Here is a 57,671-nt window from a genome sequence, read left to right on the forward strand (position 1 = left end):
TGAGTAAGATCCCTCAAAGACGATGAGGTTGATAGGTCCGGGGTGGAAGCGTGGCGACACGTGAAGCTGACGGATACTAATCGATCGAGGACTTAACTAACAGGTTGCAGCTTGATGGTTCTCTTATTTAGTTTTCAGGGTGCAAAGGTTTAAAAAACCTCTTGCATTTTGAATTAAAAATGCTTATAATGGTTTCTGTGCTTCATTAGAATAAAAGAACAGCATAAGGTCTGGTGGCGATAGCGGAGAGGACACACCTGTTTCCATGCCGAACACAGCAGTTAAGCTCTCCAGCGCCGATGGTAGTTGGGGTTTGACCCTTGCAAGAGTAGGACGCTGCCAGGCAGTTTCATTCAACTGCAACTGAGTGCTAACTTTTGGATTATTCCACAGTAGCTCAGCGGTAGAGCCCTCGGCTGTTAACCGAGTAGCCGCAGGTTCGAATCCTGCCTGTGGAGCCATGGAGAGCTGTCCGAGTTGGCCGAAGGAGCACGATTGGAAATCGTGTAGACCGTTTTCACGGTCTCGAGGGTTCGAATCCCTCGCTCTCCGCCATTTATTTTCTTGATATTTGGCCCGTTGGTCAAGAGGTTAAGACACCGCCCTTTCACGGCGGTAACACGGGTTCGAATCCCGTACGGGTCACCATTTCTTTTTATAAGTTATTGCGAGTATACAAATGAGTGCAATATAATGTGCCGGAGGATTAGCTCAGCTGGGAGAGCACTTGCCTTACAAGCAAGAAGCCGCAGGTTCGAGCCCTGCATCCTCCATCACTTAAAATATATGTATTGCATCGTAAGCAAACATTTTAAGTAAGGTATGGTATACTGATATTATTAGTGATATAATGTGATGTGGTTATTTAATTTTCATATCGCGGGGTGGAGCAGTCTGGAAGCTCGTCGGGCTCATAACCCGAAGGTCGCAAGTTCAAATCTTGCCCCCGCAACCAATTTAATTAATGATTCATGCTTATTACCAATGATAACAGTGACAATTGCTTTACATCCTGGTCCGGTAGTTCAGTTGGTTAGAACGCCTGCCTGTCACGCAGGAGGTCGCGGGTTCGAGTCCCGTCCGGACCGCCATTTCAAGTTCAATTGTACATAGTATTGGCTCGATAGCTCAGTAGGTAGAGCAACGGACTGAAAATCCGTGTGTCGGCGGTTCGATTCCGTCTCGAGCCACCTTTAAAATGGAGGGGTAGCGAAGCTGGCCAAACGCGGCGGACTGTAAATCCGCTCCTTCAGGGTTCGGGGGTTCGAGTCCCTCCCCCTCCACCATTTGAATACAGGGGTATAGTTTAATGGCAAAACGAAGGTCTCCAAAACCTTTGATGCGGGTTCGATTCCTGCTACCCCTGCCATAATTCCATTTATGGCGGTCGTGGCGAAGTGGTTAACGCACCGGATTGTGGCTCCGGCATTCGTGGGTTCGATCCCCACCGGTCGCCCCATCATTATTCAATATTGGGCTATAGCCAAGCGGTAAGGCATCGGGTTTTGATCCCGTGATTCGCTGGTTCGAATCCAGCTAGCCCAGCCAGTACATGCGGAAGTAGTTCAGTGGTAGAACACCACCTTGCCAAGGTGGGGGTCGCGGGTTCGAATCCCGTCTTCCGCTCTTTTGCTTCCTTTGGCGGTATAGCCAAGTGGTAAGGCAGAGGTCTGCAAAACCTTTATCACCGGTTCGAATCCGGTTACCGCCTCTACTTAGTGATTATGCCTGAGTGGTGGAATTGGCAGACACGCAGCACTCAAAATGCTGTGCCTACGGGCGTGTGGGTTCGAGCCCCACCTCAGGTATCGATATAGCAGATAAACAATTGTGTATAAAAAACAGGGTATGATTACCCTGTTTTTTTATGCGTTAAATTAAATTGTTTTTAGCTGACATCCGCAATCATACCAACCGCAATGCAGGACTCATAATAAAACAACTCCCTGAGTAACAGGGAGTTGTTGTCTATAGTGTCATCTTATTATTTATAAATAATCTCTTCTTAAGGCCTCTCCAGATAGGGGCGATATATAACTTGGTGCGACATCATATACGGTTTTGGCCCCAAATTGTTTTTCCTGACTTAGTCTGAAGGCTGCACGTGCATAGGCGACCAGAACACTGGCAGTGAATTCAGGGTTACTGTCTAATGCAAGCGAAAACTCGTACAACTGCTGATTAGTGCTGCCTGTCTGACCGCTTTTAATAATGAACCCGCCATGTGGAGCTTTGGCATGATCACGTTCCAATTCTTCATCTGAAATAAAATGAACGTCTGTATGATAATCAGCAAAATAATTCGGCATTGTCTTGATTTCTTGTTCAATTGCGGCTTTGTCGGCATTTTCTTCTGCAACCACATAGCAAACACGCCTATGTTTATCAGACTTTGATAATTCGGGATTAGCACCGCTGCGTACTTGCTCAATCGCTTCTTCGGATGGGATAGTGTACTGAACACCATTCTTAACACCGTTGACGCGTCTTACAGCATCGGAGTGCCCTTGGCTGAGGCCCTCTCCCCAGAATGAATAACTTTTGCCCTCCGGTAAAATGGCATCAGCCATGACACGATTAATCGAAAATAAGCCCGGATCCCAGCCAACTGAGATAATAGCGGTTGTTTGATGATTGGCTGCTGCGTCATTGACCGTTTGATAGAATTCAGGGATCTTAGCATGGGTATCATAACTGTTAACCGTATTGAACATACTAGCGAAATGCGGCGTCTGTTCTGGCAAATCTGTAGCTGAACCGCCGCAGAGCAGCATTACATCAATAGCCGACTGGTAATCCTCAGCGTGATCAATATGTACAGCTTGTACACCAGGTTCATTAATATTCAGTGATTCAGGTTCCCGCCTTGTAAAAACAGCTACAAGGTCCAAATCAGATGTTGCTTTGATCGCTTTGGCGGCACCTTTACCCAGATTGCCGAAGCCAACGATTCCAAGTTTAATGTTAGAGCTCATATCCATTTCTCCTTATTTTGAGAAAAAATTTAACTTGCTCCTATTAGCTTAAATAATTTTAATCGTGAAAGCAAATATCCAGTACTGGCCAGCTAATCATGTATGTGGAGATCCCTGGACATAATTATAATGTCACCGTTAGATGGTTAGTCTAAGCTTACCCGGTTAAGAAAGCAGGTTTGTTTAATGAACAGAGCACTTACAATTCTCAGTATTATCGGTGTTCCGGTATCCGTTGCTGGTGTTATTTTTCAATGGCCAGCTGTCATGATGTTTATTATTTACTGCTTAACAATTATTGCGCTGGCCAGTGTGATTGGCAGAGGAACGGATAGTCTGGCGATCGTTATGGGTCCCAGAATTGGCGGACTGCTCAATGCAACGTTTGGCAATGCAGTCGAATTAATTATTTCGTTTTTCTCCCTTAAGGCTGGGCTGATCAATATTGTTCTGGCTTCGTTTACAGGGTCTATCCTGGGAAATTTATTGCTTGTGGCTGGACTGTCTTTTTTTGTGGGTGGTCTGAAATATAAACGTCAATCGTTTGCTGTTCAGCAGGCAAGGCATAATGCTGGACTGCTTATTTTTGCTGTCATTGTGGCTTTTGTAATGCCAGTCGTGTTTACTGAGACGATGAACAAGCAGGATACAATGGTTATGAGTGCTGGTATTTCTATTATTTTAATTCTGTTATATATGGCTGCGATGTTGTTTAAATTTGTTACCCATCGCGGTGTCTATCAGGGTAAAGATAATGCGGAGGAGAGTAAGAAAGAAGAAGAAACGCCTGAATGGGGTAAAGTTAAGGCGATGATCATATTGGCTACTGCGACGATAGCTGTTGCTTATGTGTCCGATCATTTGGTGGATACGTTCGAAGTGGTTGGTGCTAAGTTTGGGCTGTCTGAGCTATTTATTGGTGTCATGATCGTTGGAATTATTGGCAATGCGGCTGAACACGTTTCAGCTGTCTATATGGCCTATAAAAATAAAATGGAAGCTGTTATGGAGATTGCGGTCGGCTCCACATTGCAAGTGGCTATGTTTGTGCTGCCGGTTCTTGTTTTGCTGTCGCTTCTGTTCAGCCCAAGGATGCCGCTTACGTTCACTATGCCTGAGCTGGTCGGTATGGTAACGGCTGTTCTGTTAATCAATATGCTCTCAACGGACGGTGATTCGAACTGGTTTGATGGTGCCGTCTTATTGGGTGCCTATATTATCATGGGCATTGGATTTTATTTTGTTTAAATACCGACAAAAATAATGCATGGCTGTGGGCAGGAACCGTGGCAGCCATGCATAGTGATATTGAAAACTGTTTAGGTTTTAACTTATTATTGTGCTGTTAAACCGCCATCCATGACAAATTCGGAGCCAGTGCTGTAGCTTGACTCGTCTGAAGCGAGGAACAACACAAGATTTGATACTTCCTCAGGTTTAGCAATGCGCTTGTTTGGAATGCTTTTAGCAAATTCGGCAACAGCTTCTTTTGTATCAGCCTGAGCAATCATTGGTGTTTCAATTGCCCCAGGATGTACGGAATTAACACGGATGCCCTGATCAGCAAATTCAAGAGCAGCCGATTTGGTCATGCCGCGGACAGCAAATTTAGTATCGGTATAGCCAATTGCACCGCCTACAAGACCATTCATTGAGGAAATGTTAATAATTGATGCATTTTCGGCTTTTTTCATTGATGATACAGCAGTTTTCATACCTAGAAAGACGGAAATCTGGTTAAGACTGACGACTTTGTGATAGTCATCCAGCGTCATCTCTTCAATCGATTTGGTAGTTGTAATACCTACATTATTAACCAAGATGTTAATTAGTCCAAATGCTCTTTCAGTCTCAGCGACGACGTTTTCCCAGCTTTCTTGATTCGTGACATCGAGCTTGATGAACTTAGCATTGTTTCCAAGTTCATCAGCAAGGGCTTGTCCTTTTTCTTCAAGAATATCAGCGAGAACAACTTTTGCACCTTCACTGACAAATCTGCGGGCGTGGGACTCGCCCATACCTTGTGCTGCACCTGTAATAATCGCAACTTTTCCGTCTAATCTGCCCATGATGAATTCCTCCTAAGTAGTTGATCCGGCAGCGAATTATAAATTAATAAACCACTCAGCTGCCTGTTTTCCATTACTTTTTTATAAGTATTATGTTTTACGATTATATCGTAACACTTAATGGTATCAGGTTAAATCGTTTAGCCTTCAATGATTTAAATTTTTCTGCCCCTTAATGCGCTGCGGAAAGATAAAAAAACACCCTGGCTATTTTGCCCAGGGTGTATGCAGGATTTTTCCTCATGTAATGGATGCCTGATAGATCGAGTCAACAGCTTTTCCAAGTGTTTCATTAAATGCTTCGTCTGTCTGGCTGACATTTAGATCTTGTGTCAGAGCTCGGGAAAAGCTTGCAATCAGGTTGTTATTTTCTTTTAGTTTTTCATTTGCATCGTTCGTTTCATAGCCGCCGGAAAGGGCAACGACACGTACGACATTTGGATGTTCAATCAGTTCCTTGTACATATTGGAGACCGTTGGAATAGTCAGTTTAATCATAACAAGATCGTCCTGATTGAGGCTGTCTAGATGCTTTTGAATCTCCGCTTTCAGCAGTTCTTCGCATTTTTCTTTTTCCGGGCTGTTAATATCCACCTCTGGCTCGATAATCGGAACCAAGCCGGCATCGACGACTTTTTGGCCAATTTCAAATTGCTGATCGACAACGTCTTTGATGCCTTTTTCATTGGCTTCTTTAATGACAGAACGCTCTTTTGTGCCAAAAATATGGCGCTCGTTTGCCCGCTTCAATTTGTCGTCAAGGTCATCGATAGGCTTCATCAGCTGCACGCCATTTTCTTCTTCAGCAAGTCCTTTGTCGATCTTCAAAAAAGGGACGACCCCTTTTTCATCGGCTAAATAGTCCCCGGTGTAGAGACCGTCAATTTCACGGTCCATCGTATGTTCGAATAAAATAGCACCGATAATACGGTTCGAGTCAAAAGCGGGGGATGTAATAATCCGTGTCCGCATCTCATGTACGAGATCGAACATTTGCTCATTCGTGTCATACTGATCCTCGGGAATGCCATATAAAGCAAGTGCTTTAGGTGTACTGCCGCCACTCTGATCAAGAGCTGCAATAAACCCGTCAGCATTTTTCATTTGGTCAAGTTGTTTTTGATTCATGTATTTCACTCCTTTTTATCATTGTAAGCTCTCTCTTTAGGGAAATAAGCTATTGGATCAAAAGTGCTTCTCAAAATTATTATATCATGAAAACAAGTCGTGTAATAGTCAATCGCATAAGTTAGCCAATTAGCAGAACTGATTGTTTATTCAGAAAAAAAGCAGGCAGCTAATCCCGCTGCCACTAGGGGTTAAACATTTTTCTTCTCATCAATTTAAATTTGTATTATGATATCCCTTTGGTGAAAATTGATTGTCATGATAACTGGAGGAACAACTATGTCTAATCGCAATAAAGGAATCCTATTATTATTGGTGTCGGCATTAGGTTTTTCGCTTATGGGCGCTTTTGTCAAACTTTCCGGTGATGTGCCTACGATACAGAAAGCCTTCTTTCGCAATATTATCGCCAGTATTATAGCTGTAGGCTTCGTTATCTATAATAAGGAAAGATTATTCGGCAAAAAAGAAAACCAGAAATACCTGCTTTCTCGTTCAGCCCTTGGTGCAGTGGGGATGGTGCTTAATTTTTATGCGCTCGATCATCTCGTGCTGTCGGATGCGGAGATGCTGAATAAGCTCAGTCCGTTCATACAGATTATTCTGTCGGCTATTTTTCTTAAAGAAGCGGCCAGGCGCTTCCAGGTTGTAGCCGTTATCATTGCGTTTGGCGGGGCCCTGTTCATTATTCAGCCGGATTTTTCGGGTGAATTGCTTCCGTATATTGGCGGTGTTTTTGGCGCGTTTTTTGCAGCAAGTGCCTATACAATGCTGCGGGTCCTGGGTGATAAAGAAAAACATTACACGGTTGTATTCTACTTTTCTTTGTTTACAACGCTCTTGCTCCTGCCGTTCACAGTTGCTATGTATGAACCGATGACGTGGCAGCAATGGGTGCTGCTCATTCTTGCAGGTGTTTTTGCAACTGTCGGTCAGTTTGGCATCACACTTGCTTATAAATTTGCACCAGCAAGTGAGATCTCAATCTTCTTATATTCCTCGGTTGTTTATTCAGCGCTTTTGAGTATTGTGCTGTTTGGCCAGATTCCGACACTATTCAGTGTTTTAGGTTACGTGATCATATTCGGGGCATCATTCTATATGTTTTTGAAAAACAGCCGAATGGATAAACAGGCAAAAGAACAGGGATAAAAGGCGCTGTTATATGAACGAAAAGCGGCCCCAGACATTAAAGTTTGGGGCCGCTTTTTGTAGAGGCGAGTATTTATCTATGTAAATTTTTGTAATAATCATAAAACATGATTGACATTTTAGTGACAATTCTGTTTAACTGTAATAAATAGACAAGTCTGACCGTAACGATTTAAATGATCCTAAGAACAAAAAAGAGGGAGGCACTTATGGCACAAATTGAAGCATTTTTAGATCAGGTGAGTGGTCTTGTATGGGGGGTTCCTTTACTTGTACTTTTGGTAGGCACAGGGGTTTACTTAACAATCAGGCTTGGTTTTTTGCAGATTCGTTCGCTGCCTTATGCGTTAAAACTTGCCTTTACTAAAAGCAATCAGGACAAACAATCAGATGGCGATATTTCGCACTTTCAGGCACTTATGACAGCTTCTGCCGCGACAGTGGGCACTGGCAATATTGTCGGGGTGGCAACGGCAGTTGTTCTGGGTGGACCTGGAGCTATTTTATGGATGTGGGTAGCTGGTTTTTTCGGGATGGCAACCAAGTATGGTGAAGCGATACTGGCTGTCAAGTACCGTGTGAAAGATGCTGACGGCAATATGGCCGGCGGTCCGATGTATTATCTGGAACACGGCTTAAAACAGAAATGGCTCGGCGTATTGTTTGCGATATTCGGCTCCCTTGCAGCCTTTGGTATTGGCAATGGGACACAGGCAAAGGCGATTGCTGATTTAATGAACGACACATTTTCTGTGCCATTTTGGCTGACGGGGATTATTCTTGTCATATTCGCGGGATTGGTTATTCTTGGCGGTATTAAGTGGATCGGCCGGGTAACATCATTCTTTGTTCCGATTATGGCTGTATTTTATATCGCTGCCGGATTGTTTGTCATGATAACGCATATTAATCTAATACCGGAAGCGATTGGAACGATTTTTACGTATGCCTTCAGCGGCGAGGCAGTCGCAGGCGGAACGGTTGGTGCTGTTATCCGCTTTGGTGTTGCCCGCGGGTTATTTTCCAATGAAGCAGGGCTGGGATCGGCTCCTATAGCAGCCGCTGCAGCTAAAACGGACTTACCCGGCAGACAGGCCCTGGTCTCCATGACGCAAGTATTAATTGATACCTTTATTGTTTGTTCCATTACTGGTATCACCATTGTTATGAGCGGCAATTGGCAGGACGCATCCATCGAAGCAGGCGTACTGACGTCTTCTGCTTTTGGCACATTGTTAGGCAGTGCGGGCCCATATTTAATCACGATCGGACTGCTGTTTTTCGCCACATCTACCATACTGGGATGGGGCTACTATGGGGAGAAGTGCTTTCAATACCTGTTCAAGAGTGCGACTGCTGTCAAGATCTATCGTACTGTGTTTGTTCTGTTCATTTTTGTTGGTGCAACAGCCTCCCTCGATGCTGTCTGGACACTGGCGGATATCCTGAACGGTCTGATGGCTGCTCCTAACCTGATTGGTCTGCTTGGACTGTCGGGGATTATCGTATTTGAAACGAAACGTTTTAAACAGAAATCAAAGGAGGAAAAAGAACAAAAGGACGCATCGTAATTTAATGGCTGTATTACAAATAAGCTTGCGGTTATTTTCACTTTCCGCAAGCTTTTTTAATGATTCCAGAGGAACTGGAGTCATGATTAATGCGCTGAGTTAAAAGACATAAAATTTAAAATAATGGATTAAATAGAGTCTTCTAGATCATTCAAAGAAGACGAACAAGCTCCATATATGTATAAATAGCCATTTTATTCCTTGAAACAATGCAATATATTAAAATAATTAAGAGGATCGCATTAATGTTCGTATTTAATCACTTTTTCGTCAGAATACTCATTTAACGTTTTGTCAGTATTTTGTTACGATTATAAACAGTTGTTCAAAAACGGTCAGGCCGTGATTATAAGGCTGTTGAGATCTTTTTGGATGATTTGGGCATTTCTTTAAATAGATATTACAAGAGGGATATTTATTTAAAGACTTGCAGTATTATAAATACTAGGGGGTTATTTTATTTTTAGTAAACGATTTAATATTCGTTTAACTGTTTTCGCATTAGTTCTGATGCTGTCAATGCTCTTAGCAGCATGCGGCGGGGACGACAGCGAAGCGGAAGGTGACAGTAATGCTTCGGATGGCAGTGATTCCGAAGACACTGAAGAAACAAGTGAAGGACCTGAAATTGGTCAAAAAGAATTAACGGAGCCTTACGTTGCTTGGGCCCGTGAGACAATCAGTACCGAAATGCTAAACCAGCTGCTTGAGAAAGTTGGTTATAATGTTGATACTAAACAGGTAGAGGCTGGCCCGATGTTCTCAAGTGTCGCGGAAGGTGACGCTGATTTCCAGACATCGACATGGCTGCCGGCAACCCACGAATCCTACTGGGAAGAATACGGTGACAGTCTTGAAAAAGTGAATCAGGTGCTGGACCAGGCGCCATTGGCTCTGACTGTTCCAAGTTACATGGAAGATGTAAACTCAGTTGAAGATTTGAAAGGTAATAAGGAACTTGGCGAATCAGTAGACTGGAAGATTATTGGAATTGACCCTGGTGCCGGTATTATGGAAAATACCGGGAAGGCACTTGAGGAATATGGTCTGGACAAATGGGAGCTTACAGAAAGCTCAGAAGCTGCAATGCTTACTGAACTGCAGTCAGCTATGGATAACGAAGAACCGATTGTTGTTCCGCTTTGGAAGCCGCATTGGGCTTTCGGTTCATTGGATCTGAAAATGCTTGAAGATCCAAAAGGCATCTATGGCGGCGATGGCGACCAGATTTATACAGTCGCCCGTAATGATTTGAAAGATGATGCTCCAAGAGCCTACAAAGTTCTGGAACAATATGATGAGTCGTACGATATGATCAATGAAATGATGCCTAAAGTTCATCAAGAAGACAAGGATGTCGAAAAAGTGGTTGAAAACTTCCTTAACGATAATCCTGACAAAGTCGACGAATGGCTTGATGGTGTGCCAAGAGAAGATTAATCGTATCGTTTAACAAATGATAAAAAACGGGGATGCTTCAGACGGCATCCCCGTTTTTTATCATGTAGAAATTCAAAATCATAGTATATGCTGAATATAAAATGGTTTCTGGGCACGCCAAAAAAGAAGAGGCTGTTTGATAAAAATATAACATAAAATTTGACACACTTTCATTGAACCTGTATCGTGAAAAATTGTATATTATTTAATACTGGTTCCTGTAAACATAGGTATGCTTAGCAGGCTGCATATGGTGCAGGTATTTAAACTAGGGGGAACTCACTTTTGAAGAATTCGAATCAGCAAACAGAGGGTGTAATTGACAAACCTGTCCTTATTATAAGTGGTGGTATATTACTACTGTTTGTCATTCTGGCTTTGATAAACCAAGATATGGTGTCGGATGGTGTCGATTACTTCTTTGATTTATCGGCGACATATTTTGGACCAATTTATCAAGTCTTGCTGTTAGGAACGTTCATTATTGCTTTGGTATTAGGCTATTCCAAATTCGGAAAAATTCGCCTGGGTAATGTTGATAAGCCTGAAATGAGTACTTTCAGATGGATTTCTATTATTATGTGTACATTGCTCGCGGCAGGCGGCGTATTTTGGGCCGCTGCGGAACCGTTAAGTCACTTTTTAACAGCACCGCCGCACTTTGATGTAGAAAGCGGTACTGCAGAAGCCGTTGCTCCAGCACTTGCAACAAGCTTTGTAGATTGGGGCTTTCTTGCTTGGGTTTCTCTTGGAACGCTTGGAACATTCGTTCTTATGTATGCCCATTATCACCGCGGTCAGCCTCTTAAGCCTAGAGCGCTGTTATATCCAATTGTCGGTGAGAAAATCATGCGGAAAAAGAGTGTATTTGGCGCAATTGTAGATATATTTTCTATCATTTCTGTTGCAGCTGGTACGATTGGCCCTGTTGGCTTTCTCGGACTTCAAGCGGGCTACGCTTTGATGGATTTATTCGGTCTTCCGAATACTCTGACAGTACAGATTGCAATTATTGCGGTTCTCGTTGTTGCAGCTGGTGTGTCTGCTGCTACCGGCATTCATAAAGGTATTCAGCTTATGAGCCGCTACAATGTCATATTATCTATTATTCTTGTGGCAGCTATTGTAGTTCTTGGACCAACGATGTTCATTTTTGATTCGTTCTTAGAATCATTTGGCGTCTATGTTCAGGATTTTGTTGAAATGACCACTCAACGTAGTGATCTTGCCTGGCTAGGCGGATGGATGGTCTTCTTCTTTGCCTGGTTCATTGGTTATGGACCTATGATGGCCATGTTTGTCAGCCGTATTTCTAGAGGACGTACTGTCCGTGAACTGGTAACGGCGGTTGCAGTTGTTGCACCAGTTATTACAACATTCTGGTTTACTATCATTGGCGGGACTGGTATTTCTGAAGAACTTAAGAATCCAGGTTCTGTGTCAGGTCCATTTAATGATGGCGGTCAGCCTGCAGCTATGATGGCTATAGCTCAGAACCTACCGCTAGGAACTATTATTGGATTTCTATTACTTGTTGCTACGGTTGTTTTTGTTCTTACAACAACGGACTCGATGTCGCTTACGATTTCAATGGCGATTACCGGTAATGGTTCTCCTTCCAGATGGCTGCGAGTGTTCTGGGCATTCTTGATAGGTCTAGTCGCAGTCGTTCTGGTTTCATTAGGTGAAGACAGTATCGATTCCTTACAGTCCTTTATCGTGGTCACAGCTGTTCCTGTCTCCTTATTACTCTTGACGACTTTCTGGACTGCTCCGCATGTTGTTAAGAAGCTTTACAAGGAACAGGGATTTGAATAAATATTAATCACCAGGCTGCGTGCTTTGTTTTGCACGCCGCTGAGTGATCTTAAAACGTGGCTTTACGGTTTTTACCGAAAGCCGCGTTTTTTTAATAAGGTGCGAGGTATATTCATATAGTCTATAAGGACCTGCAGAATTCGAATGGGGAGTGAAGGCTATGAAGGTGCTGGTAACTGAGTTAATGTGGGAAGATGGGATTAATGAACTCAAGCGGCAAGGCTGCCGTGTCGATTATGATCAGGAATTGGGGCGGAGAAGGGACGAATTGCTTGAACTGGCGCCTCATTATGATGCGCTGATTGTCCGTAATGAAACACAAGTTGATTCGGTACTGCTTGATGCGGCAAAACATGCACAAGTTATTGGGCGCTTAGGCGTTGGTCTTGATAATATTGACTTAAAAGCGGCTGAGGTACGAAATAAACCGGTGATCGCCGCAAAACATGCAAATGCGACGTCTGTTGCCGAGTATGTGATAGCGGCTATGCTGGATGCTTACCGTCCGTTAATCGAGGCAGATGCAGATGTGCGAAAAGGCCGTTGGGACCGGCGATTTTTTACAGGTTTTGAATTGAATAAACGAACACTCGGGCTCGTTGGAATGGGCGAAATCGCTCAGCGTGTTGCAACAAGAGCCAAAGCATTGGGTATGGATGTTATTGGCTATGATCCTTTTGTGACGCCTTATGATCATATAGTGGCAGAAACTGGTGTACGGCCAGTGGAAACACTTGACACATTGCTTCAGGAATCAGATTTTGTCTCGGTCCATGTCCCATTGACGCGTGCAACGAAGCATATGATTCATAAAGCTAATTTGCCGCTTATGAAACGGCACGCTTATATTATAAATTCAGCCAGGGGCGGCATTGTGCAGGAACAGGATCTGATGGAAGCAGTGAAAAGAGAACAAGTTGCCGGAGCTTATCTGGATGTGCTGGAACAAGAACCGGTACCAAGTGATTCACCGCTTGCGCAAATTGAAGCTATCAGGTTATCACCGCATATTGCGGGTCTGACAGATGAAGCGCAGTCCCGGACAGCTATGCTTGTCGCTCGTGAGGTGATAAATGTTCTGCATGGCAGGGAATCGCTTTGTGCCGTTGTGTGAGCTTGCCCATCAGCTATTACATGACCGTTCATTTAGCGGGTCGAGAGCAGTTAGGAGGGTTGTTTCAAGCGGCAGATGACAACTGCATCTATCATCAGGTGAATTTAAAAATGCTGGATGGCATTCGTTTGTCGGGTAAGGCTTCATTTCATTATAATTATGAATTTAAATCAATGCCGGGTATATTCTTAATGATTATAAATAAGGTATTTACAAAGAAGTCAAATTGATGTATAAATATTTGTAATACAGAGAATAAAACAGATATTGGATTACCTAAGCAGTTGCTTAAGTGAGGTCATTATCTCGCTGGGGATGGAAAGGCGTGTTTGAGTTCTTTGTCTGTCAATCGATGGGAGGGGTTTTATGCTGGTTGAAGAGGATTATGTCACGCGTGAAAATGTCGTTTATGCCACAATTAATGAAGCGAAACAGCAAGTGCTCGACAGGCTGCTGGAATCAGGTTATCGCTGTATTCCTGTTCTTGATGAAGACGGTCACACGTATGCCGGCAACATTTATAAAGTTCATTTATTGAGTGAACAGCTCGATAATCAGTTTACTGGTTCCATTGAGCAGCTGGTAGCGGATCAAAACGATGGTTTTGTATATCAGGACAATTCTTTTGTTAAAGTGTTTTCGTCCATTAAAAAGCTTCCCTTTTTAGGGGTTGTCGATCGTGATAAACACTTTCTCGGTATTTTGACGAACGGCAATATCCTCGAAGTGCTGGAGAATGCATGGGGCGTTCACAACGGCAGTTATTCGCTCACGATTGGCACAATTGAGTATTCGGGTGCTCTGCAGCGTATGCTTCGGGGTGTTAATAAATACTGCAATGTGCAAAGTGTGATTTCGCTGAATAATAATTCGCAGTTTGTGCGCCGCGTGTGCATTGTTTTGCCTGATGATGTTGATGAGCGTCTGATGAGGCAGGTTGTGGAGGAACTCGAAAAACTGAATTTCACTGTGACGGATATTGAAAACTTATAACCAGTCAGTGGTGGTATAACAAGCGCGGGGCGATTTGCCTCGCGCTTTTTTTGCTGGTTTCTGCTGGAATCGTGATGTTGGTGGTTGTTTTTGACTGTTTTTGCTGGTATTCTGATGATTAGGAGGCTTGATGGCATGTTAAATGAAGAACGGCATCAGTTAATTTTAGATCAATTGAATCAGCACCAGATTTTAAAGTCACAGTATTTAATGGATGCTATCGGCTGTTCTGAATCCACGATCAGACGTGATCTGGACCATCTGGAAGCGGAAGGGAAACTGATCAGAATTCATGGCGGTGCCAAACGAGCCTACCAGCTCGATACGGAACAAACAACAAAAGAGAAATCATTCAAAAACGTTCAAAATAAAGATATGATCGGCCAAAAAGCGGCTGGTCTGATTGAACATCGGGATGTTATTTATATCGATGCTGGCACGACGACACTTGCGATACTGCCATACGTGACGGATCAGAGCATTACGGTCGTGACCAATGGTATTCAGCATGCTTCCATGCTTGCAGATCAGGGAATTGAAACATTCCTGACAGGCGGCAGAATTAAGCATGATACAAAGGCAATGATAGGATCACAAAGTTTACACGATCTCAGCTATTACCGATTTGATAAAGCTTTCTTAGGCATGAATGGTATTGATTCAGCATTTGGCTGTACAACACCGGATCCTGAAGAAGCAGTACTCAAACAAACAGCTCACAAGCAGGCAGCGATAACATTTTTGTTAGCGGATCAAAGCAAATGGGATAAAATCAGTTTTACCAAAGTGTGTGATCTGGACGCAATTACAGTCATCACAGATCGCTTGAATGAGCATTTGAATCATTACAGAGAGAAAACAAACATCATGGAGGCTGTGCAATGATCTATACGATAACACTTAACCCATCCATAGACTATGTTGTTCACACGCCGTCATTAGAACTTGGTGCGTTAAATAAAGCAAACACCTGTATGACATTTGCAGGCGGCAAAGGAATTAACGTGTCACGGATGCTGCATGAACTGAGCTATGATACGACGGCTTTGGGCTTCACGGGCGGTTTCACTGGTGACTTTATAACCGGTGAGTTAAAGACAGCAGGGCTGGCCACCGATTTCACCCCGATTCAGGATGACAGCAGAATTAATATTAAATTAAAATCAGAAACCGAAACTGAAATTAACGCTCCTGGTCCAACGATAACAGCGCAGGAAGCGGATGCCTTGCTGCATCAGCTTGACGGTATATCTGATCAGGATACGCTGATTTTATCAGGCAGTACACCGCCGTCATTAAGCCACAGCTTCCGGCAGCAGCTGATCCAGCGCATGGCTCAGACGGGGGCTCAGCTTGTGTTCGATACGACAGGTGAGGCACTAAAGACTGCCCTTAGCTTTAAGCCGCTGATTGTTAAGCCGAACCAGCATGAACTGGCTGAATTCTTTGGCGTCACACTTCATAATCGGCAGGATATTAGTCGCTGCGGACAAAAACTGCTGGATCTGGGTGCCCGGCATGCGCTTGTGTCTCTTGGCGGTGACGGCGCCTTGCTGCTGACAGACAATGGTGTCTATCATGGATCGGCACCGACCGGCCAGGTGAAAAACTCGGTTGGCTCGGGTGACTCGATGATTGCCGGATTCACAGGCAAATGGGCGGAAACAGGTGATGTTACGGACGCGTTCTTACTTAGTCTAGCAGCCGGAAGTGCCACCGCGTTTTCGGATGATCTGGCAGAAAGAGGAGCCATTGAGGATTTGACCAAAAACATTACGATTCAACGCATCGATTAACAGGGAGGGACCAGTGACATGGCTATTTATGACATGCTGCGTAAAGATATTATGATTATGGACATGGAGGCTGACACTAAAACAGCTGCCATTGATGAAATGATTCATGCCATGGCCGAAAAAGGCATTGTGAGCGATACGGACACATTCAGACAGGCGATTTTCGAACGTGAAGCCCAAACATCGACTGGGCTTGGCGATGGGATAGCGATGCCGCACGCCAAAACAGATGCCGTCAGCGAGCCGGCTGTCTTGTTTGCGAAAAGCAAAAACGGTCTCGATTATGAATCGCTTGATGGCAAGCCGGCGTATTTATTTTTTATGATCGCTGTCCCAGACGGTGCGGATGATACGCATTTAGAGACATTGGCGGCATTATCACGCAAACTGATTGACCAGGATATTATAGCCCGGCTGATGGATGCAGGAACACCTGATGAGGTTCAGGCTATTTTCAAACAGGAAGAGCCGGAATCCGGTGAAGCAGATACTGATGCGGCAGATACAGCGCAAGCCGAAAACCGGCCGTTCGTCGTAGCTGTAACCGCTTGCCCGACCGGCATTGCCCATACGTATATGGCGGAAGATTCTCTGAAAAAGCAAGCCAGCGAAATGGGTGTTGATATTCGTGTTGAAACAAATGGTTCAGACGGTGCAGCAAATGTGCTGACTCAGTCCGAAATTGATCAGGCATCCGGGGTTATCATTGCTGCCGATAAAAATGTTGCTATGAACCGGTTTGATCAGAAACCGGTGCTTGAGCGTCCGGTCAGCGCCGGCATTAATAACGCAGAGGAACTGATCAGTAAAGCTGTCAGCCAGGACGTGCCAATTTTTCATAAAGATGAATCTGCTGAAACGTCTTCTGAGGACGAGACAGCCACTTCTTTTTGGCGTTCAATTTATAAAGATTTGATGAATGGTGTTTCACACATGCTGCCTTTTGTTGTCGGCGGCGGCATTTTGATGGCGATTTCTTTCTTAATTGAAGGGGTTGCCAGTGACGACAGCGAATTATTCAAGTTTTTTAATACAGTGGGAAATAATGCATTTGACTTTCTGATCCCGATCCTTGCCGGCTACATTGCCATGAGCATTGCGGATCGCCCCGGGCTGATGCCTGGTCTTGTCGGCGGTGTTATGGCAGTCGACAGCAATGCCGGCTTCCTGGGTGGTCTGGTCGCCGGTTTTCTGGCCGGTTATATCATGCTGTTAGTGAAGCGCTGGTTCCGCGATCTGCCTAAGTCGCTGGATGGTTTGAAGTCCGTTTTGATTTATCCGGTCATTGGCTTACTTTTGACTGGCCTGCTGATGTATGTGGCGATTGACCCGGTTTTCTCAACTATTAACACTGGTATGATCAGCTTTCTGGAAGGTCTCGGAACAGGGAATGCCGTTATTCTCGGCGCCTTGCTTGGCGGGATGATGGCTCTTGATATGGGTGGTCCTTTTAATAAAGCGGCTTACACATTTTCAATTGGTATTTTTACTGACACGGGTGACGGCAGTCTGATGGCTGCTGTGATGGTTGGCGGCATGATTCCGCCAATTGCCATTGCACTGGCTACGACGTTCTTTAAAGCGAAGTTCACCGAAGAAGAGCGTCAATCAGGCTTGACGAACTATGTGATGGGCTTGTCGTTTATTACAGAAGGTGCTATTCCGTTTGCGGCAGCTGATCCGCTTCGTGTCATCGGGTCATCCGTGATTGGCGCTGTTATCGGCGGTGGGCTGACACAGCTCTGGCATAGTTCGATACCAGCTCCACATGGCGGCATATTCGTCATTCCATTGGCTGATCACGCAATTTTGTTCCTGCTTGCCCTTGTGATCGGTTCGGTTATCGCAGCACTTATTCTCGGTTTGTGGAAAAAACCTGTGCAGACATGATGACCGGAGAAGGTTGGGCATAACGAAATGTATCAATTTTAAAGACGAGTGCTAGGGCCGCCTGCGGAAGGCGGCTCTATTTCCGGGGCGGTTGATTGGCACTCCCCGATTTAATCGGGTTGTTCGAATGATATTTCAGGTTTTCCAGTTATAGTTACCAAACTGAGCTGGCTTTGGTTAAGAAAGCGAATTGGCAGTCTTGTTGTGCCCAGTCCGCTGTCAATGTACACGTACTGTTCTGGACCAAGCTGATAGGTTCCTTTGTCCAGTTTAGGATAAACGCCCTGGCCGGGTGCGACCAATGCCCCGATAAAGGGGAAACGCACCTGACCGCCATGCGTATGGCCGCTTAAAATCAGATCAGCCGGTATACTGTCAGCTATGGTGACGATTTCCGGGGCATGGGCCAGCAAAATGGTATAGTGGCTGCTGGTTAGTCCGCAAAATGCGTCATCGAGGTTATCACGTTCTGTTGCCGGATCATCAGTACCGGCCAGATTAACCGTCAGGCCCCTCTTAGTCAATTGGACATTCCGATTGGCTAAAATGGTAATGCCCCGCGCGTACAGACTGCTGAGAAACGCGTTTGTTCGATTATTTCCCCATTCATGATTCCCTGGAACAAAGTAGATATGTTTGTTAATGGCAATCAGCTGATCAATCAGTGATAAAACATTGCTGAATGAGGTTGTTTTCCGGTCGATAAGATCGCCTGTCAGCACAATTAAATCAGGATCAGCCTGTTTGACTGTGCGGATGAGCTGCTTGTTGTCAGGACCAAAGACATGGTCGTGCAGGTCACTGATCTGCAGTACGGAAAGCATTTCCCCCTTTGGCAATTTGCCGCTGGAGAGGAATACCTCTTTCAGTTTAAAATGATACGTATCCCGATATATCCTCGCTGAACAGGTGATCATAACGAGGATAAACCCTAGAATAGCCAGCAGTTTTTTCATGGGCACCACCTCACGTTCAAACAAATACGGAACAACGTTAGTGTAGCACAGTCTTTTTGTCAAAAGCCATTTTTTAAATGACAGTTAAGCTGAATGGTTCACATAAGTGTCACAAACTTCCCGTCTAAGTGTGACATAGATCACATTTAGTGACGTCATTGGGGTTTATCATAATATGTACAGGATCAATCCTGATCATGAAAACAATGATGGAGGGACCAACATTGAGTCTGGATACTGAGAAACTAAACATCGTAAAATCGAGTGCACCTGTTCTGAAGGAACACAGTAAAGCGATTGGCACGCATTTCTATGAACTGTTATTTGCTAAAGCCCCTGAGCTTCGTCATATATTTAATCAGACGAATCAAAAACGCGGCCTTCAGCAGGAAGCACTGGTCTATTCGGTCTATGCTGCAGGTGAAAATATAGACAGCCTTGAAAACATTCAGCAGCTTGTGGAGCGCATTGCGGAAAAGCACGTATCGCTTGGTGTTAAACCCGAGCAGTATGCGGTTGTTGGCGAGGCATTGCTTCAGGCAGTTAAAGATGTTCTGGGTGACGCGGCCACAGATGAGATTATGGACGCTTGGGGCGAGGCCTATCAATACATTGCTGATCTGTTCATTGACCTGGAACAGCAAAAATATGCAGATACTCTCCAGCAAGAAGGTGGCTGGCAAGGATTTCGCAACTTTATTGTGACAGAAAAAGTCCAGGAAACCCCTGATATCATTACGCTGACATTGAAACCGCAAGATGGCGATTCTATCCCTGATTATAAAGCTGGACAATATCTGACGTTAAAACTGGACATTGAAGGTGAACCTTACACACATATGCGGCAATACAGTTTGTGCGGCCCTTCTGGAAAAGATTATTATAAAATAGGCGTTAAACGGGAAAAAGGCCGTAATGGCATGCCTGATGGCGTCGTATCAAGTTATCTGCATGATCACGTGGCAGAAGGGGATATACTGCCGTTTTCTGCTCCTGCGGGTGACTTCACCATCGCAAGCGAGGATAAACCGCTTGTCCTCTTGAGCGGCGGCATCGGCATGACACCTGTTGTCGGGATGCTGAATACAATTGCTGAACAGGAACCGAATCGGCCTGTCACTTATATTCATGCCACGCAAAACAGTGCTGCCCATGCCATGAAGGAACAGGTTGAGCAACTCACAGCTGAGCATTCGAACATTACAACGTATGTCTGCTATGACAGTCCGAGTCATGCGGACAAAACAGACCAGCGTTATGATAAAGAAGGCGTTGTTGATCTTCCCTGGCTGCAGTCGATTCTGGAATCCGGAAATAAAGCGGACTTTTATTGTTGCGGCCCGGCACCGTTTATGAAAGCTGTTGACAGCGCCCTTAAAGCGTGGGGTACGACAGGTGAGAACAGGCATTATGAAGTCTTTAACCCTGTCAGTGTGTTAAATGACGCTTAAGCTATAGGCAAGGTATATAATGGTGTTATGAAACAGCCTCTGTTACAGATACTAACCCTATCATGTAATGGAGGTGTTTTTTCTATGGCGCAATATGAAGACGATAAGGTTAAGGAACAAAGCCAACGTTCCGGTCTGTCGTATAATGAAGCAAAAGAATGGATTGCCCGGACAACCGGCGGCCATGGGACCCATATTTATAGTGATACGAATACAGCAGAGGTTAAACGGCAAAATCAGCAGTCTGCGGCTAATCAGCGCAAAGATCAGTAATCCTCCCTGCCAGAAGCATAAATGCCACGCAGTGTTGATCTGTGTGGCATTTTTTCCAAAAAAGAGCAGTTTATGATATAATGGTAAAATATGTTGTTTTTTATCAGCTCATGTTTTGCTGGGCAAAAGGGGAGGAGCTTTTATGTCAATTTTGGCACTGGCACTTATTATCGTCTCAGCCTTCATGCATGCAACCTGGAATTACTTAGCAAAACGATCGGAAGGCGGCGATACATTTGTCTGGCTTTATATGGTTGTCAGTCTTCTTGTTTATGCACCTTTTGTGATTGGCTTTATTGTTTTGCAGGGTGTTCAGATTGGCTGGCTGGAAGTGGGCTTCATGGCCGGCAGTGCACTTATTCATTTAGCTTATTCGCTCTTGCTGCAGAAGGGCTATAAAGTCGGTGATCTGTCGCTGATCTATCCGATTTGCCGAGGAACAGGCCCTTTAATTGTAGCCGTAGCTGCCTTTTTTATTTATGGTGAAAAACTTTCGGCAGCCGGGATTATCGGTATACTGCTAATCACATTCAGTATATTTGTTATAACAGGCGGTTTAGACGCCATCAAAAAGGCTTCAACATTGGTGCCGGTCTCCTATGGGCTTCTCATTGGCGTGATGATCGCTTCATATACGCTTCTCGATAAAGGTGCTGTCAGTGTTGTGATGATGCAGCCGCTTATACTGATTTATGGGAGTATTGTGTTTCAAGCGCTTATACTGACTCCGTTTGTCGTGCGGGACTGGCAGCGTGTCCGTCAGGAATGGCGCGAACATAAACAAGAGGCCATTGGTGTTGGCATTTTGAATCAGCTTGCCTATATACTTGTTCTGATTGCTATGACGTTTACGCCGGTGAGTCATGTTGCGCCAGTGCGCGAAATGAGCATTCTGATTGGAACGATTTTAGGCAGTTTTATGCTGAAAGAAGGTTTCGGAATACGCCGGATTGCCGCAGCCTGTACGATGGTTGCTGGCGTGATTACAATTGCGCTGCAGTAGACAATGATTATTTGGCATATAAACGAAAGAGGAGCTGGGACTCAGCTGGTAAAATGATCACTCAAATGCTGTCCCAGCCCTTTCCGTCAGGTTATAAATCGTAATAGATGAATGATAGCGTTAACATTTATGCGCTACTTTACTTGTCTGTATCCTGCCATGTTTTGCCGTCAATGTTATGAGTGGCAACTTTTTCAGCTGGCGTCAACAGCTCTTCGTTTTCCTGTTTTGTTTTTTTAGGTGGACTTCCAGCGACGTCGTTTAAAATAACGGTATTCTTTGTTTCTTTCTGGATGTTTTTAACATGCTTGCGGAAGTGCTTATTGCGTTTCATCATGAACCCTCCATTCCACATACGTGTTGTTAGTTAGTATCAACTCTTATTCGCAAGTTTATGCGATCATCTAACCATTGTGAACGTACCGGAATGAAAGATTCGAAAATTTTATACGTGACTGGGTGACTTTATATTGTTCTCAGCAGCAATCTTTTCAAGAGCGGGGCGAAGTGATCTGGCAGATCGGTCACAGTCGGGATCATAAGACGTTCTTTTCCGTAAATATTCTGCATCAGGCTGTCTTCCTGTTCGCCGATTTCTCCCTCAGCAAGGAAGATGCCGATGACGTCGATATCTTTTTTGCGTGTTTCGGATACAGCCAAGTTTGTATCGATTATCCCGTTTTCCGTATAGTCGGCAGCTGCCGGTTCCCCGTCTGAGAAGACAAGGAGAAAGCGGTTCTTCTCGCTTCTTGCTGAAAGTTCTTCAGCAGCAGCACGGATACTGAAGCCATCACGGTTGTCTTCCTGGGCTTCCAGCTGCATAATGCGCGCACTGTCCGACTGATAAAGCGAATCATTAAATGAATGAATGACATGGAAATAATTAGGCTGATAATTATCTTTAACACTGGTTGCCTCTTCCCAGAAGCCAATAATGGTATGCGGGATAGCCAGACTTTTAAGCACTTCATGAAACAGTACAATGCCTTTTTTCGTATCTTCCATTTTGTCTAACATCGAGGCTGAACAATCGACCAAGAGTGTAAAGGCAGCATCCAATTCCTTTGATTCTTCGTTTTTCTTATAAAACAGCCGCGGAAATTCATCTGTAACGACCGGCAGCAGTTTTTTTGATAAACGGCCTGAGGTTAATTGACGCCGTGGTGCCTGGCGTTTATATTCCAGCATTTTTTCAATCGTCCGGGACAGTCTGCGTTTGATTGGTGCGATATCCTCAGCAAACGCTGCATATTGTTCGGTTTCAGATGGTGTCGACGCTCTGGCTTCTTTTATGATTTTAACGGCATTCTGGTTTTCCCGGCCATAAACATTGCCGGACGATGATTCCTGCTGCTGGTCCTGCTGTTTAGGCATAGCTTCCATATTGGCGTAATCATTCTGGTCGCTGCTGCCGGATGAGCCTTGCATTGAAGCAAGAGCCTGGTCGCCTTCCTCAGTTTCACGAGCACCTTCGCCCATCAGGCTTGAGCGTGTTCCTTCTTCCAGATCAAACTGCATAAAGTTTTGGCTGCGGTCGGCATTTTCGTTTTCACTGTGCCACGTGGCGAATTCCTGCTCGAACGTTTCGCTTTTTTCCGTGCTGGGATCCTCTTCTTGACTGTCATTGGCCAGTGGATCCGTACGTGTAAGCTTATCAAAGGCTGTTTCTTCTGTGCCGCCGGTCAGATCTGCAACCGGAAAAATAAAATAAGTATGGGCCATGTCAGTATAATTTGGTTCTACGCGGTCGCGTATTTGATTGGCCAGCTCTACCGTATCACGCGACCTTTTCGCTTCAAACAATTGAAAAAGCAGGGGTTTCAGTGTTTCCAGCTGATCAGTCTGTTGTCTGTTAGCCTGTGTGAACACAGGGTCTGGTGTATCAGATTCAATCAAAAGGTAGATAAGACAGAACAATTCATCCAATGCAAGACTCCGTGTGATGTTAGCCTCCAATTGCTGGGTGAAAAACCGTTTCAAATACACCCGGCGAGTGGCAAATAATTCAGTGGTGCCTGGACGCTCGCGTTTAATAAATTCTTCCAGGCGGATATTTTCAAGTAATGTGATCAATTGATTCCCGAATTTCGGAAGAGCGGAATGGTTATTCGCTTGCAGGCACGACTGCAGATCGCGGATGTTGGATGCAGTTAACGTTCCAATTGCTCTGAGAAGGATGTCTGTTTTCGCGCCAGCTTCATGGGTTTTGACGTCTCCGATTCCCCAGTTGGCACTTGCTGTGAGCTTCATGCTGGACTGGTCAAGATCAATCGCTGATCCATAGGAATAGTAGAAGTTTATGTCAGGGAAGCCCGTAAGCACAGAAGCCAGATCCTGCAGCTGGCGAAATAGCCGGGTATCAACGTTTGTTTCACGAAAGCGGAACATGGTGATTCTCCTATCCATATGATGTAGCCCATTTTAGCCGAATAAGGTTTCGGCCATCGTCATGACAAATTCTTTTTCCCGGTCTTCTTCCAGTTTATCGGCAATGGCGCGTTGAATCGCTCGTTTTGGCGGGATAAATGCACTTAAGTCACACGCATCCACTAAAGCACGGATTGATGCAGCGTCTTCAGCCAGTTTGCCCTGGGAAACGGCTTCAATCAGGTCACTGGAAAGGCGGACAAACAAGTCGATTGTGCGTCCTTTTTCCAGCCGGCTCGTATTCTGGATCAGCTGTTTTAGCTGTTCACCTTGTAAATAGGGAATATCGATTACGACAAAGCGGTTTTTCAAAGCTTCATTAAGTGGGACCGTTCCGACATAGCCTTCATTAATGGCTGCCACGACGCCAAAGCCATCTTCGGCCGTAATGATTTCCTCGGTGAACGGGTTGGTGATCGTCCGGCGGTAGTCCAGCACGCCATTGATCAGCGGGAGGGTTTCCGGTTTAGCCATATTAATTTCATCAATATAAAGAAATGTGCCGTGTTTCATTGCATTCGTCACTGGTCCAGGCACGAAATCAATCACTTGTTGATTTTCTTCGTAGCTGAGTGTTTTGAAACCCATCAGACTTTCCGCATCCAAATCAACCGAGCAATTCACGTTGAACATAGGCTGATTGAATAAGCTGGAGAGTGTCTCTGCAAAACGTGTTTTACCGGAACCGGTCGGGCCTTTCAGCAGGACGTTTTTCCCCATGCTTAATGCTGTAATGGCATCGATTAAAAGGTCCTGTTCGGGCGGCACATAGAGGTCACTCCGGATCAGCTCGCGGAACGCACGGTCCTTTGTCGTGTGGCGGTTGTTCTGAAGTAATTGTCTGATGGCTTCTGGCAGCTGTTCAGTTTGTGTCATATTGGGGCTCCTTTCTTGCAGACAGTTTAACGTTCAGCATCTGTCATTCTGCGCTGCTGCATCTAATGATTTTGTCTGTTCCAGTAATCCTGTTGAAAAACGCCCATCATAAGGGCATCCTGATAGGTCCCTTTCACGAAGAAGTGCTCAGTCATTTCACCTTCTGTGTGGAAACCGGCTTTTTCATAGACATGACGGGCTTTGTCGTTTGCTTTGGCGACAATTAAATAAAGTTTATGCAAATTCAGCATTGAAAAGGCGTAATCCATCGCTAATTGCGTAGCTTTGCCGGCATACCCATTGCCCTGGTGCGCCGGTTCAATCATGATTGAGAATTCCGCGTGACGGTGTCTTGGATCAATATCGGCTATTCCAACGAAGCCGAATGGTTCCTGCCCATCGGTGAGGATAAAGGAACGGTTCCGGTCATTCGCGTTATTTTTCTCAAGCATTTCTTTCAGTTTTTCCATCGACATATGGGCTTCACTGAACCAGTAATGCATCACATCGGTATTGTTCAGCAGTTTGTGCAAGAAGCTCAGATCATCTTTTTCGACTGCACGGAGCTGAATGGTCTTTTCCATGTTAGATTGTCTCCTTTTCCGCTTTGATATAACGTTCATTTTATCAGAAAATACGAGCTTCGTCATGTTTTGCAAATTTGACAACTGGCGGCAATCGACAATTTATTTTTGTATGTGTTTTATAGTATAATAGAGTCATGAAATCATTTACAATAGAATGGTTCTTCCATATTCACGATTGAAGGAGTTTTGAACATGTCAAATATGACGCGGGATTTTTTTATCGGCTTGTCGAACAATCAGTTGTTAAATTCCCAAGCCAAAAAATGGGGCTTTGTCCTGGGAGCTGATAAGTTTGTCGCTGGCACAACGATTCCGAGTGTTATGGAAACGGTTAAAAATCTGAATGCCAAAGGAATCAGCTGCACACTTGATAATTTAGGCGAGTTTGTTGCCAGCAGGGCTGAAGCTGAACAAGCAAAAGATAAGATCATCACACTTTTGGAAACGATTCATCAGGAGAATGTAGCTTGTCATCTCTCCGTTAAATTGACACAGCTCGGTCTGGATATCGATCAGGATTTTTGTATGGCCAACGTGCGGGAAATTCTGGCTAAGGCGAAAGAATACGCCATTTTTGTCAACATTGATATGGAGGACTATGTGCATTACGAGGCTACCATGGCTGCTCTGAAGACACTCCATAAGGACTATGACAATGTCGGCACAGTTGTTCAGTCATATCTGCTTCAGGCTGGGGACGATCTTTCTGATTTGAAAGGTATACGTGTCCGGATTGTTAAAGGCGCTTATAAAGAAAGCGCGGATGTAGCTTATCAGGAGCAGGCGGCTATTGACCGGAACTTTATAAAGCTGGCTGAAGAGCGGCTTTTAGAAGGTACATTCACGTCAATTGGCACACATGATCATCATATCATTAATGAATTGAAGACATTCATACAAGAGCAGGGCATCCCTAATGACCAATTTGAATTTCAGATGCTTTACGGTTTCCGGAATGACTTGCAGCAAAAACTCGCCAATGAGGGTTATCATTTCTGCACCTATATTCCGTTTGGCGATGACTGGTTTGGCTACTTTATGCGCCGTTTGGCCGAACGGCCGCAGAATGTCAATATTATCCTTAAAGACGCGCTTTATACCGAAGATAACAAATTGAAGAAAGGACCGGTCATTGGCGGTGCAGCAGCTGTCTCCGCGCTTCTGATCTGGCGCTTCCGGTCAAAACGCGGTAAAAAAGCATAACTGACAGACCAAAAGAGGAGGTGACATAACAAAACAATCAATGAAATGTCGCAGCCTCTTTTGGTTCATTAAACTTCCCGAGCATTTACTTCCAGCCACTATTGGATTAAGATGATGTCAGAGGTGATTGTCATGGGTGTTGTAACAGTTGATTTTGATGGAACGCTTTATCAGGGTGATTCATTTAAGGTCGTTATGGAGGGGGCCAATCAGGCGTTTGGCCTGAAACAGTGGACCGTTATCTCAAAAGGTCTCGCTAAAGCTTCGACGGCTGGTCTGACTAAAGGCAAAAACGCCTTCAAATTGTCTTTTTTCGAAGCCTTTGCTAAGTCGTTTAAAGGCATGACGCGAGCAGAGCTGGATCAGTTTTTCCGGCGTTTAGTCGAAATCGGCAAGGACGATGTTCATCAGGGACTGATAGAAAAAATACACGAGCATGAACGCCAGGGCGATCAGATTATTGTTCTGTCCGGAGCATTTCAGCCATTTCTAAAAGCTTTTACGGATGCATTCTCACTTAATGTGCATATTATTGGCACTGAATTAATGTTTAATCAGCGCGGCTTGTGTACCGGTCATGTCCGGTCAGTTGTCAATGGCGATGAAAAAGTCAATCATGTACAGGCTTGGATGGACCGCCAGAAACGATTTGGTTACCTGACTGAAGAAGAATCGCGTGATACATGGGCTTATGCTGACAGTGAGAGCGATGTGCCTTTGCTCGAATTCGTTAAACATCCCTTTGTCGTTAATCCGGACAAGTCGGTTAAGAAAGTAGCTGTGGAAGAGGGATGGCCGCTTTTCGGCTGACAGCTGCCAGGGTAACGTCAGGTCATTACGGGCATACTGGTTTTAGTATTATATTAAAAGGATGTCGGCTATGGATGTCAGGGTTGCATTAACGTACACAACACCGAAAGGAACGCAAACGTCTTTCAGCTCGGAAGCAATGCCGGCTGCTAAGGCCCTGTTATTGGCTGAAGATCTGGAAAAAACTGGCCGTGCTGCGCAGCTCACTTTCTTTGATAACTATGATGGCAGGTGGACGTTCAAACAATTGAAGAAGCAGCTGGACATTATTCAGACAGAGCCTCATGGAATGACAGTTTATTTCGATGGCGGTTTTGAACGTGATTCGAAAAAGTCCGGATTAGGATGTGTCATCTACTATGAGCAGAACGGCAAATCATGGCGCCTGCGCCAGAATGCCCTGGTTGAGGAGCTGGAGACCAATAACGAAGCAGAATATGCTGCGCTGCATTTGGGCATTCGGGAATTGCTGCTGCTTGAGGTGCATCATCAGCCGGTGATCTTTGCCGGTGACTCACAGGTGGTTATTAAGCAATTGCAGGGTGAATGGCCCTGTTATGAGACTGAGTTAAACAAGTGGGCCGATCGTATTGAAGATGATTTGCACCGGTCGGGGATTGATCCAGTGTATGATCTTAAGTCACGCCAGCATAATCAGGAAGCGGACTGGCTGGCAGCCCAGGCGTTAAAGGGTGTCGACATAACAAGTATGCGGGAGCTGTAGCTTAGAAGAAATTTTTCTTGATCCTGTCCAATGACAGTCGTGACGTCAGGTTTGCCGAAAGGTGAGCAGGGGCTTTTCCTCTTGAGCGTTTAGCATCAGTTTGATAATTTTTGGAATAGCGTGTTTTCATTTGCTTTGGTTACGTTCACTTGTAGTTTGAAGCGGGCTATTTATAGTCCTGGAACGTTTGAAACGTTTTATGTCATGTGCCGCCCAAACGCAAAAAAATGAGTTCATTTTGAAAAGGATGAATCAAAATGAACTCATCTTCTTTTAAGTCTCTGACTGTGTGCTGCTGGTTCAATGTTTAGTTTGTTGCTTTTAGTGTGTTTTCGCCGATGTCATCAACTTTTTCGATCCAGTTAAATGGATCCGGAATTTTGCCGTACTGGATAGCCGTTAATGTGTCATAAAGGCTTTTGGCTATGGCACCAGTCTGACCGTCGTTAATCTCCATGTGTTCCTGCCAGACGAGTTGGCCAATTGGCGAAATAACAGCAGCCGTCCCAGCGCCAAATGCCTCTTCCAGTGTTCCTTCCTGATAGGCCTGATAGATTTCATCCATCGAAATTTTCCGTTCTTCAACTGGAACATTCCAATGCTGCAGGAGCCGGATAACAGAATTGCGGGTGACACCATCGAGAATGCTGCCGTTTAGCGCAGGTGTGATGACCTGTCCGTTAATCTTAAAGAAAATGTTCATACTGCCGACTTCTTCGACATAACGCCGTTCAACGCCGTCAAGCCATAGGACCTGAGCAATGCCTTCCTCAGCCATCTCCTGGGCTTTCAGGCTGGCAGCATAATTCCCGCCGGTCTTAGCTTCGCCGGTTCCGCCTTTTACGGTGCGGACATAGTCATTTTCCACCGCTATTTTAATCGGATTAATTCCTTCTTCATAGTAGGCACCAACAGGGGATAATATAATCATAAATTGATAATGACGAGATGGTGCTACACCGATGAAAGGCTCCGTTGAAATGATAAATGGCCGGATATACAAGGAAGTTCCTTCAGCTTGCGGGATCCAGTCTTTATCAATCGAGACAAGCTGTTTGACCGCTTTTAAGGCAAACGTTTCATCGATCGGCGGTATGCATAGCCTGTCGTTGGAGTGGTTCATCCGCTTAAAATTCCGCTGCGGGCGAAATAATTGAGCCTCGCCATCGTCGTTCAAGTAAGCTTTTAATCCCTCAAATACGGACTGGCTGTAATGAAAGACCATAGCTGACGGATCGATCATCAGCGGTGCATAGGGCACTATGCGTGCCTCATGCCAGCCTTCATCCTCCGTGTAGTCCATTACAAACATATGATCCGTAAAAGATCGCCCAAACGCCAGCTGATCTGCCTGAGGTTTTTCTTTACCTGATGAGCAGAGGTTTACTCTAATGGATTGCTGTTCGTTCGTCATGTCGCCATCCCCTTGTGTAAAAAGTTGAAATCTATCATAGAATAAATTGATCACAAACGCAAGCCCAAAATTAGTATTTACTAAATTATATAAATATTTAAACAATAAGACTTCCTTAGCAAAATGGGATGTGTTAGAATCCATAGTTATCTGACTATTAAATCATTACTTCGGAGGGATGGACATGAAAACATTGGAAAAAGTCAGCAGCTTTGCAGGAAACACATTTGCGATCTGGGTCATTTTATTCGGTATCTTAAGCTTATTGTTTCCAGATGGGTTTGCTTGGATAGCCCCGCACGTAACACTGCTATTGGGAATTATTATGTTTGGGATGGGCCTTACGCTCACGCTGGATGATTTTAAAGGCGTGCTGAAGGCACCGGCAAGTGTTTTCATAGCCGCAGCAGCCCAATATATTATCATGCCTCTGGTGGCATTTGGCCTGGCGGTTGTATTTCAGCTTCCGGCCGAGGTAGCTGCTGGTGTGATTCTGGTTGGCTGCTGTCCGGGGGGTACTGCTTCGAATGTCATGACCTTTCTCGCCAAAGGCAATACGGCTTTATCCGTCTCGGTTACGGCCGTATCAACGATTCTGGCGCCCATTTTAACACCGGTGCTGACATGGCTTCTTGCCAGTCAGTGGCTTCCCGTATCGGCTGCCGATATGGTCACATCGATTGTGCAGATTGTGCTGATTCCGATTGTTCTGGGAATTGTTGTTCGTTTGCTGTTCAGCAAACAAGTCAGTAAGAGTGTAGCAGCACTGCCGCTTGTTTCCGTTGTGGGAATTGTTGCTGTTGCCTCAGCAGTTGTAGCGGTTAACCGGGAAGAAATTCTTTCAACGGGCCTGTTAATTCTTTCGGTCGTCATACTGCATAACGTACTGGGACTTGTGATAGGTTATACGATCAGCAAGCTGTTCCGCTTTGATTTTGCGGATCAAAAGGCGGTATCAATCGAAGTTGGTATGCAAAATTCCGGCCTGGGCTCAGCATTAGCGCTTGCCCACTTTTCACCGATTGCGGCGGTTCCAAGTGCGCTGTTCAGTGTCTGGCACAACATTTCCGGTCCGCTGATTGCCACGTGGTGGGGCAAAAAGAGCAACCATTTGCCTCAGGACGATGAGGACCATAAAGCCGGATAAGAAGGGCTTCGATTCGCGGTCAGCTAATCTATTAAAACAGTATTGAGGTATTGAATTATTAAAATATTAAGTATATAATATGCCGAAATAGAAAGGTGGTCTTCGAATGGACAACAATGATTTGCGTATTAAAAGCCATGTATTCAGTGATGACACAATGCGGGCACCGAACCGCGCGATGCTGCGGGCAGTTGGTGTTGACGATGCGGATTTTCAAAAGCCAATGGTCGGCATTGCAAGTACATGGAGTGAGGTAACACCATGCAATATCCACATTGATGATCTGGCGGTCAGCGCCAAGACAGGTGCGCGGGACGCAGGAGCAACGCCGCTTATTTTTAACACTATCACGGTGTCTGACGGTATTTCCATGGGCACCCAGGGTATGCGCTATTCACTGCCCAGCCGGGACTTGATCGCGGATTCGATCGAAATGGTTGTGGGTGCGGAAAACCTTGATGGATTTGTGGCGATTGGTGCCTGTGACAAGAATATTCCTGGCTGTATGATTGCGATTGCGAATGCGGATGTGCCGGCTGTATTCGTGTATGGCGGGACGATTGCACCTGGAACACATAACGGTAACGCTATCGATATCGTTTCTGTTTTTGAAGGTGTCGGCAAGCATAACAACGGCGATATTGGTGATGAGGAGCTTAAAAACATTGAATGTAAAGCCTGCCCTGGCTCCGGAGCCTGCGGGGGCATGTACACCGCTAACACCATGGCATCCGCTGTGGAAGCGATGGGTATGAGTCTGCCCGGAAGCTCGTCAAATCCCGCCGAATCTGAGGAAAAGGCGGCTGATTGTGCGGAAGCAGGCAAAACGGTTTACACGCTGCTGGAACAAGGTATCTATCCGAAAGACATCATGACGAAAGAAGCATTCGAAAATGCCATAACCGTCGTGATGGCGCTTGGTGGTTCGACGAATGCGATTTTGCATCTCTTGGGGATGGCCCATGCGATCGGTGTTGATCTCGAAATTGATGACTTTAACCGAATGCAGGCCAAGGTGCCGCATCTGGCTGATTTGAAGCCAAGCGGGCAGTTTGTTATGCAGGACTTGCACAAAGCGGGCGGTGTTCAGGCTGTTATGAAACTGCTGTATGAGGCTGGTTACCTGCATGGCGACTGCTTGACTGTTACTGGCCGGACTGTTGCGGAAAATTTGGCGGAAGCACCGTCTCTGTCTGAGGACCAGTCCATCATTGCGCCGCTGGACCAGCCAAAACGAACAGATGGGCCGCTTATCGTCTTAAAAGGCAACCTGGCACCGAGAGGAGGGGTTGCTAAAGTATCGGGGATACAGGTGACCCGTCACACAGGCCCTGTCCGCGTGTTTGACACAGAACAGGAAGCGATTGACGCTGTCAAACAAGATAAAATACTGGAGGGCGATGTGCTTGTCATTCGTTATGCCGGTCCTAAAGGTGGACCAGGCATGCCAGAGATGCTGGCTGTATCCAGTCTGCTCGTCGGCAAGGGTCTGGGTGAAAAAGTGGCCTTGCTGACCGATGGCCGCTTTTCTGGCGGGACTCATGGTCTGGTCGTCGGTCACATGGCGCCAGAAGCCCAGTCTGGCGGACCGATTGCCTTTTTGCAGGAAGGCGATCAGGTGACGATTGATGCTGATAAAAAAGAATTATCAGCGGCTGTATCTGATGCCGAATTTGAACGGCGCAGACAGCAATGGACAGCACCGCAGCTGTATCAGAAAGGGGTGCTCGGCAAATATGCCCATAACGTCTCCTGCTCCTCAAAAGGCGCTGTAACAGACTACAAAACTAAAAAAGATTAAACGAAAAAGCGGAGGCTGGGACATAACGAGAGCGACTAACTCAAGCGTCGAACAATGCTCCGATTCAGCGGAGGAAAAGACGGCGACTCCTGCGGGAGCAAAGGCATAGGTGAGACCCCGGAGTGCGAACGCACTTCGGAGGCTCATCAGCCGCCCGTGGAAAGTGACGTCTTTTTTCGGAGCGGTTCAGTCACGCAAGTGGTTCGCACTTTTGTCTCAGCCTTTTTTTATGTCAGCCAAAAGGGGCTCATTTTTTTAAAAAATTTTTATGAGCAGTTATTTTTCCGTCACAGGGAACTTGTAAACGCATACATAGTTATCTGATTTATCGAAACTGTCAAAAAAGTATTGAAATACGGTTGACTCGCAGGATAAAACGTTATATGATTAGCGACAATATTAATTTTCTAATGATTCGAAAAGAAGCAAAAAATCTTACAACCACAACTTCATAATATAAACACGATGACGGGAAAAAAAGAACATGCCGATGCATTACCAGAGAGCCGGGGTTGCTGGAAACCCGGAAATGCATATTGTTCCGACATCTTCTCTGAGTGCCTTGCTGAACGGAAGAATTTCCTATTAGGCATGGCCGGGTGCACACTCATGCACCTGTTGAAAAAACGCAGCTGACAAGGCAGTCAGCTGACAAGGTAGCATTTGCGAGAATGCTATAAATCTGGGTGGTACCGTGGAAAGAAGACTCTTTTCGCCCCTATTATGCTGCCAGTGGCAGATTTGGGGCTGGGAAGGGTCTTTTTATATTCAGGTCAAACTGCCGGTGCACGAGGAAGTACTGGTTGTTTGATCAATACCAAAGGAGGCGAGTTGCCGTGAATGCTGAGCCTGAACAGGAATTGAAACAGATGGAGGAAAAGATGACGGGTGCCGATTTACTGATTCAAACACTCGAAGCCGCTGCTGTCGAGACAGTTTTCGGTTACCCAGGAGGCGCGGTGTTACCGATCTATGATGCGTTGTACCGCAGTGATGCCTCCTTTAAGCATATCCTGACACGGCATGAGCAGGGAGCTGTGCATGCGGCTGAAGGCTATGCCCGGGTTACCGGCAAGCCGGGTGTGGTTCTGGCGACGTCGGGACCGGGTGCTACTAATCTGATGACGGGCATTACCGACGCTATGATGGATTCGCTGCCGCTCGTTATCTTTACGGGGCAGGTGGCTACATCCGCCATCGGGTCCGATGCTTTTCAGGAATCGGATGTGATGGGGATTACAACACCGGTTACCAAATACAATTATCAAGTGCGCGACCTTGCAGAATTGCCGCGCATCGTTAAAGAAGCCTTTCACATTGCATCAACCGGGCGGCCGGGACCTGTTGTTGTAGATATCCCGAAAGATATCGCATCAGCTGTTACTTCTGTCAGTACTGATGTGGATGCATCTGATTGCTGCCTCCCTGGCTATCAGCCGAATCAGCAGCCAAATCCACTGCAGATTCTTAAATTGGCTGAGGCACTCGGGCGCTCGGAAAAACCGCTTATCCTGGCGGGCGCGGGTGTTGTGTTTGCAGAAGCAGCGGATGCCTTAAAGGCTTTAGCCGAAAGGCATCGGATCCCGGTCGTCAATACCTTGCACGGACTGGGAAGTTTTCCCGCAACACATGACTTGTCATTCGGCATGGCCGGGATGCATGGCAGTTATGCGGCGAACATGGGCATTGTTGACTGTGATTTGCTGCTTAATATCGGGGCGCGTTTTGACGACCGGCTGACAGGCAATCTGCAGTATTTTGCCCCAAATGCCAAAGTTGCTCATATTGATATCGATCCAGCCGAAATCGGCAAAAATGTCGAAACAGCCATTCCAGTTGTGGCAGACGCAGGGAAAGCACTTGAGGCACTGCTTGAGACCGAAATCTACGGGGAGCAGCAGGCATCATGGCTGGAAACGCTGAAAGCCAACCGGCAGCAGTACCCTTTCTGGTATGACCGGCAGGAGACTTTCATTTCGCCGCAGGGGCTGATTGAGCAGATTTATCAAATGTCAAACGGAGAGGCAATCGTGACAACCGATGTCGGTCAGCACCAAATGTGGGCGGCCCAATACTATCCGTTTGATAAACCGAATCGCTGGGTAACCTCAGGCGGACTTGGCACGATGGGATTTGGCTTTCCCGCTGCCGTGGGTGCACAGCTCGGCGCACCAGATGACCTGGTTGTGGCTGTTGTAGGTGACGGCGGCTTCCAGATGACGGCCCAGGAACTTTCAGTGATTAACGAAAGACAGCTGCCGGTCAAGGTGGTCATTGTTAACAATCAGTCGCTCGGCATGGTTCGGCAATGGCAGGAAAGCTTTTATGCCAAACGTTACTCTGAATCGATTTTTCCGGAAAATCCGGACTTTGTCAAACTGGCGGAATGTTACGGCATTCGCGGGATGCAGGCTGTTCAGGAGTCAGAAGCAGCTGCCGTGCTGGCGGAAGCATTTGCCTGTGACGGCCCGGTGGTGATTGACTGCCGCGTCGTTCAGGAAGAATCCGTCTATCCGATGATTGCACCGGGAAAAGGGATCCACGACATGATAGGGGTGACACGATGAAGCGCATTATTACAGCCGATGTGCAGGATCAGTCAGGGGTTTTGAACCGTATTACCGGCATGCTGCATAAGCGCCAGTTCAATATTGACAGTATTTCGGTCGGCAACTCAGAGCGGGCTGGCATTTCAAAAATGACCTTCGTTGTGGAGGTAAATGATGATCAGAAAGTGGAGCAGCTGACGAAACAGCTGAATAAACAAATTGATGTCTTAAAAGTAAAGGACATTACAGAACAGTCAATTGTGGCACGGGAAATGGCGCTGATCAAAGTTGGCGGAAGCGGCCAGCAGCGGACAGAGATTCAGGGAGTGATTGCACCATTCCGCGCGTCTGTCATTGATGTCAGCCGCGACAGCATGACCATTCAGATCACTGGCAAACCGGAGAAAGTTGAAGCCCTGATTGCTCTGTTAAGACCGTATGGCATTAAGGAACTGGCCAAAACAGGGATGACAGCCTTTTTGAGAGGCCAGCAGCCCAAAGATATTACTGAGATCAATTCCCAATTTGTTTAATTTAAAAAGGAGGACGCGAAAAATGGCAAAAGTATTATATGAACAGGATATAGACACAGGTGTCTTGCAGGCGAAGAAAGTTGCGGTGATTGGTTACGGATCTCAAGGCCATGCGCATGCACTTAATCTGCGGGAAAGCGGCTATGACGTCATTATCGGTGTCCGCCCTGGTAAATCACAGAAAAAAGCCGAGGATGACGGTTTTACAGTAAAATCTGTAGCTGAAGCTGTTCAAGAAACAAACGTTATGATGTTCCTGCTCCCGGATGAGCTTCAAACGGGGGTCTATGAAAAAAGTATTAAACCTCATTTAAAAGAGGGCGATTCACTTGCATTCGCGCATGGATTTAATGTGCATTTTTCGCAAATCGTTCCGCCAGACAATGTCAACGTATTTATGGTAGCGCCGAAGGGACCAGGTCATATAGTACGCCGTACGTATGAAGACGGTGGAGGTGTTCCGTCATTATACGCTGTCCATCAGGATGTTTCAGGCGATACGCGTGACGTAGCTCTGGGCTATGCACAAGGCATCGGCTCAGCAAGAGCTGGTATTTTGAAGACAAGTTTCCAGGAAGAGACAGAATCTGATTTGTTTGGTGAGCAGGCTGTTCTTTGCGGAGGCATGACGAGTCTTGTCAAGGCCGGTTTTGAGACATTAACAGAAGCTGGCTATCAACCTGAAGTTGCCTATTTTGAATGCTTGCATGAGATGAAAATGATCGTTGACCTCATGTATGAAGGCGGGCTGGAAAATGTGCGTTATTCTATTTCCGATACGGCTCAGTGGGGTGACTTTGTTTCTGGTGATCGTGTGATTAATGAAGAGACAAGAGAGCGCATGAAAGATGTATTATCTGAAATCCAATCAGGTGAATTTGCTAAAGGCTGGATTTCAGAAAATCAAGCCAACCGCCCGATGTATAATGCCATTAATGAAAAAGAAAAGAATCTGGAAGTTGAAAAAGTCGGAAGGGAGCTGCGTGATTTAATGCCTTTTGTTAAACAGCCATTGCAAGCGAAAGAACAAACGAAACAAAAGGATGTGAAGGCCCATGTCAGTCATTAAGGTATTTGATACGACACTGCGGGACGGTGAACAGTCCCCCGGTGTCAACTTGACCAAACAGGAAAAGCTGGAAATGGCCAAACAACTGGAACGCTGGGGTGTGGACCGAATGGAAGCAGGGTTTCCTGCTTCCTCCAAAGGTGACTTTGAAGCCGTTAAAGCTATTGCTCAAACAATTCAGAACACATCCGTCACAGGGCTTGCAAGAACGCGCCAGGAAGATATCGATACAGCCTGGGAGGCTCTGAAATACGCCGAGGAGCCGCGCATTCATTTGTTTCTGGCCACCTCACCAATCCATATGACCTATAAGTTGAAACAAACACCTGAGCAGGTTATGGAAAACGCCATCAGCATGGTCCGTTACGCCCGGAGCAAATTTCCGCAAGTGGAATGGTCAGCGGAAGACGCTTCCCGGTCTGACTGGCAGTTTCTTGCCCAGATTATCGAACATGTCATTGATGCCGGGGCAACGGTAATCAACCTGCCGGATACGGTTGGCTATTCGACTCCCGCTGAATACGGTGATTTGTTTCGCTTCATCCGCGAAACGGTCCCGAATATTGGGCGAGTGGAGCTTTCCTGCCATTGCCACAATGATCTGGGGCTCGCTGCTGCTAACGCGATTGCAGCTGTCGAAAATGGCGCTACGCAAGTGGAAGGTACGATTAACGGCATCGGCGAGCGCGCTGGCAATGCCTCACTCGAGGAAGTGGCTGTCGCTCTGCGGGTCCGCTCAGATTATTACCAGTATGCAACCAATCTTAAATTGGATGAGACGAAGCAGACCAGTGACTTAATCGCCAAATTAACCGGCATGTACGTGCAGGCAAATAAAGCTGTAGTTGGCCGCAATGCATTCCAGCATGAGGCAGGCATTCATCAGGATGGTGTCTTAAAAAATAGAGAAACCTATGAAATTATGACACCGGAAATGGTCGGCGTCAAAACGGACACATTATTCCTTGGCAAACATTCCGGTCATCATGCTTTCCAGGACCGGGTGCAAGAACTTGGCGTTGATCTGTCTGAGGAAAAGTCAAAAGAAGCGTTCGCCAAATTTAAACAGCTGACCGATCAGAAAAAAGAAGTGACTGATGATGATCTGTATACGATCCTGATGGAAATTCAAACGGATACGTCAGCCGTTAATACGTATCAGCTGACGATGTTTCAAGTGCAGTATGGCACAGCGAATATCCCGACCGCTACAGTGTCACTGACGGCTCCGGATGGCGGCTCACTGGAGACAGCCTGCACTGGACAGGGAAGTGTTGAGGCATTGTACAACACACTTGATGCGCTGATTGAGGAAGAACTGCACTTAACAGATTATCAGCTCAGTTCCATCGGCCGCGGCAGAGATGCATTGGCTGAATCGCATGTCCAGCTCACCGTCAATGGTGAAATGACAAACGGCCGAGGGGCTGCGCAGGATGTGCTAGAAGCGTCCGTCAACGCGTTTTTAAACGCCGTTAATCGGTATATTGTCCAGAAAACAATGGCCAAAGATGAACCAGCCGCGCATAAATAACGGTGATCGATCGTTACATGATAAAGGAGGAGAAGGGCATGCATAAGCACATTTCATTGCTTCCAGGTGATGGCGTCGGGAAAGAAGTTATGGAATCGGCTGAAGCCGTGCTGCAAGCAGTCGGCACAGAGTTTGGCCACACATTCACAACGGAGGAGCGGGCAATCGGTGGTGAGGCGGTCGATCATTATGACACGCCTCTTCCGGAAGCAACCATCCAGGCTTCCGAACAGGCTGATGCGCTATTGCTTGGTGCTGTCGGCGGTCCCAAATGGGATGGGGTGTCTGCGGCTAAACGCCCCGAAAAAGGACTGCTGGGTATACGGAAAGCTATGGGCCTGTTTGCGAATCTAAGGCCTGTCAAATGGTTTCCGGCATTACAGAGTGCTTCGCCGCTGAAAGAAAGTGTCATTGCCGGCAGTGACGTGCTTATCATCCGTGAGCTGACAGGCGGCCTTTATTTCGGCGAGCCACGCGGACGCAACGGCCAGGGGGATGCGGTTGTGGATACGCTCAGTTATCAGCGCGCGGAAATGGAGCGGATTGTTGACAAAGCATTTCAGAGTGCACACATGCGGCGCGGGCATGTCACATCAGTCGACAAAGCAAATGTTCTCGAATCAAGTCGGATGTGGCGCGAAGTAGTCGAGGCAAAAAGCAAGGACTACCCTGATGTTGAAGTGGAGCATATGCTCGTGGATGCCGCCGCCATGGCATTAATCACACAGCCTAATCAATTTGATGTACTTGTGACGGAGAATATGTTCGGTGATATTTTAAGTGACGAAGCTTCCGTTCTTACCGGTTCTCTCGGCATGCTGCCATCTGCAAGCATTCGCTCAGACGGCTTTGGCCTCTATGAACCAGTGCATGGCTCAGCGCCTGATATTGCCGGCCAGGGCAGTGTTAATCCGTTAGGCATGATTTTATCAGTCGCGCTCATGCTGCGTCATTCCTTCCAGATGACAGAAGAAGCGTCTGCTGTTGAACAGGCGGTCCAGGAGACGCTTAATCACGGTTATCACACAGCAGATCTGCCTCAGGAAAACGGTCAGCTTATGGATACAGAACACATGACAGCAGCCGTTATCGATTATTTAACAGCTAAGAGTGTTTCAGACAGCATTTGCCGTATGTATGTCTGATTATGGGGAGGTGTGAATGATGGGCAAACCAGAAACGATTATAGAAAAGATTTGGAACAATCATCTGGTGCACCAGGAAACGGCGAAACCTGATTTAATGTATATTGATCTGCATCTGGTGCATGAGGTGACATCACCACAGGCGTTTGAAGGCCTCCGCTTAAATAATCGCCGCGTCCGACGCCCGGATCTGACATTTGCGACGATGGATCATAATGTACCGACACACAACCGGGATGTCATTGCGGACCAGGTTGCGGAAAAGCAAATGGACACATTGAAGAAAAATTGTCAGGACTTTGGTGTGAAGTTGGCCGATATGTTTCATCCTTATCAGGGGATTGTGCATGTCATTGGCCCGCAGCTCGGTATGACCCAGCCAGGTAAAACCATTGTCTGCGGCGACAGTCACACATCAACGCACGGCGCGTTTGGTGCGCTCGCGTTTGGCATTGGCACGAGTGAAGTTGAGCATGTGCTGGCAACGCAGACATTATGGCAAAAGCCGCCGAAAACCTTGAATGTTCATGTGGACGGTGACCTTGGAACAGGTGTTACAGCGAAGGACTTAATTTTGGCGATTATTTCAAAATTCGGTGTTCGTTTTGGTTCAGGTTATATCATGGAATATACGGGCGAAGCGATCCGGAACTTATCAATGGAAGAACGTATGACGATCTGCAACATGTCGATTGAAGCCGGTGCCAGAGCGGGGCTGATCAGTCCGGATGAGAAAACGGTCGATTTTCTCCGGGATAAGCCCCATGTGCCGCAGGGTGAAGCATTCGAGGCAAAAGCAGTAGAATGGCTGAATCTAGCAACCGATGAAGGGGCTGCGTACGACAAAACGGTAACCATTCATGCTAATGAGATTGAACCGCAAGTATCGTGGGGTACCAATCCCGGCATGTGTGTCCCAGTCAGCGGCAGCACACCGGTGATAGACCAGTCCGAAAATCCGGATGAGGTCACGCGTGCTCTTGACTATATGGGACTTAAGGAAAACAAGCCGATGACGTCTATCGAGGTTGGTCATGTCTTTATTGGGTCATGCACGAATTCACGTATTACCGACTTACGCAAAGCTGCCCAAATTGCCCAAGGGCAGGAGGTGAATCCGGGTGTTCGTGCCATGGTGGTGCCAGGTTCCTTTGGTGTCAAAGTCCAAGCAGAAAAGGAAGGACTTGATAGAATCTTTAAAGATGCCGGATTTGAATGGCGTGAAGCAGGCTGCAGCATGTGCCTGGCCATGAATGACGATATTGTGCCACCTGGTGAGCGCTGTGCATCAACGTCCAACCGTAATTTTGAAGGCAGACAGGGGAATGAGGCCCGTACGCATTTGGTCAGTCCGGAAATGGCTGCCGCAGCCGCTATTAATGGTCACTTTGTTGATGTCCGGAAACTTACGGTGAATGTGTAGTCTGTCTAAAACACTAGATAAGAGACCAGTTTATGTGGGGTGTTAACCATGAAAGCGATCCAGGAACATGAGGGTGTGGCTGTTCCGTTAAATCGGGCAAACGTTGACACGGATCAGATCATCCCGAAACAATTTTTGAAACGGATTGAGCGGACCGGCTTTGGTCAGTTTCTGTTTTACAATTGGCGATTTGATGAAACAGGCCAGGAGCGTGCTGACTTCATCCTGAATCAGCCGGACTACAAAGAGGGCACGATTTTACTGGCCGGCGAAAACTTTGGCTGCGGCTCATCCCGTGAGCATGCGCCATGGTCGCTCGAAGATTATGGCTTCCAAGTGATTATCGCACCAAGTTTTGCCGATATTTTCTATAATAATGCCATGAAAAATGGCATTCTGCCTATTGAACTGCCTGAAGAATACGTGCAGCAGTGGATAAAACAGGCAGAGCAGGGGAAACTGGTGCTGAAAGTCGATTTAGAGGAACAGATTATTCAGGATCAGATGCAGAAAATAACGTTCGATATCCCGGCTTATCAAAAGGAAAATTTGCTTTATGGGCTGGATGATATCGCCATCACGCTGAAGCATGAAGATGTCATCACGGCGTTTGAGGACGCCAGACAGGTTTAGGAAAGCTGCAGGCAAAAATCGTTAATAAAGGAGTGAGCTGACTTGGGGATTGGTTAAACAAGGATCTAATGAACAAAGCTAGGGAGCAGCTGGCAACGATTGCACACCGTACACCCATTTTGCGGTCAGCGACAACAGATGCTCTGGCCGGGAAACATGTGTATTTTAAAATGGAAAACCAGCAGAAGACAGGTGCATTCAAATTTAGAGGAGCAAGTTTTAAACTCCTGCAGCTGCCAGAGGAAAAACTGGCAAAAGGCGTGATTGCTGCATCGGCTGGCAATCACGCGCAGGGCGTAGCAAATGCCGCAACCCGGCTGAATACGCAAGCAACGATTTTTATGCCGGAGCATACACCAGCGGCTAAAGTTGAGGCCACCAGGACTTACGGTGCAGAAGTGGTGCTTACCGGCGAATCATTTCAGGAAGCGTATGATGCCTCAATGCAGCGACAATGGCAAACAGGAGCTGCGTATATTCACCCGTTTGATGATTATGAAATCATGGCCGGTCAGGGAACTGTTGCAGCCGAAATGCTCCAGCAGGAAGACCGACTTGATACGCTTATTGTCCCGATTGGCGGCGGCGGGCTGATCAGCGGAATTGCTGCAACTGCCAAATATATGAATCCGCATATCAAGGTGATTGGTGTGCAGGCCTCAGGTGCAGCAGCCATGTATGAAAGCTATTACGGTCATCGTCTCAAGCGGCTCGAGCAGGTGTCTACGATTGCTGAAGGGATTGCCGTTAAAAAGCCAGGCGACCTTACCTGGCCATTGATCAATCAATATGTTGATGATATCGTCACGGTCAATGATACAGATATTGCATCAGCTGTTGTCTATATGCTTGAACGCAATAAAACATTGCTGGAAGGCGCCGGTGCCGCGTCTCTGGCTGCATTGTTTGCTCACGGGAGTCGCATACAATCAGAGCATTGCGGCATGATCGTCAGCGGCGGCAATATGGATATCAGTACATTGCCGATGATCCAGCAGCTTGCCAGCAGCCATCATCGGTCAGCCTAAAATGATAAAAACCCGGGTGAAGATGCTGAATAAACAGGTCTTTATCCGGGTTTTTACGTTTGTCTTGTATGATATTATATAAGGTTATAAATACGGCATGAAGAAGTGACTGAAATGTTACGCAAAGCTTTTCGCGTGATGTTTATTAAGACAAACGTTATAATCATAGGTTGTCATTGCTTGTATTTTTGGCTTCATATGCAAGCCGTTCTGAGATATGTCACAAGAGACCATCCAGAAAATCTAAAAGCAATTAAGTAAAAGCAATCAGGAGTGAATTCATCATGCTAGAGCATATTTCAAATGGTTATGTGGCAAAAGAAACTTTAAACAGCAGTCTGCCGAAAGTGAAAAATGACGACCAGGCTGCTCAACAATTTAATGAAGGGTTTAATTTATCCAGAAGCACGATGAGGTTTGCAGGTCTATTTGAATTAATCGGCTCTCTATTTTTATTGATGTCCGTATTTGGAAAAACGTTTGTTCGAATAGGATCGATTATGATCACTATTATCCTTAGCGTTGCTGTTTTTAAACATTTTGAAGCTGGTCATGGCCTTAAAGGAGCCAAAAAAGCGCTGAAACTCTTGGGTTTAAATAGCATCAACTTCCTGGAAACACTAAGCAGCACTAATAAATAGTGGCTGCAAGGCCAAAAAATGCCTCAATCAATCTTTTGAAGAATTGAGGCATTTTTATTTAGGGATAGAGCATTTGGGCGTTCTTCATTAAGCTGATTGTTTCAGTATCTGACTATTTAACATTTTGTAAAATCCATATGTTAAAATTAAGGCAGTATTCATGTTTACGGTTTGATGGTTTAAAACAGTTAAGGAAGTTAAAAGATGGAGGATGAAAACGTGACTTCTGTCGAGGTGCAGCGATCCAGCAAAACAAAAATCTCCTTTCTTGGTTTGTAAGGCTGGGCCGTACAATAAAATATGGAGGGTAGAATTTGAAACAGCGTATTTTGGGATTTTTGCTATATTTTGTTTCGTTTTTTATTGTAGCCTCAGTGACTAATGCTATTTTTAAAGACGGTTTAAATGTACTGACGGTTTCTTTAGTCGCTTTGATGGTTAGTCTTGGGTTAGCCTGCATTGGTCCGGGGAAAACAGATGGAAAGTAAACTAACGGAATACTTCCCGATCAGGTATTTATTGAATTAAAAAGGTGGTGGTACGCCTTTGAATGATGATTTAAAAGGTGTATTTGATAGAATGGGGATACTGGACCTGATTTTTATAATCCCTATGTTTCTGTTATTTTCTTACTTACCTGTTTATAATTTTTGGAGCATAATAATAAATACAATTATTGTTATATTTTTTGCGTTTGGTTTGTCTGCGGCGTTTCATATTCTTGTTAGCATTATTAAAAAGAGAAATGATCAGAGTGGATGATAGAAATGTAAGACCATTTTAATATGGACTTTTTTATCGGAGGAGCCGTTTCTAAATTTAGTAATGATAAGTTCACTTAATTTATCGCTCTATGGTTTTATTGGATTCCTGGTAGTGCTGATACGGGTAATATTAGGGGGCAGTATATTGATTGGCATTATTTTCTCAGTGTTTGTCATTTTAGTAGTTAGTATAGGCATTTATAAAATGGTTTCGGGAAAAGGAACGCCTAGCAATAGTTATACACCATTTGACCATATTACTGGTCAGACTGACACCGCGTTTCACGAGGAAAAAGAGTACGATGAAAAAGAAAAGAATTAAGTAATAGCGGTTTTAGCATTCTTAATTAACGGAGGCTAAAGGAATAGAGAACGGCAATTAATAAGAAGTCTGAAGACTATTAACACCTAAACAAACGAGCGTGATGGTTAATAAAAAACACCATAAAAAAGCGTCTGAACCCTGTCACATCAAGGAACAGACGCTTTAATTACGGATGGAGCATATCGGGCTCGAACCGATGACCTCATCGCTGCCAGCGATGCGCTCTCCCAACTGAGCTAATGCCCCGAATAAGTACACTATATATTATAGCCATTTTTTCAGTGTGTTTCAAGGGGTTGTTTAATTAAATCTTAAATCCAGTCTTCTTTCATTTCCGCAAGTACGTTTTTAACAGAAATGGATTTTCTGACGTTATCATAAAGATGCTTTACGGGTATATGATAGAGGAATAAACGCACCGTTTACAAAAGAGGGAGGCATTCAAATGGATTTAGGACTGAAAGACAAGTCTGTGCTCGTACTGGCATCGAGTAAAGGGCTGGGAAGAGCAACGGCTAGCCAATTTGCAATGGAGGGTGCCAGGGTGTTTCTGTCAAGCCGGGATGAATCACAGCTTAGCCAGACTGCCGCGGCGATACGCGAGGAAACTGGCAACCCGGACGTCACATATAGTGTTTGTGATATAACGGATGGCGATGCCATTAAACAGCTTGTTTCAAAAGCGGTTCGCGAGCAGGGACCAATGGATGTATTAGTTAATAACGCCGGCGGGCCGCCAGCGGGCACATTTGATGATATGAAAGATGTTGACTGGCAGGGTGCATTTGAGCTTAATTTGCTGAGCTTTGTCAGAGCTATTCGTGAAACATTGCCTTATATGCGACAGCAGGGAGGCGGTCACATTCTTAACTTCGCTTCATCATCCATTAAAGAGCCAATCGATAATTTAATTCTGTCCAACACATTCAGAGCGGGGATTACAGGCCTGTCCAAAAGTTTATCGCAGGAGTTGGCTGCGGATAATATTTTAATTAACACAATCGGACCTGGGCGTATTGGGACAGACCGGGTTGACCACCTTGATGCGGTTAAGGCAGAAAAACTGAATGAATCACTGGCGGAAGTGAAGCAGGAGGCAGAGAAACAGATTCCTGCAGGGCGCTACGGTGAGCCGGTGGAGTTTGCAAAAACAGCTGTGTTTCTTTGTTCACAAGCGAATACGTATATCACAGGTCAATCACTGCTGGTGGATGGCGGCATGATCAAAGCACTTTGAGTCCTGTCAAATCAGGATTCATATCAGGATGGCACCTGTGCATTGACAGCGAGTCAGAAAGGACTTATGCTGTTTGTGTAACGGGTTACATAAACGTTCTTGCAGATTGCCCCGTTATGTGAGATATTGAACGATTAATGAATGGGAAGGAATTTTTTATGGCGACTATCCGGGATGTAGCAAGATACGCCAATGTCTCAACGGCAACGGTATCCAGAGTTATGAACCGCAATGGCTATGCAGATGCAGAAACCAGCAGACGGGTGAAAGAAGCCATTGAACAGCTTGATTACAGACCCAATGATGTGGCGCGCAGTCTCTTTAAAGGGCGCTCTGGCATGATCGCGCTGCTTGTTCCCGATATTACAAATCCCTTTTTTCCGGAACTTGCGCGCGCTGTGGAAGATAAGACAAACCTCAATGGCTATTCATTTGTGCTTTGCAACACCGATAATGATGTAGCTAAACAGCTGAATTATTTGAATGCCCTGCAGCAAAAGTCAATTGATGGTTTTATTATTGTTTCCAGCTCGCTTACACCAGATAACATGCAGTCTCTTCAAGTGCCTGCTGTGGCACTTGATCGCGTTATTAGCCCCAGCATGCCGTCGGTTACCGTTAATAATCGGAGTGGTGCCAGACAGGCGGTTGATCATCTGAAGGCGATTGGCTGCCGGCGTATTGCTCATGTTGCCGGACTGGAATATGCTGATAACGCAGCTCAGCGAATGCGCGGCTATCTGGATGCTGTGAAGCAGGAAGATTGGTTCGACAGCCGTTATATTGTGTCGGGTGCATACCATTTCAATCAGGCCCAGGAAGCTGTTGAGACGATGCTTTCTAATAATCCGGACATTGATGGCATTTTTGCTGGTAATGATATGATGGGTGCTGGCGTGCTTCATGCCGCAGCTTCGTTAGGCAAACGAATTCCCGATGATCTGGCAGTCGTTGGTTTTGACGGGATTGCCCTGAGTGAAACGGTAACCCCTGCTTTGACGACGATGACGCAGCCGATCTATGATATGGGCGCGAAAGCTGCGGACATGCTGATCAATCAAATTGAGACGGCTGATTCAACCGTTATGACAGAAGAGTTTAACGTGCAGCTGGCAGAACGCGAATCAACGTTACGAAAGGCGGCTACGAATGAGCAGTAAACCGAATGTCTGTATTGTTGGCAGCATTAATATGGATTTAACAGTCACCACCGAGAGCATGCCAATGCAGGGTGAAACGGTTCTCGGCGATCAATTTTTCACAAACCCCGGCGGTAAAGGAGCTAACCAGGCGGTAGCAGCGGCCCGAATGGGGGCAGATGTCACCTTTATCGGGGCAGTTGGCGACGACCCATTTGGCAAACATCTGCTGGAAAACCTAAGAAATGAGGGTGTTGCTGCAGATGGTGTTGACACGATGTCTGAATCAGCCACGGGAACGGCCACCATTATTTTGTCGGATAATGACAACCGTATCATTGTCGCACCTGGAGCGAACAGGGATGTGACGTCAGACAGAGTGGCGGAATATCGCAATTTAATCCAAAACAGTGATATCGTTCTCCTGCAGCTGGAAGTGCCTATGGATACCATTGCATTCACAGCTGAAGCAGCTGAACAGGCAGGGGTTCCGGTTGTTCTGAATCCTGCCCCATTTCAGTCTTTGCCGGAGGAAGTTCTGAACAGTGCCCGCTACATGACGCCAAATGAAATTGAACTGGCATCACTGCAAAACGAAGCAGAGTTTCCACTTATCAAAGAAAAATCAATCGTTACTCGTGGTGAGCAAGGTGTTTCGTTTGTTGTGAATGGGGCGGAGCAAAAAGTGCCCAGTCATGCTATTCAAGTCAAGGATACAACAGGTGCCGGTGATACATTTAACGGAGCACTGGCCGCAGAACTCGCCAGTGGCACCGCACTGGAAAGGGCTGTCGCCACAGCGAACGCAGCCGCCGCTTTATCAGTAGAAAAAATAGGTGCACAGGGCGGGATGCCCTACAGACAGGATGTTGTGACGTTTTTGCAGGGAAAAGACTAGGCTGCCCGACATGAAGCAGCTCTTTAATGAAACAGGACTTAACTGACAAGAACGCCGTTTACTATGGAAAAAACCGGTTGATTGCGTTTTCAAGTCTTTATGTAGTAAACTGGACCATGCAGCTAAAAGCAATGATTAGGAGGTTCTATTTTGGTACTACCATACGCACACGAAACAGAGACAGATTTCAGCGATAAACAAAATTATGCTGACTATGAAGCAGCCCTCCGAAAAGTTGAAAGTCAACTGGGTCAGGATTATCCGCTGGTTATTGGCGGAGAGAGAGTTTATACCGATAATAAACTGACATCTGTTAATCCTGCTAACACAGAACAAGTTATCGGCAGAGCTTCTATGGCTACGAAAGAACATGTTGAACAGGCAATGGAATCTGCCAAAGAAGCATTCAAAACATGGAAAAAGTGGACACCAGAAGAGCGTGCTGAAGTTCTGTTTAAGGCAGCTGCGATATCCCGCCGCCACAAGCATGAGCTTTCCGCGCTGATGTCTTTTGAAGCGAATAAACCATGGGGTCAGGCTGATGGCGATACAGCGGAAGCCATTGACTTTATGGAATATTATGGCCGTCAGATGGTTCGTCTGGGACAAGGCCGCGAAGTCAATGACCGGACAGATGAAAATAATACCTTCTTCTATCAGCCAATCGGACCTGGTGTTGCTATTCCGCCGTGGAATTTTGCTTATGCCATTGTAACTGGTACGACCGTTGCGCCGATTGTAGCGGGTAATCCGGTTCTGATGAAACCGTCGGAAAATACACCCGTTATTGCGTATCAGCTGATCAGAATTCTGGAAGAGGCAGGTCTTCCTAAAGGTGTCGTCAACTTCATTCCGGGTGACCCTGCTGAAATTGGTGACTATCTTGTTGACCATATCGATACACAATTCATCAATTTCACCGGCTCCCGCGCGACTGGTACGCGTATTTATGAACGTGCTGCTGTTGTCCATGAAGGCCAGGCACATTTGAAGCGTGTCGTTGCTGAAATGGGTGGTAAGGATACGATCGTTGTCGATAACGACGCTGACCTGGATCTTGCAGCCCAGTCGATCGTTGATTCAACATTTGGCTTCCAGGGGCAAAAGTGCTCGGCATGCTCACGTGCTATTGTGCATCAGGATGTCTATGACGAGGTACTGGCTAAAACCGCTGAAAAGGCTAAGTCCTATACAGTCGGCAACCCTGGTGAAGAAAATGTTGGTATGGGTGCTGTCGTCAACCAAAAACAGTTTGATAGAATTAAAGATTACATTGAAATCGGTAAGCAGGAAGGCGAACTCGTTTTTGGCGGCGAAACAGACGACTCCAAAGGCTATCACGTTTATCCAACCATCTTTAAAGACCTGGATCCGCAAAGCCGTATCATGCAAGAGGAAATCTTCGGTCCAGTGGTTGGTTTCACGAGAGCAAAAGACTTTGATGAACTTATGGACATTGCCAACAACACGGATTATGCGCTGACAGGCGCGGTTATCTCTAAGAACCGTGCGCATTTGAACCGTGCCCGCTATGAATTTGAAGTCGGCAACTTGTACTTCAACCGCGGATGCACTGGCTCCATTGTTGGCTACCAGCCATTTGGCGGCTACAAAATGTCCGGAACGAACGCCAAAGCAGGCGGCCCGGATTATCTCCTGAACTTCCTGAATCCAAAAACTGTAACAGAAACCTGGTAAATATAAAAAAAGGCGGCACCGTTACGTGCCGCTCTTTTTTATAGCTAGTTGAATTCATAATGTCCCTGTTCTCTTCATAAACAGCTGTAGGCTTAAAACAGAACTCTCGCCAGATAGATGACACCTGTTACGCTGATGGCACTGCAGATGGTGGAAAATAACACAATCTGCGCGGCCAGATGCGGGTGATTATCATATTCCTGGGCAATCACCGAGCTGTTTACCGCTGTCGGCATGGCAGAGGCTATGAATAGAGCCTGGGCTGTGATGCCATCAATTCCCAACAACAAGATGATGATGAAGGCGATGGCGGGTCCGAGCACTAAGCGCACTATCACACTGTAGTAAACATCCGTCAGGGCTGAGGTGAGTTTAATTTGTGCCACTTGAGCACCCAGCAGAACCAGGGCTATTGCGATCATCCCGTCAGAAATATAGTTCGCCGGCGTCCATAAAAAGGACGGCATGGGCACGTTAAACAGATTGAGCAGGATACCGGCTGCCATCGCATACAGGACAGGCATTTTAAAATAGCTGAGAATGGCTTGCCATTTGCCGATGCTTGCTGACTGCATAGCGAAAATGCCATAGGAGAACGTCAGGATATTTTGCATCGTCAGAATAATGACTTGAATGGACATGGCAAATGAATCGCCTTTAAACACAAGGTCGTTTACCGGCACACCATAATTGCCCGAGTTGAACAGAATCACACTGTTTGAGAATGTCGCGCTTTTCGATTGACTATACCCCTTGAATTTCGCAATAAGCTTGGAAATGAGGAACAGAATGATCATGTATAAGGCGAAAAATAGGATAACCAGCAAAAAGATTTTGCCGGAAAAATTCGTATCATATAATTTAACAAAAATGAATCCGGGAACAAGAAAATAAATATTCAGCTTCGCCAGCGTCTGCAGATCAAGCTTAAATTTTTTCTCCATTAAAAACCCGATCCCCATAATGATGAAGACAGGGAGCAGGATATCAATTAAAATTGTATACAGTTCAGTCAACAAAGTCGCCCTTTCTTGTGACTATCATAGAGATTCTATTTTAGTAAAAACCCGGCTATGATTATAGGTGCTGTCCCAGCGCGTATGAGACAGCAGCACGAAACTGCCGGCAGCCCTGGCAGGACAGCCGGCTATGCTGCTATATTACTTCCACGTATTTTCCAGCACCCGTACCCAATTTCCGTGGGTGATTTTTTGCAGCTCATCGTCATCGAAGCCATGTGCCTTCAAGCGTTCCAGCAAATGAGGAAGCCCTGTCACATCGCTTAATGAGTCTGAGACAGTTGTGCCGTCGAAATCGGAACCTAAAGCAACATGGTCAACACCGAAATTTTCGGCGATATAAGCCACATGCCGGACAATGTTATCCAGTGAGATATTGGTTCCGAGACCGCCATCCTGCCGCAGCATATTGACCGCATAATTAATACCGGCCACACCTCCCGACGCCGCAATGGCTGCAAGCTGTTTATCGGTCAGATTGCGAGCGCTTGGGCTGAGGGCGTGGGCATTGGAATGGGTTGCCACGATTGGCGCGTCCGTTATATTTGCGACATCCCAGAACCCTTTCTCATTCAGGTGGGTTGTGTCGATCATAATTCCCAGCTGGTTGCATTCTCTGACGAGGGCTTTGCCGGCGTCCGTCAGGCCGGACCCGGTGTCAGGTGAAGATGGATAGCGAAACGGGACGCCTTCCCCGAATAGATTGGGCCGGCTCCAGACGATGCCGAGTGACCGCAATCCGGCTTGATAGAGCACATGAAGGGCGTCCAGGTTTGTATCAATCGCTTCCGCACCTTCAATGTGAAAAATGGCAGCCATCATGTCCTGCTGCTGCAGACAATCTTTTAATTCAGCAGCTGTCCGGACGACCTTAAACTGACCATCTGAAGCAGCCTCAATCTGAAATAATTTCGCAGCCAAAGCATTCGAAAATGTCAAGGCCCGTTCGTGACTGATCATCGGAGGCAGCGGTACATCATAGCCAGTTTCCGTTAAATGGCTCTCCGGCCCGCCCTGATCCACGGCATCCGGTGTGTAGACGGCAAAGAAGCCGCCGCCCAGGCCGCCTTTTTTAGCGCGCGGCAGATCGATATGGCCTGAGGTGCTTTCTGTGAAAAAAGAAGGGGTATCGTTCGACTTGTGCAGCCTGAGAAGTGTGTCATTGTGTCCGTCCAGTATTGGAAAGTGGCCCATTATTGCAACACTCCTTTTTGTTTAAACGTGTTTTTAGTTTACCATATTTTAATAGCGTTGTATGTTTCGGGGGCCATTTATTTACGGTGATTATGAAATATAACAAGATAGTTAGTGAAAAGATAGAGCGGTTTTGTTAAAATCAACCATGGTTTCTTCTGGACACGCCTCATCTTTTACCTGATAATCGATTATAAATAAACAGCTTATATTTACTAATGGACAGCTGGCTATTGTAAAGGAGTTGTAGACGTGGTATTTGTCTGGTTTGGTTTAGCAGCGGCGATAACCGTTTTAACTGCCATAAAACTATCACAATATGCTGATGTTATCAGCAGTAAAACACGAATGGGCGGGATGCTTGTCGGAACGGTTCTGCTTGCAGGTGCGACATCACTCCCGGAACTGACGACAAGTTTCTCAGCAGTTGTGATTGCTAATAGTGATATTGCAATTGGCAATATGCTTGGTTCTAATTTGTTTAATATATTTATATTGGCTGTACTGGACCTGTTTTACAGGCGGCACAAACTGTTTTACCTTGCTAACAGGAATCATAAGTATACGGCGTTTTTAGGTCTATTTCTCATGTTGCTTGTGTTAACTGCTCTGCTGTTCAGACCAGGTTATACCCTGTTGGGAGGCGGGGTGGATGCTTGGCTGATTTTAGCGGCCTATATTGCTGGCATGATAATCATCAGTCAAATGCCATCGCCGCAAACCCGCACTGAGACGGTGAAAGATGCAAAGGACACAGCGGCTAAGACTGCTTCTATTCCGGTGAAATTTGCGATAATTGGTTTTATCCTGACAGCTGTGATTATTTTAGGGTCAGGTACATTGCTTTCGATAACCGGCGATGAGATTGCTGATGTAACGGGGCTTGGCTCCAGTTTCATAGGCAGTTTTCTGGTTGCGGCGGCTACGTCACTTCCGGAAGCAGTGTCAGTTTTTTCGGCATTACGGCTGAAAAATGTTAATTTGGCGATAGGTGCTATTCTTGGCAGTAATATGCTGAATATGGTGATTCTCGCTTTATCAGACTTTGTCTATCAGGATGGTGCCATTTTAACTGATGTCAGCGCTTCTCACATAGTGTCGGCTGCTGGCGGTTCTTTCCTGGCAGCTATTATCATCTGGTCGTTCATGCGGCAGCAAACGAAATCGCTGACTGCCTACAGCAATCCTTCGGTGATAATGGTGGTGGGCTACTTTCTGGTTCAGTATCTTGTATTAAAAGGCTAAAAAATCAGGTTTAACTGCAGGATTGCAAGGGAATACATGATATAAGTGCAACATTATTGACGATAAGGAGCTGAAGACAATGGCTGAACGAATTAAATTACGTTGGAAAGAAGAAGTAGCTGAAGATACCATGGCTTTCCACTGGGAAATGCCTGAAGGATTTGAATTCAAAGCAGGCCAATTGGGTGATTTTACTTTAATAAATCCGGATGAGACGGATGAAGAAGGAAATACCCGGCCTTTCTCGTTCGTTTATGCACCTTCAGAAAATGAGCTGGTGACCGCTACTCGTATGCGTGATTCAGCTTTTAAACGGGAGTTATCCAAACTCTCTGAGGGCGATGAGGTTGAATTTGATGGTCCGAATGGCCATTTCACGCTGCACAAGACCGAATCAACGCCAGCTGTTTTCCTGATTGGCGGTATTGGCATAACGCCAATTCGGAGTATGATTGGTGAGGCAACAAAACAAGAGACATCACACGATATGACTTTGCTGTTTTCAAACAGCAAGCCAGAGGATGCACCGTTTATGTCTGACCTGCGGGAATTCGAGAAAGAAAATCCGAATTTCACGTTCGTCCCAGTTATGACACAGGCTGATTCTGAATGGGACGGTGAGAGCGGGCATATCGATGCGGATATGCTGAAACGGTATGTATCCGATGTGAGTAAACCGATCTATTATCTCTCCGGGCCGCCAGGAATGGTTAATGCGATGTATGATATGCTGGTTGAAGCAGGCGCGAATGAGGACAATATCCGAGCTGAAGAGTTTGGCGGCTATTAGTCTTGCGTGACCTGCCAGGGACATGGTCTATGAGAGCATACGCCTGTGCTAGATGGTTTAACTTTTTGGCTGTCTAATTGCGTTGGTTCTTAACAGCGCCATAAACAGTGCAATCTTTAACATAATGTTTGTTATCAATACAAGCTCACTTGTATAAAAAGCGCGAATCCAGCTATAGATGGATTCGCGCTTTTTGCTAAGTATGTTTATGTCTCTTGGTTTACGACGGCTTCCGCAAATTTTTCGCCGTACTCAATGTCCTGATCATCCGGTTCCAGTTCAAACTTGAACTTTTCTTTATAAACGGTTGCGTTTTGTTCAGAAGCTCTTGTTGCGAGTGTATCGATTGCAGGGCCGTAGATATCATAATACGCATCGCATGAGCCGAATGCTCCGACACGCTTACCTGTCAGATCAACGTCTTCCATATCATCATAAAAATCTTCCACTTCAAATGGAATATCATCATCCCATGAATAGGAGCCAAACATGATACAGTCAAATTCCTGCAGACGTGAGGCCTCTATTGGGTCGAGATCAAATGATTTGAATGTTACGTCATGACCCAGTCCCTGCAGATGTTCAGTCATTTCTTCTGCCATGATTTCTGTACTGCCCGTCAGACTGGCACATATTATGAGGACATTTGCCATTGAAAACCAACTCCTTTATTTGCTTGACCACATTATATTATACCTTCTAATGAGAACAGTTTTCAACTTAATAAGCTGTGAAATTTCCCGGAGCTCATATTATGCTAAATCATCCCTCAACGATTATAGTTACCTGATTAATGCCATTTATCCACATAAGTATGTATCAAGGCATAATTCATTATTTAAAAATAGTTAACATTCAGTTAAATAATGAATAGACTGTTGGTAACAAACTGTCAGTAATCGACAGTTTGTCTATCACCGTGTCATCTTCCGGCGTTCTAAAAGCGTGCGTCTTTTCATAAGGGGTGGTAGTATAGGGACTTATTCTCAACAAATTATGTCGTATGAAATGGTAAGCGTTTTCATGATTTTATCCGGAGACATTAGCGGGGAGGGATAAGGCATGTTAACATTCTCAATTTCCGAGTATCGGGAACGCTTGCTGAAGACAAAGCAGCGGATGGCTGAGGCCGAGGTGGATTTGCTGTTTGTAACGGATCCGGCGAATATGAATTATTTAAGCGGTTATGACGCATGGTCATTTTATGTCCAGCAAATGCTCATTGTTCATTTGGAAGAAGAACAGCCAATTTGGGTCGGCCGCGGTCAAGATGCCCAAGCGGCGTGGCACACAACCTGGATCAGTGAGGACTGCATAGTTCCATATGCTGATGATTATGTACAGTCAGACAGCAAGCACCCAATGGATTTTGTATGTGATTTATTAAAGAAAAAAGGGTGGGAAAATCAGACAATTGCTTTGGAAATGGATGCCTATTATTTTACGGCCAAAAGTTATTTACAGCTAACGAAGGGGTTGCCGAATGCAAGGTTTAAAGATGGAACAAATCTGGTCAACTGGCTTCGGATTATAAAATCAGAACAGGAAATCACCTATATAAAACAGGCGGCCCGTATTTCAGAAAAAGCGATGCAAGCGGCATTTGACACAATGAATGAAGGTGTGCGGCAATGTGATGTTGTTGCTGGCATATCACATGCTCAAATTACAGGGACGGAAGACTTCGGCGGTGATTATCCAGCTATCGTGCCGCTGCTTCCAACGGGCGAGAAAACATCTGCTTCACATTTGACATGGACTGAGGAGCGGTTTAACGATGGTGATCCAGCCATTATTGAATTAGCCGGCTGCTATAAACGTTATCATTCACCGCTTGCCCGGACAGCAGTGATTGGAAAGCCATCACAGCAGATGCAATACGTTTCGGATGTGGTGCTTGAAGGCATTAATACGACATTGGATGCAGTCAGACCAGGCGTGACGTGTGAGGAGCTGGAAAGCGTCTGGCGTGGCGTTATCGAACAGAGCGGTATTAAAAAAGAATCGCGTATGGGTTATTCAGTTGGCCTGAATTATCCGCCTGACTGGGGAGAGCATACAGCGAGTCTCCGCCCGAATGATCGTACAGTGCTGGAGCCGAATATGACATTTCATTTGATCCCTGGTATCTGGATGGACAATATGGGAGTCGAAATTAGTGAATCATTCCGCGTGACGGAAGATGGGTGTGACATTCTTGCGGATTATCCGCGTGAACTGCAGGTGAAGCCCAATATCCGCTTGGCATAAAGACGTATAAAAAAGCCGCCCTCCACCAAGTATGCCGAGGACGGCTTAAACTGTTCAGGATTTTAGAATTTCCACGCTTCCGGATTAATTAAATTCACAGGTTTTTCACCATTCAGACCGGATTCCAAATTTTTTGCGGCCAGTTCTGACATTTTTTCCTCTGTCTCGTGCGTGGACGAACCAATATGCGGTGTCGTCACGACTTGTGTCATGTTCAGCAGCGGGTGGTCAGGCTCGACTGGCTCCTGGCTAAAAACATCCAGACCAGCGGCGGTTATGTCGTTGTTCTTTAAGGCATCGACCAGATCCTGTTCGATCACCGTCGGGCCGCGGGAGCCATTAATAAAGATGGCAGATGACTTCATCAGCTGGAACTCGCGCTTCCCGATCAACCCCTCCGTCTCTGGGGTGAGCGGTGCCATTAAGCAGACGAAATCTGATTCCTGGAGCAATGTTTCCAGTGAACAGTATTCCGCAGCAAATGCTTCTTCAGCATCCGGTTTTGGGCTCCGGGTGTGGTATAAAATGGGCATGTCAAATCCGAAATACCCTCGTTTGGCAATTGCTTTTCCGATTCGGCCCATGCCAATGATGCCGAGTGTTTTATGATGAACATTGTGGCCAAAATGGTCATTATCGATGGCCGCGGATTGCCACTTGCCATTTTTGACGAATTGGTCGAGCTCTGGAATCCGCCGGGCCGCAGCAATCAGAATGCCGAAAATGGCATCGGCTACTGTATCGTCTAATACGCCAGGTGTATTGGTCCCCATAACACCGTGCCTGCTCATAGCGTCGAGATCTAAATTGTCGTAGCCGACGGAGACATTGCTGATGACTTTTAATTTGTGGGCATGGGCCAGCAAGTCTGCGTCAACCGGCAAATCAAGACCAATAATGCCCTCTGCTTCACGCAAAGCAGTTAAAAAAGCCGGATCATGTTTTGTGTCGGCGTTTTGAAAAAAGCGGGCATCATATGACTGCTGTAACTTTTCCAGAACAGGCTTTTCGACACGATTATAGGCGATAATTTTTTTCTTCACTAGATTCCTCCTATCCCCCTGGATGCAGGGAACACATTTACTGCAAACATAGACGGAAACAGAACAATCGTCAATGTTTTGGCAAAAATTTAATAATAATACGTCCGGTATAATTCAGATTACTGTAACATAAAGTCCGAAATAGTGTTACGCGGTGATGCAGTGTCTCGAATAAAGTGTGAAGCGTACGCATATAGTGAATGGGGGAAGATGCAAAAACTATTTTCGAACACTTGTAAGGGGAGGTATCACAATGCATAAACAGTTTGCCAGTGTTAAGACATCACTGCCGGGTCCTAAGGCAAAAGAATGGCTAGAGCGCAGGCATGGTGCCGTGCCGCATGGTGTCAGTTACGGCACGCCGGCATTTGTTGAATCTGCCAAGGGAGCATTGATTCAGGATATTGACGGGAATCAATTTATCGACTTTGCTGGCGCGATCGGTGTCAATAATGTCGGTCACAGTCATGACACGGTTGTAAATGCTTTGCAGGATCAGGCGCCGCGATACATCCATACCGGGTTCAACGTCATGATGTATGATTCTTATATTGAACTCGCTGAAAAATTGGCTGATCTTGCCCCGGGCAGCTTTCCTAAAAAGACAATGTTTTTAAACAGTGGTGCAGAGGCCAATGAAAATGCTGTTAAGATTGCCCGCAAGTATACAGGACGGCAGGCTGTTGTATCATTGTCAGGCGGTTTTCACGGGCGGACGCTTCTTACGATGGCGATGACTGGCAAGGTTAAACCCTACAAGTATGAATATGGTCCGTTTGCGCCAGAAGTCTATCATGCTCCGTTTCCGTACAATTATCGCCGTCCGGACGGGATGAGTGAAGAAGCGTATACGGATTTGCTTCTGGAACGGGTACGGGATTTTTTTATTACGGAAA

The 57,671-nt window shown here is 45.9% G+C and carries 50 protein-coding genes, 15 tRNA genes, 2 rRNA genes and 1 pseudogene (1 of these 68 running past the window's edge); 54 read left to right on the top strand and 14 right to left on the bottom strand.

Features of this window, described 5'->3' with window-relative positions; all coding sequences use genetic code 11:
• From ACFQU8_RS10710 to ACFQU8_RS10785, 16 genes are all read left to right on the top strand, one after another.
• A 23S ribosomal RNA gene (locus tag ACFQU8_RS10710) occupies window positions 1–100 on the top strand; the annotation flags it as partial.
• Between the two features lie 129 nt (window positions 101–229).
• Window positions 230–345, top strand: a 5S ribosomal RNA gene (gene rrf, locus ACFQU8_RS10715).
• A gap of 41 nt (window positions 346–386) precedes the next feature.
• Window positions 387–461: transfer RNA gene (locus ACFQU8_RS10720), tRNA-Asn, on the top strand.
• A 1-nt stretch (window position 462) separates the two neighbouring features.
• Window positions 463–555, top strand: a tRNA-Ser gene (locus tag ACFQU8_RS10725).
• Window positions 556–573: 18 nt separating this feature from the next.
• Window positions 574–648: transfer RNA gene (locus ACFQU8_RS10730), tRNA-Glu, on the top strand.
• A 52-nt stretch (window positions 649–700) separates the two neighbouring features.
• Window positions 701–773 (top strand) — tRNA-Val (locus ACFQU8_RS10735).
• A gap of 105 nt (window positions 774–878) precedes the next feature.
• Window positions 879–955, top strand: a tRNA-Met gene (locus tag ACFQU8_RS10740).
• Window positions 956–1,014: 59 nt separating this feature from the next.
• Window positions 1,015–1,091 (top strand) — tRNA-Asp (locus ACFQU8_RS10745).
• Between the two features lie 26 nt (window positions 1,092–1,117).
• Window positions 1,118–1,190 (top strand) — tRNA-Phe (locus ACFQU8_RS10750).
• A gap of 10 nt (window positions 1,191–1,200) precedes the next feature.
• A tRNA-Tyr gene (locus tag ACFQU8_RS10755) sits at window positions 1,201–1,286 on the top strand.
• 9 nt (window positions 1,287–1,295) lie between these two features.
• A tRNA-Trp gene (locus tag ACFQU8_RS10760) sits at window positions 1,296–1,369 on the top strand.
• A gap of 14 nt (window positions 1,370–1,383) precedes the next feature.
• Window positions 1,384–1,459: transfer RNA gene (locus ACFQU8_RS10765), tRNA-His, on the top strand.
• A gap of 14 nt (window positions 1,460–1,473) precedes the next feature.
• A tRNA-Gln gene (locus ACFQU8_RS10770) sits at window positions 1,474–1,548 on the top strand.
• Between the two features lie 6 nt (window positions 1,549–1,554).
• A tRNA-Gly gene (locus tag ACFQU8_RS10775) sits at window positions 1,555–1,626 on the top strand.
• Window positions 1,627–1,640: 14 nt separating this feature from the next.
• Window positions 1,641–1,711: transfer RNA gene (locus ACFQU8_RS10780), tRNA-Cys, on the top strand.
• 15 nt (window positions 1,712–1,726) lie between these two features.
• A tRNA-Leu gene (locus ACFQU8_RS10785) sits at window positions 1,727–1,808 on the top strand.
• 180 nt (window positions 1,809–1,988) lie between these two features.
• Here ACFQU8_RS10785 and ACFQU8_RS10790 read toward each other — a convergent pair.
• Complete coding sequence (locus tag ACFQU8_RS10790; RefSeq protein WP_382359732.1) at window positions 1,989–2,975, bottom strand: diaminopimelate dehydrogenase; 987 nt, start codon at window positions 2,973–2,975, stop codon at window positions 1,989–1,991.
• A 180-nt stretch (window positions 2,976–3,155) separates the two neighbouring features.
• Here ACFQU8_RS10790 and cax point away from each other — a divergent pair.
• A pseudogene (gene cax / locus ACFQU8_RS10795) lies at window positions 3,156–4,223 on the top strand (calcium/proton exchanger); the annotation flags it as partial.
• 86 nt (window positions 4,224–4,309) lie between these two features.
• Here cax and ACFQU8_RS10800 read toward each other — a convergent pair.
• Together ACFQU8_RS10800 and ACFQU8_RS10805 are read right to left on the bottom strand one after the other, a co-directional pair.
• Window positions 4,310–5,044: a glucose 1-dehydrogenase gene (locus ACFQU8_RS10800; protein WP_382359735.1), complete on the bottom strand. Its 735-nt coding sequence runs from the start codon at window positions 5,042–5,044 to the stop codon at window positions 4,310–4,312.
• A gap of 240 nt (window positions 5,045–5,284) precedes the next feature.
• Entirely contained in the window at window positions 5,285–6,172 is an 888-nt protein-coding gene (locus tag ACFQU8_RS10805; protein ID WP_382359738.1) for a fructose bisphosphate aldolase, read from the bottom strand.
• A 279-nt stretch (window positions 6,173–6,451) separates the two neighbouring features.
• Here ACFQU8_RS10805 and ACFQU8_RS10810 point away from each other — a divergent pair, with 279 nt between their 5' ends.
• From ACFQU8_RS10810 to ACFQU8_RS10850, 9 genes are all read left to right on the top strand, one after another.
• Entirely contained in the window at window positions 6,452–7,324 is an 873-nt protein-coding gene (locus tag ACFQU8_RS10810) for a DMT family transporter (RefSeq protein WP_382359741.1), read from the top strand.
• Window positions 7,325–7,533: 209 nt separating this feature from the next.
• Window positions 7,534–8,895: an alanine/glycine:cation symporter family protein gene (locus tag ACFQU8_RS10815; protein ID WP_382359745.1), complete on the top strand. Its 1,362-nt coding sequence runs from the start codon at window positions 7,534–7,536 to the stop codon at window positions 8,893–8,895.
• A gap of 510 nt (window positions 8,896–9,405) precedes the next feature.
• Complete coding sequence (locus ACFQU8_RS10820) at window positions 9,406–10,335, top strand: glycine betaine ABC transporter substrate-binding protein (RefSeq protein WP_382359748.1); 930 nt, start codon at window positions 9,406–9,408, stop codon at window positions 10,333–10,335.
• Between the two features lie 285 nt (window positions 10,336–10,620).
• Complete coding sequence (locus tag ACFQU8_RS10825; RefSeq protein ID WP_382359751.1) at window positions 10,621–12,153, top strand: BCCT family transporter; 1,533 nt, start codon at window positions 10,621–10,623, stop codon at window positions 12,151–12,153.
• Window positions 12,154–12,313: 160 nt separating this feature from the next.
• On the top strand, window positions 12,314–13,267 hold the full coding sequence (locus tag ACFQU8_RS10830) for a hydroxyacid dehydrogenase (RefSeq protein WP_382359754.1): 954 nt from the start codon (window positions 12,314–12,316) through the stop codon (window positions 13,265–13,267).
• Between the two features lie 366 nt (window positions 13,268–13,633).
• A complete protein-coding gene (cbpA, locus tag ACFQU8_RS10835; RefSeq protein WP_382359757.1) occupies window positions 13,634–14,260 on the top strand; it encodes a cyclic di-AMP binding protein CbpA in 627 nt (208 codons plus the stop codon).
• 135 nt (window positions 14,261–14,395) lie between these two features.
• Window positions 14,396–15,145 (top strand): DeoR/GlpR family DNA-binding transcription regulator, encoded by a 750-nt coding sequence (locus tag ACFQU8_RS10840; protein ID WP_382359760.1) that lies wholly within the window; start codon window positions 14,396–14,398, stop codon window positions 15,143–15,145.
• Window positions 15,142–16,056 carry a 1-phosphofructokinase gene (gene pfkB, locus ACFQU8_RS10845; protein WP_382359763.1) on the top strand — a complete coding sequence of 305 codons (915 nt, stop codon included), beginning with the start codon at window positions 15,142–15,144 and terminating at the stop codon, window positions 16,054–16,056. Before ACFQU8_RS10840 ends, pfkB begins: the two co-directional genes overlap by 4 nt.
• Before the next feature lie 18 nt (window positions 16,057–16,074).
• Window positions 16,075–17,946 (top strand): PTS fructose transporter subunit IIABC, encoded by a 1,872-nt coding sequence (locus tag ACFQU8_RS10850; protein ID WP_382359766.1) that lies wholly within the window; start codon window positions 16,075–16,077, stop codon window positions 17,944–17,946.
• A gap of 110 nt (window positions 17,947–18,056) precedes the next feature.
• Here the strand turns inward: ACFQU8_RS10850 and ACFQU8_RS10855 are convergent, their stop codons facing one another.
• Window positions 18,057–18,902 (bottom strand): metallophosphoesterase, encoded by an 846-nt coding sequence (locus ACFQU8_RS10855; RefSeq protein WP_382359769.1) that lies wholly within the window; start codon window positions 18,900–18,902, stop codon window positions 18,057–18,059.
• Window positions 18,903–19,099: 197 nt separating this feature from the next.
• Here ACFQU8_RS10855 and hmpA point away from each other — a divergent pair, with 197 nt between their 5' ends.
• From hmpA to ACFQU8_RS10870, 3 genes are all read left to right on the top strand, one after another.
• Entirely contained in the window at window positions 19,100–20,353 is a 1,254-nt protein-coding gene (hmpA, locus tag ACFQU8_RS10860) for an NO-inducible flavohemoprotein (RefSeq protein ID WP_382359772.1), read from the top strand.
• A gap of 84 nt (window positions 20,354–20,437) precedes the next feature.
• Window positions 20,438–20,626: a gamma-type small acid-soluble spore protein gene (locus ACFQU8_RS10865; RefSeq protein ID WP_382359775.1), complete on the top strand. Its 189-nt coding sequence runs from the start codon at window positions 20,438–20,440 to the stop codon at window positions 20,624–20,626.
• A 142-nt stretch (window positions 20,627–20,768) separates the two neighbouring features.
• Window positions 20,769–21,629 carry an EamA family transporter gene (locus tag ACFQU8_RS10870; RefSeq protein WP_382359778.1) on the top strand — a complete coding sequence of 287 codons (861 nt, stop codon included), beginning with the start codon at window positions 20,769–20,771 and terminating at the stop codon, window positions 21,627–21,629.
• Between the two features lie 139 nt (window positions 21,630–21,768).
• On the opposite strand, the gene ACFQU8_RS10875 is transcribed toward ACFQU8_RS10870, so the two are convergent.
• The 4 genes from ACFQU8_RS10875 to ACFQU8_RS10890 all read right to left on the bottom strand — a co-directional run bounded on the left by ACFQU8_RS10875 (window position 21,769) and on the right by ACFQU8_RS10890 (window position 25,516).
• Window positions 21,769–21,963, bottom strand: a complete 195-nt coding sequence (locus ACFQU8_RS10875; protein ID WP_382359781.1) for a hypothetical protein — start codon at window positions 21,961–21,963, stop codon at window positions 21,769–21,771.
• 131 nt (window positions 21,964–22,094) lie between these two features.
• The gene (locus tag ACFQU8_RS10880) at window positions 22,095–24,017 is read right to left on the bottom strand and encodes a vWA domain-containing protein (protein ID WP_382359784.1); all 1,923 of its coding nucleotides are present in this window, start codon (window positions 24,015–24,017) and stop codon (window positions 22,095–22,097) included.
• A gap of 33 nt (window positions 24,018–24,050) precedes the next feature.
• Complete coding sequence (locus ACFQU8_RS10885; RefSeq protein WP_382359787.1) at window positions 24,051–24,932, bottom strand: ATP-binding protein; 882 nt, start codon at window positions 24,930–24,932, stop codon at window positions 24,051–24,053.
• A gap of 62 nt (window positions 24,933–24,994) precedes the next feature.
• Window positions 24,995–25,516 carry a GNAT family N-acetyltransferase gene (locus ACFQU8_RS10890; RefSeq protein ID WP_382359790.1) on the bottom strand — a complete coding sequence of 174 codons (522 nt, stop codon included), beginning with the start codon at window positions 25,514–25,516 and terminating at the stop codon, window positions 24,995–24,997.
• A 195-nt stretch (window positions 25,517–25,711) separates the two neighbouring features.
• On the opposite strand from ACFQU8_RS10890, the gene ACFQU8_RS10895 reads away from it, so the two are divergent.
• From ACFQU8_RS10895 to ACFQU8_RS10905, 3 genes are all read left to right on the top strand, one after another.
• On the top strand, window positions 25,712–26,722 hold the full coding sequence (locus ACFQU8_RS10895; protein ID WP_382359793.1) for a proline dehydrogenase family protein: 1,011 nt from the start codon (window positions 25,712–25,714) through the stop codon (window positions 26,720–26,722).
• A gap of 111 nt (window positions 26,723–26,833) precedes the next feature.
• On the top strand, window positions 26,834–27,532 hold the full coding sequence (locus tag ACFQU8_RS10900; RefSeq protein WP_382359796.1) for an HAD family hydrolase: 699 nt from the start codon (window positions 26,834–26,836) through the stop codon (window positions 27,530–27,532).
• A gap of 70 nt (window positions 27,533–27,602) precedes the next feature.
• Window positions 27,603–28,256, top strand: a complete 654-nt coding sequence (locus tag ACFQU8_RS10905) for a reverse transcriptase-like protein (RefSeq protein WP_382359799.1) — start codon at window positions 27,603–27,605, stop codon at window positions 28,254–28,256.
• A gap of 307 nt (window positions 28,257–28,563) precedes the next feature.
• Here ACFQU8_RS10905 and ACFQU8_RS10910 read toward each other — a convergent pair whose 3' ends face one another.
• Window positions 28,564–29,670, bottom strand: coding sequence for a branched-chain amino acid aminotransferase (locus ACFQU8_RS10910; protein WP_382359802.1), 1,107 nt, complete (start codon window positions 29,668–29,670; stop codon window positions 28,564–28,566).
• A 184-nt stretch (window positions 29,671–29,854) separates the two neighbouring features.
• On the opposite strand from ACFQU8_RS10910, the gene ACFQU8_RS10915 reads away from it, so the two are divergent.
• The 14 genes from ACFQU8_RS10915 to ACFQU8_RS10980 all read left to right on the top strand — a co-directional run bounded on the left by ACFQU8_RS10915 (window position 29,855) and on the right by ACFQU8_RS10980 (window position 44,259).
• A complete protein-coding gene (locus ACFQU8_RS10915) occupies window positions 29,855–30,817 on the top strand; it encodes a bile acid:sodium symporter family protein (protein WP_382359805.1) in 963 nt (320 codons plus the stop codon).
• A gap of 106 nt (window positions 30,818–30,923) precedes the next feature.
• Complete coding sequence (gene ilvD / locus ACFQU8_RS10920) at window positions 30,924–32,618, top strand: dihydroxy-acid dehydratase (protein ID WP_382359808.1); 1,695 nt, start codon at window positions 30,924–30,926, stop codon at window positions 32,616–32,618.
• Between the two features lie 836 nt (window positions 32,619–33,454).
• Complete coding sequence (ilvB, locus tag ACFQU8_RS10925; protein WP_382359811.1) at window positions 33,455–35,185, top strand: biosynthetic-type acetolactate synthase large subunit; 1,731 nt, start codon at window positions 33,455–33,457, stop codon at window positions 35,183–35,185.
• On the top strand, window positions 35,182–35,700 hold the full coding sequence (gene ilvN / locus ACFQU8_RS10930; RefSeq protein WP_382359814.1) for an acetolactate synthase small subunit: 519 nt from the start codon (window positions 35,182–35,184) through the stop codon (window positions 35,698–35,700). Before ilvB ends, ilvN begins: the two co-directional genes overlap by 4 nt.
• Window positions 35,701–35,722: 22 nt before the next feature.
• On the top strand, window positions 35,723–36,769 hold the full coding sequence (gene ilvC, locus ACFQU8_RS10935; RefSeq protein ID WP_382359817.1) for a ketol-acid reductoisomerase: 1,047 nt from the start codon (window positions 35,723–35,725) through the stop codon (window positions 36,767–36,769).
• On the top strand, window positions 36,756–38,303 hold the full coding sequence (locus ACFQU8_RS10940; RefSeq protein ID WP_382359820.1) for a 2-isopropylmalate synthase: 1,548 nt from the start codon (window positions 36,756–36,758) through the stop codon (window positions 38,301–38,303). Before ilvC ends, ACFQU8_RS10940 begins: the two co-directional genes overlap by 14 nt.
• Before the next feature lie 38 nt (window positions 38,304–38,341).
• Complete coding sequence (leuB, locus tag ACFQU8_RS10945; protein WP_382359823.1) at window positions 38,342–39,448, top strand: 3-isopropylmalate dehydrogenase; 1,107 nt, start codon at window positions 38,342–38,344, stop codon at window positions 39,446–39,448.
• 19 nt (window positions 39,449–39,467) lie between these two features.
• The gene (gene leuC / locus ACFQU8_RS10950; RefSeq protein ID WP_382359826.1) at window positions 39,468–40,871 is read left to right on the top strand and encodes a 3-isopropylmalate dehydratase large subunit; all 1,404 of its coding nucleotides are present in this window, start codon (window positions 39,468–39,470) and stop codon (window positions 40,869–40,871) included.
• Window positions 40,872–40,919: 48 nt separating this feature from the next.
• The gene (leuD, locus tag ACFQU8_RS10955) at window positions 40,920–41,504 is read left to right on the top strand and encodes a 3-isopropylmalate dehydratase small subunit (protein ID WP_382359829.1); all 585 of its coding nucleotides are present in this window, start codon (window positions 40,920–40,922) and stop codon (window positions 41,502–41,504) included.
• Window positions 41,505–41,572: 68 nt separating this feature from the next.
• Window positions 41,573–42,532 (top strand): threonine ammonia-lyase, encoded by a 960-nt coding sequence (ilvA, locus tag ACFQU8_RS10960; RefSeq protein ID WP_382359832.1) that lies wholly within the window; start codon window positions 41,573–41,575, stop codon window positions 42,530–42,532.
• 284 nt (window positions 42,533–42,816) lie between these two features.
• Window positions 42,817–43,173 (top strand): hypothetical protein, encoded by a 357-nt coding sequence (locus tag ACFQU8_RS10965; protein ID WP_382359835.1) that lies wholly within the window; start codon window positions 42,817–42,819, stop codon window positions 43,171–43,173.
• A 314-nt stretch (window positions 43,174–43,487) separates the two neighbouring features.
• The gene (locus ACFQU8_RS10970; protein WP_382359838.1) at window positions 43,488–43,661 is read left to right on the top strand and encodes a hypothetical protein; all 174 of its coding nucleotides are present in this window, start codon (window positions 43,488–43,490) and stop codon (window positions 43,659–43,661) included.
• A gap of 58 nt (window positions 43,662–43,719) precedes the next feature.
• A complete protein-coding gene (locus ACFQU8_RS10975) occupies window positions 43,720–43,935 on the top strand; it encodes a DUF6007 family protein (RefSeq protein ID WP_382359841.1) in 216 nt (71 codons plus the stop codon).
• Between the two features lie 63 nt (window positions 43,936–43,998).
• A complete protein-coding gene (locus ACFQU8_RS10980; protein WP_382359844.1) occupies window positions 43,999–44,259 on the top strand; it encodes a DUF3951 domain-containing protein in 261 nt (86 codons plus the stop codon).
• A gap of 176 nt (window positions 44,260–44,435) precedes the next feature.
• Here ACFQU8_RS10980 and ACFQU8_RS10985 read toward each other — a convergent pair.
• Window positions 44,436–44,508, bottom strand: a tRNA-Ala gene (locus tag ACFQU8_RS10985).
• A 199-nt stretch (window positions 44,509–44,707) separates the two neighbouring features.
• Between ACFQU8_RS10985 and ACFQU8_RS10990 the strand changes: the two genes are divergently transcribed.
• From ACFQU8_RS10990 to pruA, 4 genes are all read left to right on the top strand, one after another.
• A complete protein-coding gene (locus tag ACFQU8_RS10990; protein WP_382359847.1) occupies window positions 44,708–45,499 on the top strand; it encodes an SDR family oxidoreductase in 792 nt (263 codons plus the stop codon).
• 158 nt (window positions 45,500–45,657) lie between these two features.
• Window positions 45,658–46,659, top strand: a complete 1,002-nt coding sequence (locus ACFQU8_RS10995) for a LacI family DNA-binding transcriptional regulator (protein WP_382359850.1) — start codon at window positions 45,658–45,660, stop codon at window positions 46,657–46,659.
• Window positions 46,649–47,536: a ribokinase gene (gene rbsK, locus ACFQU8_RS11000; RefSeq protein ID WP_382359853.1), complete on the top strand. Its 888-nt coding sequence runs from the start codon at window positions 46,649–46,651 to the stop codon at window positions 47,534–47,536. The genes ACFQU8_RS10995 and rbsK overlap by 11 nt, the downstream gene beginning before the upstream one ends.
• Before the next feature lie 150 nt (window positions 47,537–47,686).
• Window positions 47,687–49,234, top strand: coding sequence for an L-glutamate gamma-semialdehyde dehydrogenase (gene pruA, locus ACFQU8_RS11005; protein WP_382359855.1), 1,548 nt, complete (start codon window positions 47,687–47,689; stop codon window positions 49,232–49,234).
• A 92-nt stretch (window positions 49,235–49,326) separates the two neighbouring features.
• On the opposite strand, the gene ACFQU8_RS11010 is transcribed toward pruA, so the two are convergent.
• Both ACFQU8_RS11010 and ACFQU8_RS11015 read right to left on the bottom strand, forming a co-directional pair.
• The gene (locus ACFQU8_RS11010) at window positions 49,327–50,250 is read right to left on the bottom strand and encodes an AEC family transporter (RefSeq protein ID WP_382359858.1); all 924 of its coding nucleotides are present in this window, start codon (window positions 50,248–50,250) and stop codon (window positions 49,327–49,329) included.
• A gap of 144 nt (window positions 50,251–50,394) precedes the next feature.
• Complete coding sequence (locus ACFQU8_RS11015) at window positions 50,395–51,447, bottom strand: dipeptidase (protein ID WP_382359861.1); 1,053 nt, start codon at window positions 51,445–51,447, stop codon at window positions 50,395–50,397.
• 252 nt (window positions 51,448–51,699) lie between these two features.
• Between ACFQU8_RS11015 and ACFQU8_RS11020 the strand changes: the two genes are divergently transcribed.
• Window positions 51,700–52,692 carry a sodium:calcium antiporter gene (locus tag ACFQU8_RS11020; protein WP_382359864.1) on the top strand — a complete coding sequence of 331 codons (993 nt, stop codon included), beginning with the start codon at window positions 51,700–51,702 and terminating at the stop codon, window positions 52,690–52,692.
• A gap of 79 nt (window positions 52,693–52,771) precedes the next feature.
• On the top strand, window positions 52,772–53,482 hold the full coding sequence (locus ACFQU8_RS11025; RefSeq protein ID WP_382359867.1) for a ferredoxin--NADP reductase: 711 nt from the start codon (window positions 52,772–52,774) through the stop codon (window positions 53,480–53,482).
• Window positions 53,483–53,688: 206 nt separating this feature from the next.
• Here ACFQU8_RS11025 and ACFQU8_RS11030 read toward each other — a convergent pair whose 3' ends face one another.
• Window positions 53,689–54,135: a flavodoxin domain-containing protein gene (locus ACFQU8_RS11030; RefSeq protein ID WP_382359870.1), complete on the bottom strand. Its 447-nt coding sequence runs from the start codon at window positions 54,133–54,135 to the stop codon at window positions 53,689–53,691.
• 409 nt (window positions 54,136–54,544) lie between these two features.
• Between ACFQU8_RS11030 and ACFQU8_RS11035 the strand changes: the two genes are divergently transcribed.
• Entirely contained in the window at window positions 54,545–55,732 is a 1,188-nt protein-coding gene (locus tag ACFQU8_RS11035; RefSeq protein ID WP_382359873.1) for a M24 family metallopeptidase, read from the top strand.
• Between the two features lie 62 nt (window positions 55,733–55,794).
• Here the strand turns inward: ACFQU8_RS11035 and ACFQU8_RS11040 are convergent, their stop codons facing one another.
• On the bottom strand, window positions 55,795–56,775 hold the full coding sequence (locus ACFQU8_RS11040; RefSeq protein WP_382359876.1) for a 2-hydroxyacid dehydrogenase: 981 nt from the start codon (window positions 56,773–56,775) through the stop codon (window positions 55,795–55,797).
• 253 nt (window positions 56,776–57,028) lie between these two features.
• On the opposite strand from ACFQU8_RS11040, the gene gabT reads away from it, so the two are divergent.
• A protein-coding gene (gene gabT / locus ACFQU8_RS11045; protein WP_382359879.1) for a 4-aminobutyrate--2-oxoglutarate transaminase crosses the window boundary here: on the top strand, window positions 57,029–57,671 show its 5' end (the start). Its footprint extends 713 nt past the window's final position; 643 of the gene's 1,356 nt are visible here — the first part of the coding sequence; it begins with the start codon at window positions 57,029–57,031; its stop codon lies beyond the right edge, outside the window.

Source organism: Lentibacillus kimchii (assembly GCF_042666895.1).
GTDB classification, from domain to species: Bacteria; Bacillota; Bacilli; order Bacillales; family Amphibacillaceae; genus Lentibacillus; species Lentibacillus kimchii.

Excerpts from the sequence above, each read along its gene's own strand:
- ACFQU8_RS10790 (WP_382359732.1), bottom strand. The coding sequence starts at position 2,975 with ATGAGCTCTAACATTAAACTTGGAATCGTTGGCTTCGGCAATCTGGGT.
- ACFQU8_RS10800 (WP_382359735.1), bottom strand. The coding sequence starts at position 5,044 with ATGGGCAGATTAGACGGAAAAGTTGCGATTATTACAGGTGCAGCACAA.
- ACFQU8_RS10805 (WP_382359738.1), bottom strand. The coding sequence starts at position 6,172 with ATGAATCAAAAACAACTTGACCAAATGAAAAATGCTGACGGGTTTATT.
- ACFQU8_RS10810 (WP_382359741.1), top strand. The coding sequence starts at position 6,452 with ATGTCTAATCGCAATAAAGGAATCCTATTATTATTGGTGTCGGCATTA.
- ACFQU8_RS10815 (WP_382359745.1), top strand. The coding sequence starts at position 7,534 with ATGGCACAAATTGAAGCATTTTTAGATCAGGTGAGTGGTCTTGTATGG.
- ACFQU8_RS10820 (WP_382359748.1), top strand. The coding sequence starts at position 9,406 with ATGCTGTCAATGCTCTTAGCAGCATGCGGCGGGGACGACAGCGAAGCG.
- ACFQU8_RS10830 (WP_382359754.1), top strand. The coding sequence starts at position 12,314 with ATGAAGGTGCTGGTAACTGAGTTAATGTGGGAAGATGGGATTAATGAA.
- cbpA (WP_382359757.1), top strand. The coding sequence starts at position 13,634 with ATGCTGGTTGAAGAGGATTATGTCACGCGTGAAAATGTCGTTTATGCC.
- ACFQU8_RS10840 (WP_382359760.1), top strand. The coding sequence starts at position 14,396 with ATGTTAAATGAAGAACGGCATCAGTTAATTTTAGATCAATTGAATCAG.
- pfkB (WP_382359763.1), top strand. The coding sequence starts at position 15,142 with ATGATCTATACGATAACACTTAACCCATCCATAGACTATGTTGTTCAC.
- ACFQU8_RS10850 (WP_382359766.1), top strand. The coding sequence starts at position 16,075 with ATGGCTATTTATGACATGCTGCGTAAAGATATTATGATTATGGACATG.
- ACFQU8_RS10855 (WP_382359769.1), bottom strand. The coding sequence starts at position 18,902 with ATGAAAAAACTGCTGGCTATTCTAGGGTTTATCCTCGTTATGATCACC.
- hmpA (WP_382359772.1), top strand. The coding sequence starts at position 19,100 with ATGAAAACAATGATGGAGGGACCAACATTGAGTCTGGATACTGAGAAA.
- ACFQU8_RS10865 (WP_382359775.1), top strand. The coding sequence starts at position 20,438 with ATGGCGCAATATGAAGACGATAAGGTTAAGGAACAAAGCCAACGTTCC.
- ACFQU8_RS10870 (WP_382359778.1), top strand. The coding sequence starts at position 20,769 with ATGTCAATTTTGGCACTGGCACTTATTATCGTCTCAGCCTTCATGCAT.
- ACFQU8_RS10875 (WP_382359781.1), bottom strand. The coding sequence starts at position 21,963 with ATGAAACGCAATAAGCACTTCCGCAAGCATGTTAAAAACATCCAGAAA.
- ACFQU8_RS10880 (WP_382359784.1), bottom strand. The coding sequence starts at position 24,017 with ATGTTCCGCTTTCGTGAAACAAACGTTGATACCCGGCTATTTCGCCAG.
- ACFQU8_RS10885 (WP_382359787.1), bottom strand. The coding sequence starts at position 24,932 with ATGACACAAACTGAACAGCTGCCAGAAGCCATCAGACAATTACTTCAG.
- ACFQU8_RS10890 (WP_382359790.1), bottom strand. The coding sequence starts at position 25,516 with ATGGAAAAGACCATTCAGCTCCGTGCAGTCGAAAAAGATGATCTGAGC.
- ACFQU8_RS10895 (WP_382359793.1), top strand. The coding sequence starts at position 25,712 with ATGTCAAATATGACGCGGGATTTTTTTATCGGCTTGTCGAACAATCAG.
- ACFQU8_RS10900 (WP_382359796.1), top strand. The coding sequence starts at position 26,834 with ATGATGTCAGAGGTGATTGTCATGGGTGTTGTAACAGTTGATTTTGAT.
- ACFQU8_RS10905 (WP_382359799.1), top strand. The coding sequence starts at position 27,603 with ATGGATGTCAGGGTTGCATTAACGTACACAACACCGAAAGGAACGCAA.
- ACFQU8_RS10910 (WP_382359802.1), bottom strand. The coding sequence starts at position 29,670 with ATGACGAACGAACAGCAATCCATTAGAGTAAACCTCTGCTCATCAGGT.
- ACFQU8_RS10915 (WP_382359805.1), top strand. The coding sequence starts at position 29,855 with ATGAAAACATTGGAAAAAGTCAGCAGCTTTGCAGGAAACACATTTGCG.
- ilvD (WP_382359808.1), top strand. The coding sequence starts at position 30,924 with ATGGACAACAATGATTTGCGTATTAAAAGCCATGTATTCAGTGATGAC.
- ilvN (WP_382359814.1), top strand. The coding sequence starts at position 35,182 with ATGAAGCGCATTATTACAGCCGATGTGCAGGATCAGTCAGGGGTTTTG.
- ilvC (WP_382359817.1), top strand. The coding sequence starts at position 35,723 with ATGGCAAAAGTATTATATGAACAGGATATAGACACAGGTGTCTTGCAG.
- ACFQU8_RS10940 (WP_382359820.1), top strand. The coding sequence starts at position 36,756 with ATGTCAGTCATTAAGGTATTTGATACGACACTGCGGGACGGTGAACAG.
- leuB (WP_382359823.1), top strand. The coding sequence starts at position 38,342 with ATGCATAAGCACATTTCATTGCTTCCAGGTGATGGCGTCGGGAAAGAA.
- leuC (WP_382359826.1), top strand. The coding sequence starts at position 39,468 with ATGGGCAAACCAGAAACGATTATAGAAAAGATTTGGAACAATCATCTG.
- leuD (WP_382359829.1), top strand. The coding sequence starts at position 40,920 with ATGAAAGCGATCCAGGAACATGAGGGTGTGGCTGTTCCGTTAAATCGG.
- ilvA (WP_382359832.1), top strand. The coding sequence starts at position 41,573 with ATGAACAAAGCTAGGGAGCAGCTGGCAACGATTGCACACCGTACACCC.
- ACFQU8_RS10965 (WP_382359835.1), top strand. The coding sequence starts at position 42,817 with ATGCTAGAGCATATTTCAAATGGTTATGTGGCAAAAGAAACTTTAAAC.
- ACFQU8_RS10980 (WP_382359844.1), top strand. The coding sequence starts at position 43,999 with ATGATAAGTTCACTTAATTTATCGCTCTATGGTTTTATTGGATTCCTG.
- ACFQU8_RS10990 (WP_382359847.1), top strand. The coding sequence starts at position 44,708 with ATGGATTTAGGACTGAAAGACAAGTCTGTGCTCGTACTGGCATCGAGT.
- ACFQU8_RS10995 (WP_382359850.1), top strand. The coding sequence starts at position 45,658 with ATGGCGACTATCCGGGATGTAGCAAGATACGCCAATGTCTCAACGGCA.
- rbsK (WP_382359853.1), top strand. The coding sequence starts at position 46,649 with ATGAGCAGTAAACCGAATGTCTGTATTGTTGGCAGCATTAATATGGAT.
- ACFQU8_RS11015 (WP_382359861.1), bottom strand. The coding sequence starts at position 51,447 with ATGGGCCACTTTCCAATACTGGACGGACACAATGACACACTTCTCAGG.
- ACFQU8_RS11025 (WP_382359867.1), top strand. The coding sequence starts at position 52,772 with ATGGCTGAACGAATTAAATTACGTTGGAAAGAAGAAGTAGCTGAAGAT.
- ACFQU8_RS11030 (WP_382359870.1), bottom strand. The coding sequence starts at position 54,135 with ATGGCAAATGTCCTCATAATATGTGCCAGTCTGACGGGCAGTACAGAA.
- ACFQU8_RS11035 (WP_382359873.1), top strand. The coding sequence starts at position 54,545 with ATGTTAACATTCTCAATTTCCGAGTATCGGGAACGCTTGCTGAAGACA.